The organism is Stenotrophomonas sp. STEN054 (assembly GCF_056854535.1).
Window position 1 is genome coordinate 1 of sequence record NZ_JBXFWG010000035.1, and the last position, 44,980, is coordinate 44,980.

The 44,980-nt window shown below is 68.0% G+C and carries 36 protein-coding genes; 16 read left to right on the top strand and 20 right to left on the bottom strand.

All coding sequences use genetic code 11. The annotated features are described in order from the left end of the window. Positions 1-389: 389 nt before the first annotated feature. Both AC1VXD_RS13975 and AC1VXD_RS13980 read right to left on the bottom strand, forming a co-directional pair. Positions 390-1,043 (bottom strand): response regulator, encoded by a 654-nt coding sequence (locus AC1VXD_RS13975; RefSeq protein ID WP_406235935.1) that lies wholly within the window; start codon positions 1,041-1,043, stop codon positions 390-392. Next, positions 1,036-4,062, bottom strand: a complete 3,027-nt coding sequence (locus AC1VXD_RS13980; RefSeq protein ID WP_482992537.1) for a sensor histidine kinase — start codon at positions 4,060-4,062, stop codon at positions 1,036-1,038. The genes AC1VXD_RS13975 and AC1VXD_RS13980 overlap by 8 nt, the downstream gene beginning before the upstream one ends. A gap of 352 nt (positions 4,063-4,414) precedes the next feature. Here AC1VXD_RS13980 and AC1VXD_RS13985 point away from each other — a divergent pair, with 352 nt between their 5' ends. The 4 genes from AC1VXD_RS13985 (at position 4,415) to AC1VXD_RS14000 (ending at position 7,897) form a co-directional block, all read left to right on the top strand. Next, a complete protein-coding gene (locus AC1VXD_RS13985; protein ID WP_482992538.1) occupies positions 4,415-4,849 on the top strand; it encodes a helix-turn-helix transcriptional regulator in 435 nt (144 codons plus the stop codon). Then, positions 4,846-5,502 carry a hydrolase gene (locus AC1VXD_RS13990; RefSeq protein ID WP_482992539.1) on the top strand — a complete coding sequence of 219 codons (657 nt, stop codon included), beginning with the start codon at positions 4,846-4,848 and terminating at the stop codon, positions 5,500-5,502. The genes AC1VXD_RS13985 and AC1VXD_RS13990 overlap by 4 nt, the downstream gene beginning before the upstream one ends. 2 nt (positions 5,503-5,504) lie before the next feature. Continuing rightward, positions 5,505-5,930, top strand: a complete 426-nt coding sequence (locus AC1VXD_RS13995) for a DoxX family protein (protein ID WP_482992540.1) — start codon at positions 5,505-5,507, stop codon at positions 5,928-5,930. A 119-nt stretch (positions 5,931-6,049) separates the two neighbouring features. Further along, positions 6,050-7,897 carry an amidohydrolase gene (locus AC1VXD_RS14000; protein ID WP_482992565.1) on the top strand — a complete coding sequence of 616 codons (1,848 nt, stop codon included), beginning with the start codon at positions 6,050-6,052 and terminating at the stop codon, positions 7,895-7,897. A gap of 48 nt (positions 7,898-7,945) precedes the next feature. Here the strand turns inward: AC1VXD_RS14000 and AC1VXD_RS14005 are convergent, their stop codons facing one another. Then, on the bottom strand, positions 7,946-8,770 hold the full coding sequence (locus tag AC1VXD_RS14005; protein ID WP_482992541.1) for an alpha/beta fold hydrolase: 825 nt from the start codon (positions 8,768-8,770) through the stop codon (positions 7,946-7,948). Between the two features lie 202 nt (positions 8,771-8,972). Here AC1VXD_RS14005 and AC1VXD_RS14010 point away from each other — a divergent pair, with 202 nt between their 5' ends. After that, positions 8,973-9,383 (top strand): hypothetical protein, encoded by a 411-nt coding sequence (locus AC1VXD_RS14010; RefSeq protein ID WP_482992542.1) that lies wholly within the window; start codon positions 8,973-8,975, stop codon positions 9,381-9,383. Between the two features lie 51 nt (positions 9,384-9,434). Here the strand turns inward: AC1VXD_RS14010 and AC1VXD_RS14015 are convergent, their stop codons facing one another. The 13 genes from AC1VXD_RS14015 to AC1VXD_RS14075 form a co-directional block, all read right to left on the bottom strand. Next, positions 9,435-10,139: a DUF2968 domain-containing protein gene (locus tag AC1VXD_RS14015; RefSeq protein ID WP_482992543.1), complete on the bottom strand. Its 705-nt coding sequence runs from the start codon at positions 10,137-10,139 to the stop codon at positions 9,435-9,437. A gap of 99 nt (positions 10,140-10,238) precedes the next feature. Beyond that, positions 10,239-12,383 carry a TadG family pilus assembly protein gene (locus tag AC1VXD_RS14020; protein WP_482992544.1) on the bottom strand — a complete coding sequence of 715 codons (2,145 nt, stop codon included), beginning with the start codon at positions 12,381-12,383 and terminating at the stop codon, positions 10,239-10,241. Positions 12,384-12,393: 10 nt separating this feature from the next. Continuing rightward, complete coding sequence (locus tag AC1VXD_RS14025; RefSeq protein WP_482992545.1) at positions 12,394-12,861, bottom strand: DUF3613 domain-containing protein; 468 nt, start codon at positions 12,859-12,861, stop codon at positions 12,394-12,396. After that, positions 12,858-13,739: a tetratricopeptide repeat protein gene (locus tag AC1VXD_RS14030; protein WP_482992546.1), complete on the bottom strand. Its 882-nt coding sequence runs from the start codon at positions 13,737-13,739 to the stop codon at positions 12,858-12,860. The genes AC1VXD_RS14025 and AC1VXD_RS14030 overlap by 4 nt, the downstream gene beginning before the upstream one ends. A 5-nt stretch (positions 13,740-13,744) precedes the next feature. Then, positions 13,745-14,674 carry a type II secretion system F family protein gene (locus AC1VXD_RS14035; RefSeq protein WP_482992547.1) on the bottom strand — a complete coding sequence of 310 codons (930 nt, stop codon included), beginning with the start codon at positions 14,672-14,674 and terminating at the stop codon, positions 13,745-13,747. Between the two features lie 28 nt (positions 14,675-14,702). Next, positions 14,703-15,635 carry a type II secretion system F family protein gene (locus AC1VXD_RS14040; protein ID WP_482992548.1) on the bottom strand — a complete coding sequence of 311 codons (933 nt, stop codon included), beginning with the start codon at positions 15,633-15,635 and terminating at the stop codon, positions 14,703-14,705. A 1-nt stretch (position 15,636) separates the two neighbouring features. Then, entirely contained in the window at positions 15,637-16,986 is a 1,350-nt protein-coding gene (locus AC1VXD_RS14045; protein WP_482992549.1) for a TadA family conjugal transfer-associated ATPase, read from the bottom strand. After that, complete coding sequence (locus AC1VXD_RS14050) at positions 16,971-18,182, bottom strand: CpaE/TadZ family protein (RefSeq protein ID WP_482992550.1); 1,212 nt, start codon at positions 18,180-18,182, stop codon at positions 16,971-16,973. The genes AC1VXD_RS14045 and AC1VXD_RS14050 overlap by 16 nt, the downstream gene beginning before the upstream one ends. Positions 18,183-18,251: 69 nt before the next feature. Next, entirely contained in the window at positions 18,252-19,610 is a 1,359-nt protein-coding gene (locus AC1VXD_RS14055) for a type II and III secretion system protein family protein (protein ID WP_482992551.1), read from the bottom strand. Positions 19,611-19,628: 18 nt separating this feature from the next. Next, positions 19,629-20,666 carry a Flp pilus assembly protein CpaB gene (gene cpaB / locus AC1VXD_RS14060; RefSeq protein ID WP_482992552.1) on the bottom strand — a complete coding sequence of 346 codons (1,038 nt, stop codon included), beginning with the start codon at positions 20,664-20,666 and terminating at the stop codon, positions 19,629-19,631. 24 nt (positions 20,667-20,690) lie between these two features. Continuing rightward, complete coding sequence (locus AC1VXD_RS14065; protein WP_116864105.1) at positions 20,691-21,161, bottom strand: TadE/TadG family type IV pilus assembly protein; 471 nt, start codon at positions 21,159-21,161, stop codon at positions 20,691-20,693. Continuing rightward, positions 21,158-21,703: an A24 family peptidase gene (locus AC1VXD_RS14070; protein ID WP_482992553.1), complete on the bottom strand. Its 546-nt coding sequence runs from the start codon at positions 21,701-21,703 to the stop codon at positions 21,158-21,160. Before AC1VXD_RS14070 ends, AC1VXD_RS14065 begins: the two co-directional genes overlap by 4 nt. A 109-nt stretch (positions 21,704-21,812) precedes the next feature. Continuing rightward, entirely contained in the window at positions 21,813-22,001 is a 189-nt protein-coding gene (locus AC1VXD_RS14075; protein ID WP_482992554.1) for a Flp family type IVb pilin, read from the bottom strand. A gap of 664 nt (positions 22,002-22,665) precedes the next feature. On the opposite strand from AC1VXD_RS14075, the gene AC1VXD_RS14080 reads away from it, so the two are divergent. The 4 genes from AC1VXD_RS14080 to AC1VXD_RS14095 all read left to right on the top strand — a co-directional run bounded on the left by AC1VXD_RS14080 (position 22,666) and on the right by AC1VXD_RS14095 (position 29,748). Beyond that, a complete protein-coding gene (locus AC1VXD_RS14080) occupies positions 22,666-23,676 on the top strand; it encodes an AraC family transcriptional regulator (RefSeq protein WP_482992555.1) in 1,011 nt (336 codons plus the stop codon). A 181-nt stretch (positions 23,677-23,857) separates the two neighbouring features. Beyond that, entirely contained in the window at positions 23,858-28,438 is a 4,581-nt protein-coding gene (locus tag AC1VXD_RS14085; RefSeq protein ID WP_482992556.1) for a YadA-like family protein, read from the top strand. Between the two features lie 62 nt (positions 28,439-28,500). Next, positions 28,501-29,340 (top strand): OmpA family protein, encoded by an 840-nt coding sequence (locus tag AC1VXD_RS14090; protein ID WP_482992557.1) that lies wholly within the window; start codon positions 28,501-28,503, stop codon positions 29,338-29,340. A 117-nt stretch (positions 29,341-29,457) separates the two neighbouring features. Continuing rightward, entirely contained in the window at positions 29,458-29,748 is a 291-nt protein-coding gene (locus AC1VXD_RS14095; protein ID WP_234456007.1) for a DUF6959 family protein, read from the top strand. A gap of 129 nt (positions 29,749-29,877) precedes the next feature. On the opposite strand, the gene AC1VXD_RS14100 is transcribed toward AC1VXD_RS14095, so the two are convergent. Next, complete coding sequence (locus AC1VXD_RS14100; protein ID WP_482992558.1) at positions 29,878-31,650, bottom strand: chloride channel protein; 1,773 nt, start codon at positions 31,648-31,650, stop codon at positions 29,878-29,880. Positions 31,651-31,713: 63 nt separating this feature from the next. Continuing rightward, positions 31,714-33,789, bottom strand: a complete 2,076-nt coding sequence (locus AC1VXD_RS14105) for a TonB-dependent receptor family protein (RefSeq protein ID WP_482992559.1) — start codon at positions 33,787-33,789, stop codon at positions 31,714-31,716. Positions 33,790-33,932: 143 nt separating this feature from the next. Between AC1VXD_RS14105 and AC1VXD_RS14110 the strand changes: the two genes are divergently transcribed. Both AC1VXD_RS14110 and betT read left to right on the top strand, forming a co-directional pair. After that, the gene (locus AC1VXD_RS14110; protein WP_482992560.1) at positions 33,933-34,853 is read left to right on the top strand and encodes a M14 family metallopeptidase; all 921 of its coding nucleotides are present in this window, start codon (positions 33,933-33,935) and stop codon (positions 34,851-34,853) included. A gap of 202 nt (positions 34,854-35,055) precedes the next feature. Continuing rightward, complete coding sequence (gene betT, locus AC1VXD_RS14115) at positions 35,056-37,035, top strand: choline BCCT transporter BetT (RefSeq protein WP_200752486.1); 1,980 nt, start codon at positions 35,056-35,058, stop codon at positions 37,033-37,035. 72 nt (positions 37,036-37,107) lie between these two features. On the opposite strand, the gene AC1VXD_RS14120 is transcribed toward betT, so the two are convergent. Continuing rightward, a complete protein-coding gene (locus AC1VXD_RS14120; RefSeq protein ID WP_482992561.1) occupies positions 37,108-38,085 on the bottom strand; it encodes a zinc-binding dehydrogenase in 978 nt (325 codons plus the stop codon). Between the two features lie 482 nt (positions 38,086-38,567). On the opposite strand from AC1VXD_RS14120, the gene AC1VXD_RS14125 reads away from it, so the two are divergent. The 4 genes from AC1VXD_RS14125 to AC1VXD_RS14140 all read left to right on the top strand — a co-directional run bounded on the left by AC1VXD_RS14125 (position 38,568) and on the right by AC1VXD_RS14140 (position 42,811). Beyond that, entirely contained in the window at positions 38,568-40,880 is a 2,313-nt protein-coding gene (locus AC1VXD_RS14125; RefSeq protein ID WP_482992566.1) for a ribonucleoside-diphosphate reductase subunit alpha, read from the top strand. Between the two features lie 99 nt (positions 40,881-40,979). Continuing rightward, positions 40,980-42,020 carry a ribonucleotide-diphosphate reductase subunit beta gene (locus tag AC1VXD_RS14130; RefSeq protein WP_482992562.1) on the top strand — a complete coding sequence of 347 codons (1,041 nt, stop codon included), beginning with the start codon at positions 40,980-40,982 and terminating at the stop codon, positions 42,018-42,020. 13 nt (positions 42,021-42,033) lie between these two features. Next, a complete protein-coding gene (locus tag AC1VXD_RS14135; RefSeq protein ID WP_482992567.1) occupies positions 42,034-42,513 on the top strand; it encodes a flavodoxin in 480 nt (159 codons plus the stop codon). Beyond that, complete coding sequence (locus AC1VXD_RS14140; RefSeq protein WP_482992563.1) at positions 42,485-42,811, top strand: thioredoxin family protein; 327 nt, start codon at positions 42,485-42,487, stop codon at positions 42,809-42,811. Before AC1VXD_RS14135 ends, AC1VXD_RS14140 begins: the two co-directional genes overlap by 29 nt. A gap of 91 nt (positions 42,812-42,902) precedes the next feature. Here AC1VXD_RS14140 and AC1VXD_RS14145 read toward each other — a convergent pair whose 3' ends face one another. Beyond that, positions 42,903-44,234 (bottom strand): Nramp family divalent metal transporter, encoded by a 1,332-nt coding sequence (locus AC1VXD_RS14145; protein WP_482992564.1) that lies wholly within the window; start codon positions 44,232-44,234, stop codon positions 42,903-42,905. A 116-nt stretch (positions 44,235-44,350) separates the two neighbouring features. On the opposite strand from AC1VXD_RS14145, the gene mntR reads away from it, so the two are divergent. Next, positions 44,351-44,812 (top strand): manganese-binding transcriptional regulator MntR, encoded by a 462-nt coding sequence (mntR, locus tag AC1VXD_RS14150; protein ID WP_406235976.1) that lies wholly within the window; start codon positions 44,351-44,353, stop codon positions 44,810-44,812. Positions 44,813-44,980: the final 168 nt, after the last annotated feature.

Genomic DNA, 44,980 nt, shown 5'->3' on the forward strand with positions numbered 1-44,980 from the left:
GCCTGGATGACAGCGGTCACGATTGAAGGTGGGGGTTTTCTGCAGGGCTTGCAGCCCTGCACCTGCAGAGGCCGAAGCCGAAGCCGAAGGAAGATTAAGAGCGGCATTCCGGGGGATGGCGGGGTACTGTGGGTTTGCGGGGTGTGAGCCGCATGGGCCCGAGGCATGCCTCGGGCGGATTGGGCAGGACGCCCAACCCCGGTCTTGCCGTGTGCGCAGGACAGCGCACACGAGCAAGCGGCGACCAAGCCCCCATGGATGGGTTTGCGGCGTCCCCGCAAACCCACAGTGCCCCGCCATCCCCCGGAATGCCGCTCTTGATCTTCCTTCGGCTTCGGCTTCGGCCTCTGCAGGTGCAGGGCTGCAAGCCCTGCAGAAAACCCCCACCTTCAATCGTGACCGCTGTCATCCAGGCTGATGATCCCGCGCCGCAGCGCCTGCGTCACCGCATGCGTGCGGTCACCCACGCCCAGCTTGTCCATCAGGCTCTTCATGTGCGCCTTCACCGTCTGCTCGGAAATCTGCATCCGCTCACCGATGCGCTTGTTCGACAGGCCACCGGCAACGTGCCGCAGCACTTCCGTCTCGCGCGGCGACAGCCGGTCTTCCACCACGTGGGCGGCGATGCTCGCGGCCACCGCGGGTGGAATCGCGGCGCGGCGGCCACCGGCCACCGTGCGGATCGTGTCCACCAGTTCGTGGCGCAGCATATCCTTCAGCAGGTAGGCGCTCGCGCCGGCCTGCAGCGCACGTACCGCACGCACGTCGCCACGGTAGGTGGTCAGCACGATGATGCGTGCGCGCGGGTCCAGCGCACGGATCCGCACGATCGCTTCCACGCCATCCAGGCGCGGCATCTGCAGGTCCATCAGCACCACGTCCGGCTGCAGTTCCTGGTAGCGCGCGACGGCTTCTTCGCCATCGGCGGCTTCGCCCAGAAGGCGCAGGTCAGGTTGCGCGCCGAGCAGGGCGGCCAGGCCGTCGCGCAGCAGGGGATGGTCGTCGACCACCAGCACGCCGATCGGGGAAGAAGACTCAGTCATTGTGCTTTGCACTCCAGGGCCAGCGCCAACGTGGCGGCCGGCGGTGATACAGGCGCCGTGCGGGAACCGCCAGCGCGACTTCGGTGCCCAGGCCCGGGCGGGTCCACAGCTGCAGTTCCGCGCCCAGCCGCTGCGCGCGTTCGCGCATGCCCTGCAGGCCCCAGTGGCCATGGCCGGCATCATCGTCGGCAATGCCGACGCCGTCGTCGCGCACATGCAGCAGGAAGCAGCGGCTGCCGTAGGACAGCTCCACTTCGATGGCGTTGGCCTGGGCGTGGCGCAGGGCATTGCGGATCGCTTCGCGTCCGATCAGGAACACTTCCTCCACGGCATCGGGCCGCAGTGTCGGTGGCGTGCCTTCGACGGTCAGGCGCAGCGGGTTGGTGCCCTGGCCGGCGTACTCGGCATGCACGTCGGCCAGTGCGGTGGCCAGGTCGCGGCCGGCGAAGGGACCATCGCGCAGCGCATTGACCCGCTCGCGGCCCTCGGCGAGATTGCGCTCGGCCAGCTGCATTGCCGATTCCAGCTGAGTGCGCACGTTGTCCGGCGTCTGCGCCGACTGGCTGATCGCATGCAGGCGCAGGATCAACCCCTGGCTGCCCTGCAGCAGGGTGTCGTGCAGATCGCGGGCGATGCGCTCGCGCTCGCCATGGCGTTCCTGCAGGCGCGCGCGGAACAGTGCGGCCAGCTGTCCGCTGCGGATGCGCACGGCCACCATGAGCGCCACCAGTACCAGTGCCGCGCACAGCAGCTTGAACCAGATCGTCTGCACGAAGGTGGAGGCGATGCTGAAGCTGCGGCTGGCCGGCGCCGTGCTCCAGATGCCGTCTTCGTTGGCCGCTTCCACCTCAAAGCGGTACGTGCCCGGGGCGAGGTTGGTGTAGTAGGCACGCGTGATGCTGCCGGCGTCCTGCCAGCCTTCGTCCACGCCGGACAGCCGGTAGCGGTAGCGGTTGCGTTCCGGCCGGGCCAGCGACAGCGCCACGTAGTCGATCTGCAGCTGGGTAGTGCCGGCCGGCAGGCGCAGCCCTTCCTGCAGCGGAGCCTGGGTGGCGCCATACAGCACGTCGCCGATGCGCACACCCGGTGCCCGGGTGTTGGTGTGCGCAGCGTTGGTGTCCAGCCACGCCAGCCCCTGGTTGGTAGCCAGCCACAGCAGGCCGTCAGCGGCCAGCGCGGCGGTGGGAATCGGGCCGCTCTGCAGCGCGATGCCGGGCATGCCGTCGACTGCGTCGAACAGGCGCGGTGCCACCGGTTGATGGGTGAGCACGGCTGTACGCAGGGCGGTGCGGTCCAGCCGCACCAGCCCGCGGCTGCCATTGAGCCAGAGCCGCCCATGTGCGTCGGCGACCATGCCGGTGATGCCTTCCAGCACGCCCGCCATGTCCGTGCGCACCTCGCTGAAGTGACCGTCGCCGATGCGCGCGGCCAGCCCGGCTTCGCCGGCCACCAGCAGCATGTCCTGGTCCTGCAGCAGGGCCGTCACCGGTCCAACGGCCAGCCCCTGGCGGGTATCGAACGTCGCCACGCCGCGGTCGTCCATGCGCCGCAGCCGGCCATCGGCATAACCCAGCAGCACGGCGCCTTCGTTGGCCATCGCCATCGACGAACAGGCCTGTTCGGGCAGCCGCGGCTGGCGGTACCACTGCCCGTGCTGGTAGCGCAGGACGCCACGCTCGCCGACACACATCCAGGCGTCATCGTCGTTGTGGAACAGCAGCGCCTGCAGGGGCTGCCCGGTGTAGGGGGCCGGCAATGGAATGCGCGTGGCGTGGCCGCCGACGGTGCGGACCAGGTTGATCCAGTCGAACTGCCACAACGGTGTCGGCGCCTGGCGTGCGGCATCCTGCAGCTGCCAGGCGCTCCCGCCCAGCAATGTGCGGCGCAGGTCGTAGGGTTTCAGGTTCTCGCCATAGCCATACACGCGACCGTCGCTGGCGCGTACCAGCGAGCGATAGGGATCACTGGGGCCGGCTGCGAGGGTCTGCACGCTGCGCGCGCGGAAGCGGTTGAGGCCAAGGTTGGTGCCGACCCAGAGATTGCGTTCGCGATCCAGCAGGACCGGAACTGCCGACGTGGCGGTCAGGCCCTGCGGCGCATCAAAGCGCTCCATGCGCGTGGCCTGGTCGCCCTCGAAGGTGACCCTTGCCACGCCGCCATGCGGGCTCATCGTGGCCCACAGCGTGCCATCGGCGGTGAACTGCAGGCGCGCGGCGACGAGTTCGGGCAGGCGTCGCGCCTCGCGCTCGGCGGCAGGCAGCAGGCCGTGCGCGCTGGCCAGCGGCGAGGTGCCGCGAATGCGGTCGGCCAGCCAGATTTCGCCGCGCGGGCTTTCGGCCAAGGAGGCCATCTGCGAGACGGCGATGCCGGTGTCCTCGAACGCGCTGGCACCGGCGGGCCGTCGCCAGATCTTCAGGTCGGCCAGCACCCAGAACGTGCCCTGGCGATCATGCAGCAGCCACTGCACGCGTCGATCCGGCACGCCGCTGTCGCGGGGCAACGCGCGCCATTGCTGCCCATCGAACCAGCGCAGGCCACCGTTGATGGCCGCCCACAGTCGACCGTCGCGATCACGGCTGAAGTGCGGCACCACGCCGATCGGCACGCCCTCGGCGCGGCCGAAGCTGCGCAGGCGGCTGCCGGAGAGCTGGCTGATGCCGGCCTGGAAATAGCCGATCCACAGGCTATCGTCGGCATCCGTTGCCAGGGTGACCATGTTGGTGGAGGGAAACGAGCTGCCCGACGGCGCGGCCTGGCGCTCGAAACGGCGGCCGTCGAAGCGGTACAGGCCCGAGCCCGTCGCCAGCCACAGCATGCCCTGCGGGTCCTGGGCAATGTCCCAGATGTCGCCGGGCGCACCCTGTCCGACCCGCCACGCGGTGTGCTGGTAGCCGGGCATGCCGTCGGCCACGACCGGCCGCTGCTCGGCGAAGGCGGGCAGGGCGATCAGCAGCAGGCACGACAGCAGCGCCCGCAGGCGACGCAGCAAGGGGAGGGGGCGGCCACGCATGGGCAGCATTCTGGCAGGTGCGGGGCAGCCGAGGGTGACCCGAACGGGGTAGGCGCGGTGGCGGCGGGATCGGCTATCACGCCGGCCATGGAGTGGTGGAGGCCGAGGACGCAGCGTCTGTTCGTGATGTTTCCCGACCGTGGGCCCGGCCTGGGCCTGCTCTGGCTGCGGCTGTACCTGGCCGCTGCCCTGTGTGCGCCGGGATATTCTGGACTGCGTGGCAGTGTGGCTGAAGGGCGCGGCGGTGCCGCTGCTGGCACGTCGGCCTCCCCCGAACGGGTGAGTGGTGGCCTCGACGGACGGGGGTAGGGCATCGGTACCTGGCGGCCCACCATGGGGCACCCCGTCGCGGTGCTCTGTCATGGCTGAAGCTTCATCGCCCGTTGCTCCAGCCCCCGCGTTGGCGCCACACCAGGCTGCCGCCCTGCAGCGCGCATTGCACTACATCGATGCGCATCTGTCGCAGCCGCTGCGGGTGACGGAGCTGGCCGAGGTGGCCTGCGTGAGCCGTTTCCATCTGGTGCGGCTGTTCCGCACCGGTACCGGCGCCAGCCCGCTGCGCTACCTGCGCCGTCGTCGCATCGAACGCGCGCGGCAACTGCTGCCGGCCGGCGACCAGCCGATGTCCCGCCTGGCCCAGCATCTGGGCTTCTTCGACCAGAGCCATTTCGTCCGCAGCTTCCGTGCCGAGACCGGCTGCAGCCCCGGCCAGTACCTGGCCGGTGATGCCGCCCTGCACATACCCGCTGTCCACCCCGCTTCTGTTGCCCCGCCCACTTCTGGAACCCACCCATGACCACTGCCACCGCCACGCCTGCCAAGGGCCTGCTTTCCCCGACCGACCATGCCCTGGTGCTGATCGACTTCCAGTCGCAGATGGCGTTTGCCACCCACACCATCGACATCTCCGCGCTGCGCAACAACGTCTCGCTGATCAGCAAGGGTGCCAGGGGCTTCAACGTGCCGGTGGTGCTCACCACCGTCGCCGAGACGTCGTTCTCCGGCCCGATGTTCCCGGAGCTGCCGGAGATCTTCGCTGGCCAGGCCGTGTTCGACCGCACCTCGATGAATACCTGGGAAGACCAGCCGGTGATCGATGAGATCAACCGCATCGGCAAGCAGCGCCTTGTGCTGGCAGGCCTGTGGACCAGCGTGTGCATCGTCGGCCCGACCCTGTCGGCGCTGGAGCAGGGCTTTGAGGTCTACGTGATCACCGATGCCTGCGGCGATGTCAGTGATGAGGCACATGAGCGTGCGATCACCCGCATGGTGCAGGCGGGCGCGCGCCCGATCACCAGCGTGCAGTACCTGCTGGAACTGCAGCGTGACTGGGCCCGTGGCGAGACCTACGGCCTGACCACCGGCATCGCCCGTGACCATGCCGGCGGCTACGGCATCGGCATCCAGTACGCCAAGACCATGTTCGGCGCACAGGAAGGCGGCCACTGAGCATGGGCAACGGGCATGGCCTCGACCTGGCCCTGCTGATGCTGCGCGTGGCAGGGGGAGGTTTCCTGCTGCCACACGCGCTGGGCAAGCTGTTTGGCTGGTTTGGCGGCCCGGGCCTGGCTGGTTTTGCCGGCGAACTGCGCGGCTTCGGTTTGCCGGCGGTGGCGCCGCTGCCGCTGCTGCTGGCCCTGTTGCAGGTAGCCTCCGGGGTGGCCGTGCTGTTGGGCTGGCAGACCCGCATTGCCGCACTGGCCGCGGCCGCGTTCATTGCCTTCACCGCGCTGCTGGCCCTGCCCAAGGGCTGGTTCTGGATGCGCGGTGGCACCGAGTACCCGCTGATGTGGACGCTGGCCCTGCTGGCGATCGCGTTGGCCGGGCCGGGCGCCTGGGCGCTGGATGGCCTGGCCCTGCCTGAAGACATCGCATGAGTTCCTCCCCCCTCGACCACGGCCGACGCAACGTCGTGCTGGCCAGCGGCGCCGCGATGGCGCTGGGGCTGGCCGGCGGTGCCGCCGCGGCCATCGAAACCCTTCCCAAGGAGCGCCGCATGAGCACGCTGGTCATCAGAAACGCCCGCGTCACCACCCTTGATCCGCAGCAGCCGCACGCGCAGGCACTGGCGGTTCAGAACGGCCGCATCGCCGCGGTCGGCAGCGACGAGCAGATCATGCGCGAATGGGGCAACGAGGCCACCATCATTGATGCACAGGGCCGCCGCATCGTGCCCGGCCTCAACGACAGCCATACCCACCTGATCCGCGGTGGCCTCAACTACAACCTGGAACTGCGCTGGGATGGGCTGCGTTCGCTGGCCGATGCGATGGCCATGCTGAGGGCGCAGGTCGACCGCACCCCGGCACCGCAATGGGTGCGCGTGGTCGGTGGCTTCACCGCAACGCAGTTCACCGAAAAGCGCCTGCCGACCCTGCACGAGCTCAACGACATCGCGCCGGACACGCCGGTGTTCCTGCTGCACCTGTACGACCGGGCGCTGCTGAACCGCGCCGCCCTGCGTGCCTGCGGCTACACCAAGGAGACGCAGGATCCGCCCGGTGGCCAGATCGTGCGCGACTCGCTGGGCAACCCGACCGGCCTGCTGCTGGCCAAGCCCAATGCGCTGATCCTGTACGCGACGCTGGCCAAGGGCCCGCGCCTGCCGATCGAGTACCAGGCCAACTCCACGCGCCACTTCATGCGTGAGTTGAACCGCTTGGGCATCACCTCGGTGATCGATGCCGGTGGCGGCTTCCAGAACTACCCGGAGGACTACCAGGTCATCGAGCAGCTGCACCGCGACGAGCAGCTGACCGTGCGCATCGCCTACAACCTGTTCACCCAGAACAAGGGCAACGAGGTCAACGATTTCCGTGGCTGGAGCGAGATCCTGCAACCGCGCCAGGGCGATGACCTGCTTCGCCACAACGGTGCCGGCGAAATGCTGGTGTTCTCCGCCGCTGACTTCGAGCTGTTCAACGAGCCGCGGCCGGAATTGCCGCCGGAGCTGGAGCCTGAGCTGCACGACGTGGTGAAGCTGCTGGTGGAAAAGCGTTGGCCGTTCCGCATCCACGCCACCTACGACGAGAGCATCACCCGCATCCTGGATGTCTACGAGCAGGTGAACCGCGAGGTGCCGTTCGATGGCCTGCATTGGTTCATCGACCATGCCGAAACCATCACCCCGCGCAATATCGAACGCATCCGTGCACTGGGAGGCGGCATCGCCGTGCAGCATCGCATGGCTTACCAGGGCGAGGCCTTCGTCGAGCGCTATGGCGTGCAGGCCGCGCGGCATACGCCGCCGGTCAAGCGCATGCTGGCCGAGGGCGTGCCGGTCGGTGCCGGTACCGATGCGACCCGCGTGGCCAGTTACAACCCGTGGGTGGCGCTGTCCTGGCTGGTGACCGGGCGCACGGTCGGTGGCCTGGCCCTGTATGGCGGCGAGAACCTGCTGGAACGCGAACAGGCACTGCGCCTGTGGACCCAGGGCAGCGCGTGGTTCTCCGGCGACGAAGCGGTGAAGGGCACGCTGAAGCAGGGCCAGCTGGCCGACTTCATCCTGCTGTCGTCTGATTTCTTCCGCGTCGATGATGCGCGGATCGCCGACATCACCAGCCTGCTGACCGTGGTCGGTGGCCGCATCGTGCACGCCGACGGCGACTATGCCGGCCTGGCACCGCAGCTCCCGCCGGCAATGCCGGACTGGTCGCCGGTGAACACGTTTGGTGGCTACCACGTTGGCGGCACCGCCACCGGCCTGGCTGCGGCGCACCACCACCACCACCGTGTGGCCTGCGGTACCCACGGTGCCCACGGCCATGCCGCGCAGCACGCGGCACCGACCGATGACCTGACCGCGTTCTGGGGCGCGATGGGCTGCTCCTGCTTCGCGTTCTGAGCAGGGAAAAAGGGGGACGGCGGCGCTTTGGGGCGCCGCCGCGTTGCATCACTTGCGTGCGAACGCCAGCAGGTCGGCGTTGAACTGGTCGGCGTGGGTGATGGTCAGGCCGTGCGGGGCACCGGCGTAGACCTTCAGTTCGGCATCCTTGATGATCTGCGAGGACAGCTTGGCCGACGCATCGAACGGCACGATCTGGTCGTCATCGCCATGCACGACCAGGGCCGGCACGTCGATCTTCTTCAGGTCTTCGGTGTAGTCCACTTCCGAGAACTCGTGCACGCAGTCGTACTGGCCCTTGACGCCGCCCAGCATGCCCTGCAGCCAGAACGAATCGCGCATGCCCTGGGTGACGCTGTTGCCATCACGGTTGGCGCCGAAGAACGGTGCCGTCAGGTCCTTGAAGAACTGCGAACGATCACCGCCGGTGCCCTTGCGGATGCCGTCGAACACTTCCAGCGGGGTCCCGGCCGGGTTGGCCTCGGTCTTCAGCATCAGCGGCGGTACGGCGCCGACCAGCACCACCTTGGCCATGCGCTTGCTGCCGTGGCGGCCGACGTAGTGGGCCACTTCACCACCACCGGTGGAATGGCCGACCAGGATCGCGTCCTTCAGGTCGAGGGCATCGAGCACCGCGGCCAGATCGTCGGCGTAGGTGTCCATGTTGTTGCCGTCCCAGGTCTGGCTGGAGCGGCCATGGCTGCGGCGGTCATGGGCGATGACGCGGTAGCCGTTCTGGCCCATGAACAGCATCTGCGGATCCCACGCATCCGACGACAGCGGCCAGCCATGGGCGAACACGATCGGCTGGCCAGTGCCCCAGTCCTTGTAGAAGATGCGGGCGCCATCTTTGACGGTAACGAAGTTGCTCATTGCAGGTTCCTTTGGCGGTAGGGGAATCACGCCGGCGGTGACGCTGCCGGCGTACCGGCAGTACAGCGCAGGATCCGCCGCGCGGCTTGCACGCCTGTGTCCGATGGATGGCAGGCGGACAGAGACGGGGACGACGCATTCCGCTCTGGCGGCAGTCGGTCGGTGCTGGCCACGATGCCCGTTCTGCTACGGAGGATGCGGCATGAAGAGGATGCTGTCGGGGGCGATCGCGGGTTGGCTGCTGGCCGGTGCCGCGCTGGCCCAGACCCATGTCTACAAATGCGTGGACGGGCCGCACCCGGTCTACCAGCAGACGCCGTGCCAGGGCCGGGCGGAATGGCGCTGGGACGTGCCGGCCGAGGCGGCGCAGGCACGAGGCAAGGGTGAGTCGAAGCCCGCGCGCCCGGCGCAGGCGGGTGCGCCGAAGTCCAATGTGCGGCGTGGCCGCCGTGGTCAGGCCGAGGGCGCGCTGATCACCCTCGCGCGTGATCCGGCCGGCTGCGAGCAGGCACGCCGCGAGCAGGCGCGGAAGATGACGCGTGCGCGTCGGCTGGACTACCAGCAGCGGCGGCAGCTGGATGACGCCCTGCGCCTGGCCTGCCAGTCCCCCTGAAACAGCAACGGCACCCGAAGGTGCCGTCGCGTGTGGTGCAGTGCCACGACGTCAGTTGCCGTCGCTGGCGGCCGCCGGCACAGCGGAAGCTTCCGCCTTCGGCAGGCTGAGCTCCGGATTGCCCTGTTCGGCCTGCAGGATCTGGATGCGGCGCTGCAGGGCGTCCAGCTGGTTGTTGGTGCTCTGCACATCGGTGCTCAGGCTGACCGCCTGCTGCTGGGCCTGCTGCAGGGACGCGCTGACCTGGGCCGACTGTGCCTGCTGCTGCTCCATTTCCTGCTGCAGGGTGCGCAGGCGTTCTTCGTTGTACGACACCAGGCGCTCGGTGTAGCGCTTGCCTGCTTCCAGGCGGGTGGTGTCGATGTAGACCTGGGCCAGCTGCTCGGTCTGCTGCACGAAGGTGCGGTAGACGCGCTCGGCGTTGTCGACGGCATCGGTCTTGATGACGCGCCAGAAGTTCTTTTCCTGGAACAGCGCCACGTAGTAGGTCAGGGTGCTGGCGTTGAACAGCAGGCTGGCGCCGTAGTTGCCGTTGTAGGTGGTACGCAGCTCGGTCAGCTGGTTGCCATCCATCAACTGCTTGAGTTCGTCCACCGTATTGCGCACCACCGGCCCGCTGCGGACCGGTTCGGCCGCCGCTTCGCGATCGCCGCGCGCCGCCAGTGCCGACGGTGCGACCAGGATCATGGCCATGGCCAGCAGTGCCGCGCCGCGCGGGTACCGGGCGAAGACGGTGCCCCCTGAAGTTTCTCGCATGTCTAGACCATCCACGAATGAAGTGTGGTTGAAATGGATGTGGTTCCCCGCGGCGAGTCTAGCATGGGTGCAGCAGACGCCAACCGCACTGGACCGCACTCAATACACCAGCTGGGCGGCATTGCACTGGATCGACTGCATGCTGACGTCGGTCCGGCCAAGTTCCAGGCCCAGCAGGTCGGCCAGCAGGTTGGTCAGCAGCGCGCCGACGCTGTTGAGCACTGGCTTGAGGATGTCCAGGATCGGCGTGAGCACCATGCACAGCAGGCCTGAGCAGCTGACGTTGTTGCCAGGGGCGGTGACCCCGCCGCCGGCACTCGGGTCGTTGAATCCGCCGGGCCTGGTCTGGATGTAGGACGCCAGGTTGTCGCGGACGCAGGTGTTGTAGCTGACCAGATTGCTGATCAGGCTGTCACAGCGGTTGATCAGCAGGCCGCCGAGCAGCGCGCCGAGGGCACCATCAAGCAGACCAAGGCCCTGGCCGGTCACTGCAGTGCGGTATCCCGTCCACACCGAACCGTCATCCCAGCAGGTTGTCAGGCCCAGCAGGCAGAGACGGGGAACACCTTTGCTGACGGTCCAGTCGCCCAGCGGTGCGAGGTTCTGCGCGGCATTGCCATCGCGCAGCAGCGGAATGACGTTGTCGACGTTGTAGCGGCCACCCGCGGGGTGCGCGGCGGTCAGGTAGCGGTCGGCCAGTGCGGTGGCGGCCTGCTTGGGGTCGCTTGCCGGGCCGCGCAGCATGCCGGACAGCACGCGCAGCAGCTCAGTGACCAGGCCTGACACCGTATCGCCCAGCGCCAGCGGATTGATCCGCGTGGAGCCGGTCTGGCCCGCGGCCAGGGTCAGGTTCTGGCTGTCGGTCAGTGCCCCCAGCGTGATCTTGTTGTTGATCATTGGCTGGCCGAGCAGGGTCAGCAGCTGTGCGTTCTGCAGTGTCGCATCGCAGACATTGCTCTTGGAGAACAGATCGGCGGCATTGACGGCGCCGACGCAGGCCCGCAACACCGACGAATCGACCTTGACCGTGGCGGTCGGCGGCGTGGCGCCGCACTGGATCGCGGTCAGCGTACCCATCGCATTGGTGACATCGACGTGCAGCGGCAGGTGCAGGCGCGTACCCAGCAGTGACAGCAGTGCGCCGATCGCGGGCACGCGGTTGCTGTCGACGTCCACCATCAACCGTACCTGCGCGTTGTAGGCGCGCGCACCGATGCCGCCGATGGCGATGGACGGCGGCTCGATCACGCCGGCCTTGGCGTCGATGCCGAGCAGGTTGAGCCCGCGGACCTGCAGGCCATTGCTGTCGTTGGCGATGGAAATGCCGGTATTGAGCAGGTCCAGCACGTTGATCTTCGATTCCAGCGCGCTGCCGATGGTTCCATCCGGCGCGATCACTTCGGCGAACAGGCCGCCACCGCCGGTCTCACTGCCGAGGGTGATGTTGGCCTGGTTGATGTCCAGGCCGGTCGACACCAGGCTGCCCAGCGCGCGCAGCTGCGCGGCGGCCACGCTGTCACGCCCGAGCACGACGGCGGTGGCATCGATCAGTTTCGCCAGCGAGATCTTGTTGACCGACAGCAGGCGGTTGAAATCGGCCACGCTCAGGTTGGCCTCCACCGGGATGCCCAGCGCCTTGAGCAGGCCCGACGGAGTCACGCTGGCCTGGGCCAGGCCGTCGTAGGACAGCACGGTGGCGTTGCTCGCATCCAGGCCTACCAGGCGCAGGGTGGACATCAGCGGTGAGTTGCCATTGGTACGCAGCAGCTGCGAGCCCACGCTGAACACCGCCGACGGCGCGGTGCGCTTGGCCACGGCCTGGGCGCTGACCGTCGGCAGCTGCGCATTGATGCCGAAGAACGGCAGCACGCTGCGATACGCCACCACCTTCACCGCGTTGCGCGGGTTCTCCGCGCTGACGGTGGCGAGGAAGTGATCGGCGCTGGCCTGGTTGGGGTTCCAGTTGCCGCAGCTCACCTCAAGCTGGCCACCAAAGCCATTTTCCTGCAGTGCGTTGTGGCGGGCGGCGGCGTTGTCGGTGTTGCCGGGCGTGCACAGGTCCAGACGCTGCGCGCCCGCCAGCGCGGCCAGATCGGCCACCTTCTGCGCATCGCGCTTGGCCCAGAGCAGGTAGCCGACTTCCACCAGGCCGAGCATCGTCACCAGCGAGACCAGCACCAGCATCATGGTGACCGACATGCCACCTCGTTGGTGGAAGGCGAGGGTGCGCGGCGCACGGCTCATCGTCGAATCCTCAGCGGCCGGAGCCGGACGCGCCGGAAGCGGGCGTGACATCGGTTTCGAAGAACTCCGGAATTTCGTGCTCGAAGCTCTTCAGGTAGCGCGCATAGCTGGCCGTGGCCTGGTCGCCGAGGATCGGCAGGCGGGCGCCTGCCTGGGCACCCGAGGCCTGCAGTTGGAACAGGTGGCGCACGGTCGCGCCGTTGCCTGTCGGCACCAGGGTGGCCGGCGGTGCGGCCTGGGTGCTGACGGCGGAGGCGGTCGTCGCGACCGCAGGTGCGGTGAGATCCACGGTGGGCCGCTGCTGGGCCGGCGCCGACGGCGGCGCGTGCACAGGGGCCAGCGCAGCGGGCAGGGGGCCGCCCATCATATGGCCGGTAAGTGGCGTCTGCGGCGACTGTGCGGCGCTGGCCGAAGCCCACAGCAGGCACGTAGTGGCCAGGGCCATGCGGGAACGGAACAGGAGAATGGAAGCGGTCATGGCGTGTTCCCGGTGGAGTGGTCGGCACTGCCGAAGCGTTCGAGCATGGTCGGAGCCAAGCGCGGGACGAGGCGGTCGTCGCGCTCGGCGCGTGGGGTTTCGGCGGCGATCTGGCCGCGCACTGCCGCGCGGGTCGGCATTGCGGTGCGTGCTGCAGCGACGGGGGCGGTGGCCGGCGCGCTGCGTGCGGCGTCACGCTGCTGCCAGCGTGCGCGGATCTGCTGCGCCTGCTCGCTGATGCTGCGCTGTACGTCCGGGCTGAGCTGGGCCTGCGTCGCCAGCCGCTCGGCCGTGGCCGCATCGCCGCGCAGCACGGCCCACAGCGTCAGGTTGGCGGTGGCCTTGGCATTGCCCGGCTGCAGCTCCAGCGCCTTGGCCAGCGGTTCGCGTGCCTGCTCCAGCTGGCCGGCACGCAGGCGCGCGTAGCCCAGGTCGCCGAGGTAGTCGGTGTTCAACGGCTGCAGGCGGGTAGCGCGCGCCAGCGCCAGTTCGCTGGCAGCATCATCGTTGCGGCGCGCTGCGATCAGGCCAAGGCCATGCGCGGCGGCCGCGGCCTGGGCGCCGGAATCGAGGCTGCGATAGATATCGGCGGCCGCGTCGGCCTGGCCGGTCTCGCGCAGGGCGTCGGCCTGCAGCAGGCGCAAAGCGGGTGCGTCGCCGAAGCGCTGCCGATAGGCGTCGGCATGGGCCAGCGAGGCAAACCACGCGCCCTGCTGCTGCATGCGCGCGATCAATTCCAGGTAGGTGTTGCGGCTGTCCTGCGGCGACGGCGTAGGCTCGGCCAGGCTGGGCCCCTGGCGATAGGTCGGGGTGGTCGAAGCGCAGCCGGCGAGCACGGCCAGGGCGCACAGCAGACAGGCGGGGCGAAGCGCAGGCATGAGGTTCATCCCATCTTGGTCAAGGTATTGGCCAGCGCCACCAGCGCAGGGCCGGCAAGCACAAGCATCAGTGCCGGCAGCAGGGTCAGCATCATCACCACGGTCATCTTCACTGAGAGCTTGCCGACCTTTTCCTTCAGCGTGTTGCGGCGCTGCTCGCGCAGGCGCACGCTGAACTGCCGCAGCGGTTCCTGCACCGCGCCGCCATGCGCATGCACCTGCAGGATCAGCTGCACGAGGCTGGACAGGTCGTCATCGCCATAGACCTCGCTGAGGCGACGCAGCGACTGCGCGCGCGTGCGGCCGAGCGAATAGGCGGTGTTTGCTTCCTTGATCTCGCGACCCAGCACGGGCAGCGCATCGGGCAGCTTGTCACCCAGCGTCTGCAGGCTCTGGTCCATGCTGAAGCCCACGCCCTGCAGCAGGCGCAGCAGGTCGATCAGCAGTGGCAATTCGTTGGACACCGCACGGCGCCGCCGCGACACCCAGCTGGACAGCGCGAACTTCGGCAGCAGCAGTCCCGCCGCCAGCGCAGCGATGACCACCATCAGGCGTGACACGCCGGTGGCATCGCTCATTGCCAGTGCGGCCACCAGCACCAGGACGGCGAGCATCAGGCGCAGGGCGAGGTAGATGGCGGTGCCACGTCGCGTGTTCCAGCCGGCGAGGTCGAGCAGCAGCCGGTCCTCACTGGCCAGCAGCGCCGCTTCCAGGCGGCCGCCGGCAAATACCTGGCCGAGCTGCTGCAGCCAGCCGAAGGCGTCGCGCGCAGGCGCGGGCTCCGGCGGTGCGGCATCACGCGGGCGCAGTGCGGTCTGCAGGGTCGCAGAGGTGCGCGCTTCGCGGCTGCCACGCACCCACCCGCCGAGGCCGAGCAATGCCACGCCTGCGGCCAGTACCAGCAGGGCCAGCATCCACCAGGTGGCGGCGCTCATCGCAGGTCTCCCGGGTACAGATGCTTGGTCATAGCGAGCGCGCCAGTCTATACAGCAGGAAACCACCGACCAGCTCAAGGCCGAGGGCCATCAACAACACCTTGTGGCCCAGCGGGTCGTGCAGCACGGGCTGGAAGAAATCGGGACTGCTGATCGCCATCAGCACGGCGCAGGCTGGCGGCAGCAGGCCCAGCACCCAGGCCGACATCCGCGTTTCAGAGGTAGTCGCCGCCAGTTCCTGCTGCGCCTGCTCGAGGTCGCGCATGAAATCGCCCATGCGCTGCAGGATCTGGTCGGAACGTCCGCCGACGCGCACGCTGACGCCGACCACCACCGCAAGCACCTTGAGCACGTCCATCTGGTAGGGCTGCGCCGCCAGGCCCAGCGCACGGTCAAGGTCCATGCCGCTGCGCGCGTAGCGCACGGTGGTGTCAAGCATGCCGCGTAGCGGCGCGGTGGTCTGCACCGAAGCGGTCTGGAAGGCCATCTGCAGGCTGTTGCCGAGTGCGGTCAGGCGCACCAGGTTGTCGAGGAAATCCGGCAGCTGGTGCAGCAGGCGCGCACGCAGGCGGGTGGTGCGGCGGACGATCCACAGCCCGCAGCCGAGCAGGTACAGGCCCAGCGTGAGCGGGAACATCCACAGTGTACCCAGGCGCAGCACGGCGACGACGGAAAGCGCGATGCCCGGCGCGAGCAGCAGCAGCGGCAGTTTCCAGCCCGGGTCCAGGCCGGCGCGCTGCAGGAAGGCGTCCCAGGGGAGGGCGCGCCTGGCTGCGGCGGGCGCGGCACGCGCGGGATCGGTCGCTGGCAGCGGCGTGGTGCCACCGCGGCCGAGCTGCTGCTCGGCGTGCTGCAGCGAGCTCTGGCGCTGCTCGCGGCCGTGCGCGGCGCCCCACAGCCACACGGCCGCAGCCAGCAGCACGGCGACGATGCTCAGCAGCAGGAGCGCGGCGGTGCCCATTTCAGAAGTCTCCGTACAGCGACTCGCGCAGCTGCTGGCGGAACGGCTCCAGCTTGCGCGAATGCGGCTGGAAGCCGAGGCCGATCCAGCGGTTGACCTCCGCCCCGTTCGCGTCCACCTGCACTTCGTGGCGGAACATCTCCTGGGTGGTGATCAGGTTGTCGCTGACCCCGGTGATCTCCGTGATCGACACCAGCACGCGGCGGCCACTGGGCAGTCGCGCGATCTGCACGATGAAGTCGATCGCGCTGGCGATCTGCCGGCGCAGGCTGTCCTCGCTGCCCTGGAAGCCGGCAAAGCCGGCCAGCATCTCGATGCGGTACAGGCAGTCGCGCGGCGAGTTGGCGTGGATGGTGGCCATCGAACCGTCATGGCCGGTGTTCATCGCCTGCAGCATTTCCAGCACTTCGGCGCCACGCACCTCGCCGACCACGATGCGGTCCGGGCGCATGCGCAGGCTGTTGCGCACCAGATCGCGGATGCCGACCGCACCATGGCCGTCGGCACCGCCCACGCGGCTCTCCAGGCGCACCACGTGCGGATGGTTCAGTGACAGCTCGGCGGTGTCTTCCACGGTGATGACGCGCTCGGTTTCCGGCACGTAGCTGGTCAGCGCGTTCAGCAGTGAGGTCTTGCCCGAGCTGGTGCCACCGGAAACCAGGATGTTGCAGCGGCCCAGCACCATGGCCTTGATCAGCGCCTGCATCGGTCCGTCGAAGGTGCCCTTGGCCAGCAGCTCATCCGGGGTGAAGGGGTCCTTGCGGAACTTGCGGATGGACACCATCGGCCCGTCCACGGCCAACGGCGAGATGATGGCGTTGAGGCGGCCGCCGTTGGGCAGGCGTGCATCCACCATTGGATTGGAATCGTCCAGGCGGCGACCAATCGGGGCCAGGATGCGGCGCAGGATGCGCAGCAGGTGGGTGTCGTCGGTGAAGCGCTGGGTCGCGCGCCGCAGCACGCCGCCCTGCGAGACATGCACATCCTTGAAGCCGTTGATCAGGATGTCCTCGATCGTCGGATCGTGCAGCAGGTCATCCAGCGGGCCGAAACCGGTGAGCTCCTTCACCAGTCCCTGGGCGACCGCCTGCATCTCCTCCTCGTTGATCGGGATCCGCCATTCCTGGATGAAGCTGACGGTCTGCACCTGCACCCAGCGCGCGATGGTGTCCGGCGCCCAGGAGTCGATATCGATCCGCTCGTCTTCGATGCTGTTGAGCAGGTGCTCATGCGCGGCCGACAGCACCTTCTGGTACTGCTCCGTCTGCGCGAACGGCGGGTTGGCCGGTGCGCTGTCAGGCAGCACGGCGCGTGCCATGGCATTGGGAAACAGGGTCACTTTGTCTTCCATGGCGTTCCACCCAGGGCAAGGGCAAGTCTTTCCCGCAGGCCGGGCGGCAGGGCCGGGCCGGCGGCCGGGTCCAGTCGCGCCACCAGCGGGGCGAGGGCGCGCAGGTACGGATCGCGCGGGGCATCCTGCAGCAGCAGATGGCCGTGGCTGGCCGCGGCCCGCACGCGGGGGCGTTCGGGTAGGGTGGCCAGCAGCGGCAGTTCGAAGCGGCGTGCGATCTGTTCGGGGGCCAGGCCGCTGTGTTCGTCATGACGGTTGACCACCAGCTGAAGCCGGCTTTCGCGTTCACGCTGCCCGCTCAGGTGCTTGAGGGCATGGTCGAGCGAGACCAGGGTGGCGATGGCGGTGTCGGCCACCAGCCAGATTTCGTCGGCCTGTTCCAGCAGCAGCGGCGGCAACTGGCGCAGCGGGCAACCGCCGGCATCGCACAGCACACTGGTGAAGACCCCGCGCAGGCGCTGCAGCAGCGCGCCAGGATCGGACGGCGGCACCGCATCGCTGCCGCTGGCGCGATCGAGCAGGACCAGGCCGCTGGTGTGCCGGGCCATGGCAGTGCGTGCGAGGGTGGCGTCGATGCGACTGGCGTTGCGCAGCGCATCTTCGTAATGGAAGCGGCTGTCGAGGTTGAGGTACAGCGCGAGATCGCCCGCCGGCTGCGCCAGTTCCATCAGCAGGCCGTCGGTTCCCGTGGCATCGTCGCCTGCGTGGCTGCGCTGCTGCTGGGCGAGCACGGCCAGATGTGCGGCCAGGGTACTGGTGCCGACGCCGGCGCGCACGCCAAGCATCAGCACGAACCGCGCGCGGTGCGACGGTTGCGGGGAGGCGGCGGTGCGCGGCGAAAGCGCCCGGCGCAAGGCAGTCTCGATTGCGCCGTTGTCGCTGTCCAGGTCGAGCACATCGCGCAGCCCGGCGCGCAGGGCCATCACCACGCCTTCCACCTGGCCGGTGCCGGTGGCACCCACGGCCATCAGGTTCAGGTCGGGCTGGGTCTGCTGCAGCTGCTCGGCCAGCACGGTCGAAGACGCCGCGTACTCTGGTCGGAAGTCGAGCAGCACCAGGCTGTTGGCGCCCCGCTGCAGGTCCTGTGCCGAGGTCGGCTGTGTGCTGTCCTGCCAGTGCAGCACCGCCGATGCCGGCAGCCGCAGCGCCAGCCGCGGCAGCAGTTCACGATCAATGCCGTACAGGACCAGGTTCATCGCTGGTCCGGTGGCATGCAGTGGCTGGGCGGTGGCGTAGGGCATGGGCGTGGACTCGGCAGCATCGGGTCAGCGCGAGAAGCCTGGCACCGGGTCCTGGGTGACCGGGCCCAGCAGCCATGCACCCCATTCGGGCATGTGCGGGCGCGACTCGCGGTCGCCGGGCAGCGGCAGCTCGGTGTTGCGGGCCAGTGGCTGCACCAGGCGCGGGGTGACGATGATCACCAGCTCCTTGTCCTGGCGCTTGTAGTCCAGATTGCGGAAGAACGAGCCGATGATCGGCAGGTCGCCCAGCATCGGGATCTTGTTCACCGTGGACGCCACCGTTGAACTGACCAGCCCGCCGATGACGAAGCTTTCGCCGTCGCCCAGCTCGACCGTGGTGTCGGCGCGGCGCGTGCTGATCGAGGGGATCTGCACGCCGTTGAGGGCGATGGCGTTGGTGTAGTCAAGGTCACTGGCTTCCGGTGCCACCTTCAGCGCGATGCGGTTGGGCGACAGCACGGTGGGAGTGACGGTCAGGCCGATGCCGAACGGCTTGTAGGTGACAGTGGTGGTGCCCAGGCCCTGCGGCTCGAGGATCGGCAGCTCGCCGCCGGCCAGGAAGCTCGCGCTTTGGCCGGACAGTGCAACCAGGGTCGGCTCGGCCAGGACGCGGGCCATTCCGTTGCTCTGCAGCAGGTCGACGTCGGCATTCCACAGGCCCTTGGTCGAGCCGAACACCAGCCGGAATGCAGAGGAGATCGGCGACTCTGCTTCGTTGCTGTTGCCGCCTTCCGTCATTCCCGGCAGCACGCCGGTGTTGCCCGGCAGGATGCCGCCGGGGCGGGCGAAGCCATAGGCGAAGCCACCGTTGCGGTTCTGGAAGCTGATGCCGATCTGCTTCAGTGCGGTCTTGTTGAACTCGACCACCTTCACTTCCACCTGCACCACGCCACCACTGGCGATGGTGGAGGCGTCGGCCAGCATGCCGTCCTTGCCCAGGGCCATGGTCGCTGTCTTCTGCTCCTGCATGTGGCTCAGCATGCTGTCGCTGCTTCCCTGCAGCAGTCCCTGCTGATCCTGCTGGGTAAACACCAGGCCGTTGCGGCCGGCATCCGCGGCGCCCTGCACGGCGCTCTGCACGCGCACCTGCAGGCGCTGCGGCTCGGCCTGCTTCTTGTGCCACAGCAGCAGGGTGGTGGCGCCGGGCGCCTTGCCGACCAGAAGTGCCTGGCGCTGGCCGCGCAGCATCACCACGTCGGCCACGCCCGGATCGGCGATCGCCACCCGTTCAAGATCAGCCGGCAGCGTCCACGGACGCTGTTCGCGGGCCTGCAGCACCAGCTCATCTGCCGCCACGCCCGTGCCGGGTGCCAGCAGCACCAGCAGCAGGGCCAGCCAGCGTTGGCGCGCGGTCGGGCAGGGATGCGGGCGATGTGCGGTCATGGAAGGTCTCGGGGCAGGTCAAAGGGAACCGCGGGGGGCTGCACTATCGCCACGGATGATCTCGATGCCGGCCGGTCGCGCGGCGGCACGGCGCGGTGCGGCCGGACGCGGCGTCGCCTCGGCCACTGGCCGTGGTCGGGCTGCGCCGCCGGCCAGGCCATCGCCGTCGATGCCGGCGTAGGCGTTGTTCTCGGGGCGCTGCAGCGCTTCCTTCTGTTCGCTGTCGAGCCCGCGCAGCGGTTCCAGAACGCCGCGTGCCTGCGGGAACAGGGCAATATCGGGCAGGCCGGCATCGGCCGGGTTGCGCAGCGCAAGGAACAGCTTGCCCTGCTGCGCGCCGAGCAGCAGGCGGTTGGCGTCGTCCACCGGCACCGCCAGCACCGCACTGCGTGCAGGCTGGGCGGTGTCGCTGCGGCTGCCCGTGCTGGCGCTGCCGGAGATATCGGCGGCACGCAAGTCGTCGCCCTGCGCGCTGCCGCTGTTTCCAGCGCCGGCCTGGGCCGTGTCCACGGCGATGTCCTGCTGCCCATAGCTGAGCACGCGCAGGCGAGACAGCAGCAGGCGCGTCTGTGCCGGTTCCGGCTGGCCGTTCGCGCTGTTGTTGGCGCTGCGCAGGTTGAGGAAGACATCGACGAAATCGCCCGGCAGGATGCGGTTGCCCGCACCCACCAGCTCATCGACCGGCACCGCCAACGCGCGCTCGCCGGTGCGAAGCTGCAGCGAGAAGCCCTGTGCCAGCAGGTTACGGCTGACCGCGGTGCCCTCGGCGATGTCCTGCACCGGCACCTTGCCGAGCACCGAGGCCATGTCGGACGACGCGCCCGGTTCGGCGCTGGTGCGTTGGGCCAGGCGTACGCCATCGGCACGGATGGGTTCGCCGGCTGGCAGCCGTGCCACGGCTTCCACCACGGTGATCGTGCGTGCGTCGGTGGTCGAGGCCGCCATGGGCGCGGTCGCCGTGGTGGCGGGCTTGCGCCCCACCATGAACGCCACCACCGCAAGCAACGCGGCCAGGGCGATCAGTGCGACGGCGGCGATGCGGGTCAACTTGAGCATGGAACCATCTCCGGAAACCGATCGTCAGTTGCTGCCGAGATCGAGCTGGGCGACCGCAACGCTGCGGATCGGGGCCTTCATCACCCAGCCGTACAGCGTGCCGGTGCCGGGAAGGAAGGGGTGGCTGGAATAGTCGTAGCTGACCGTGACGGTCACGCACTGCGCGCTGGCCAGGCCGCTGCACGCCGCCGGGGGCGAGACCACGATGGCGCCGCTGCTGCTGGCCGCGCTGCAGTCAGGCTCCTGGCCCGAGAAGCGCAGCAGCCACTGCATCGAACGGCGTGCGGCCGAGCATGCGGCGACGCGGCGTTCGGCGGTGCTGCCGAAGCGCAGCGATGCACGCGCGCCTTCGGCCGATGCGGTCGCCAGCGTCTGCTGCGCGGCCATGATCATCACGCCGGAAAAGGTGAGCATCAGCAGTGGAAGGAAGCCGAGCATCATCATCAGCGCGTACTCGACGGTGATGACGCCGCGTTGGGATCGGATCGTCTTCATGGCAGTACTCCCAGGGTCGAGGCCGCGACCCAGCCGATGGCGGCGAAGGCGAGATAGGCGGCGTAGGGGATGCCCTGGCGTCCCTGGCGGGCGAGGTGCATGTCCTGGATGGCCGGGCGCGCCTGCCAGTGCGCACTCCATCGCGCGCAGTGCAGTTGCAGGCGTGGCGACACCCAGGGCATCACCCGTCGCGTGCTGATCACCAGCGCCGCGTGCAGGCCTGCCACCAGGCTTGCGGCGACCCAGATCGGGAGCAGGGCGTTCCAGCCCAGCAGCAACCCCAGCACGGCGAAGAACTTGACGTCACCGGCGCCCATCCAGCCGAGCGCGTAGAAAGGCAGCAGCGATGCCAGCCCCAGCGCGGCGCCCAGCAGGTGCCCCCACCATGGAAGGTGCGGGCCGGAAAACTGACCGGCGACAATCAACGGGAGGGCAAGCGCGCACGCTCCGACCAGCCAGGCATTGGGGACACGGCGGGCGTACAGATCGCTGATCGCGATGCGCAGGCTCAAACCCATGGCCAACAGCCCCAGTAACGTCATCCCACACCCTCAGCGTCCATCAATGGACCGTTTCTGTCTCAGCACTTCAGTTCTTTCAGCGATCCGCAGCTGCGGCTGTGTGGGCCGCGTGCGGACCATGCGCCGCGGTTTACGGGCCGGCGCCTGCGGCCTTGTCAGCCAGATCGGTCAGGTTAGAGAAGAGCTTTCCGAAAAACTCTTTGATCTCGCTGCCGCCGAGGGCGATGATCACGCCGGCAATAACCGCTGCCAGCAGGCCATATTCCAGCGCGGTCACGCCGTCTTCTTCGTTGAGGAACTTGCGGATCGAGGCGTTCATGACGGTTGTCTCCCTATACCAGTCAGGTTTTCGTGTATTACCCAGGTTGAATGGGCGCCCGGCTCCACCGGGTCCATCCATGGACCCCCGCCATCCTGGCAGGGGGACATGGCGGGACAGTCCCGCCATGGTCAATCAACGTGATCCCTTCCCCGGGAGCAGCCTGCGCACGAGCGCCATCGCGCGGCGTCCTGCCGCGGGTCAGCCGTGTACGGGTCGCGTGCATCTGCATGTTTCCCCCTGGGTGCGGCCGATGTCGCGTGGCCGGATCACCATGGCATCGACTCTTGCCCGAATGGCGCGATGCCGCAAGCCAAATCAATATGCAAATTCGGCAGAAAAACATTTTCGCGTGAAGAAACGCGGCTGTTCAGGTGAAGAGAAAACGTTACCCGACAAATGCGTTCATTTGGATCGAGAAAATCGCCGGAAGCCTTGCTGCATGCGAATTCCGTGCCATTCGTGGGTTCGTTTCGAAGGGCTGGACATTAATGGGTTTACGTAATGCGTCACTGTTTACGGACGCTCATTTACACGCAATACTCCAACGCAATTGAAACGTACCCGTGGCGGCCGGCTGCACTGCAGGCAGGGCTTGCTACGGCACGATGAATGGATTGCGGCACGCGCCCTGTCAGGCAGTGGGGGCGGCGGATACGGACTCATGGGGGACGACACTGTCATGGAAGGTGGGGTGGGCGATATCGAAGGCGGCCAGCTCGACGACGGCGAACTCCGGTCGATCGACCTGGCGACGCTGAGCGGTGTGCTTCGCGTCTGCGATGTGGAACTGCTGCTGCTCGACGGCAACGGGCCCAAGGCTGCGTTCTCTTCGCGGGTGCACGATGAAGCGCTGTTCTGCAGCATCACCTGCGGCTTCCAGTGCCGTGGGCGCTTCATGCTGCCGCCGGACTGGGCGATGCTCGGCTTCGTGCATGCCACCGATGAAGTGCAGAGCTGGTGCCACGGTGTGCCGATGGTGACGGGCATGTCGTTCACGGTGCTGCCTGAAGGCATCAGTGAGTTCGCGCTCAGCGCAGGCACCCAGATCACCGTCATGCTGCTGCCGGTGGCACGGGTGCAGCGCAAGCTCACCGAACTGAGCCTGCGCAGCACGCCACCGGCGGGCCAGGCCCTGAGCCTGGTGCAGCTGCCCGTCGACAGCCAGGCGCTGGCCAATCATTACCTGCAGCTGCACGCGCAGCTGGGGCAGGGTGCGGCACTGCAGCCGGAAGAGACCAACCGCCTGCTGCATGAACACATCCAGGCGCTGCTCGCGGCCGGTCCTGCCGATCGCCCAGGCTTCACCCGCGCGCGGCGGACGCACTACCTCATCGCGCAGCGCGCCGAGAACTTCATGCGCCTCAACCTGCGGCGCAACATCTATATGAATGAGATCTGCGATGCGGCCGGCGTCAGCGAACGTGGCCTGCGCTACGCGTTCGAAGATCTGTTCGGCGTGTCGCCCAACCGTTACCTGTCGATGCTTCGGCTGTGTGCCGCATGCCGAAGCCTGTCGATGGCCGACTCCAGCCGCCGCTCGGTCAAGGCCATCGCACTCAGTTGCGGCCTGTGGGATCTCTCGCGCTTTGCCGACAACTACCGCAAGGTGTTCGGCGAACTGCCGCGCGACACGTTGATGCGCTCGCCGGCACCGATCGGCCAGCCGGCCTGAAACAGGCGCGCTGCCGAATCTGCATATCCGCCTGCCGAATCCGCCCGTGGCTTTGCCGGAATGCGCGATTGCCCTGCCGGAATGAAGTGCCCCACCCACGTTGAAGACGCTGAAATATCAGTCACGTGCCAACCGGCATGCCCACTGGATTTCCAATCGTTCGTCTACGGGGGAAGTGCTCATGAACCGCATTTACCGGCGTGTATGGAACCGCCAGCTCAATGCTCTTGTTGTGGCCTCGGAACTGGCCACCGGCGATGGCGGAGCGACCACGCTCCGCGATCCGCAATCGAAACTGCTGGTGCCCAGTGCATTGACCCTGGCACTGCTGAGCGTCCTCGCCAGCGGTACCGCTGCCGCCAGTGAAGCCAACCAGTCGCTGCGCGACCTGCAGGCTCTGGCGGCCAAGTACACCCAGACCATGCCGGTCAAGGTGGACGCGGAAGTGGCGCTCGCGGCCGCTGCGCGCCAGGCACAGACCAGCCCAGCCATCAGTACCGATGCCCGTATCGGCCTGCAGCTGAGCACCAGCGGCCTGCCGGTCGTGCGCGATGTGCTGCCGGCCACTGTCAAGGTGTCGCTGGGTGCGGGCAACACGCCGCAGCAGGTGGCCACACCGGCGCTGGCCGCCGATGTGCGCGCTTCGGTCGGGCTGGGCAGCAGCACCCGTGTCGACACCGCGCTCGCTGCGCCGCTGGCGCCGCAGGCACAGGCACCGCTGGCCCTGGCCACCACGGCCGCTGCCAATGCGCAGGTGGGCGTGGCCGGTACGCAGGTTGCCAGTCTGGATACCAAGGCCGCCGTTGCCGCCAATGTTGCCGCGACGCCTACCACTCCGCTGTCCGGCCTGAAGGCCGCGGTCGATGGCCAGGTCGATGCGAAGCTGGCGCTGGCCGGCCATGCCATCGAAGGCCAAGGCGAGGTTGGCGCGACGGCGGCGGCCACGCTGCCGGCGAAGGAAGAGCTGCCGGGTGAAACCGAGGATCGTGCACTGACCGCCGGGCTCGATGGCTCCGTCGCGGGCAAGGTGCGCGTGCTCCGCCCCGATGGTGAAGCCGTCATCGCCGACCGCAACCTGAAGCTGGCCGGCACCTCGGCGGTGGGCGCGCAGACCAGTTCGCTGGGCCTGGGCGGCCTGTTCACCGGCGTCGGCAGTGCGCTGGACGGTGTCGGCGGCGCCGTCGGCAGTCTGGTCAACGGCGATCTCAATGGCACCGTCGGCAGCCTCGGTGGTGCGGTGGGTGGCCTGCTCGGCAACACCCTGGGCGGACTCGGCCTGACCCAGCCGTCGGCGATTCCGCCAGACAGCCCGAAGGCGCCGGCCGCGGCCGATCCCAACGCCGGCCTGATCATCGGCACCGGCGGTCTGGTCGGCGGCGTCGGCGCCTTGATCGGGCCAACCACCGACAGCCTGTTCGGTGGCACCGGCTACCTGTCCAACGGCAACCTCAAGGTCAGCACCGCCAACGTCATGCAGACCTATTCAACGGTCAACGTGCTGGGCGTTCCGCTGGTGAACGCCACCCCGGTCGGGACCACCCTCAACGGCCTGGGCGGTGCGGTCACCGGTGGGAGCTCCCACCTGACCCTGATCGGCGGCGTGACGTCGGACAGCTACATCTACAATATCAACAATGGCAATCCGGGCGGCCTGCTCGGCCTGCTGCTGCCGGGCCAGTCACCGGACTGGGCGGCCAAGTGCCTGGACGTCCTCGGCCTGGCCGACATTTCCTGCTGGGCGGTCAACGCTGCGCAGGATTACCAGGTATTGATGGGTGACGGTGCCTACGCCAACGGGTCCCGCGAAGTGGTGATCGGCGCCAACGCACGCCATGAACTGCCCAAGGTCGATGCCAACATCGCCTTCCCCGGCAACGGCACCAACGATCCGACCAATCCCACCGGCGTGCCCACTGCCGATTACGCCGCGCGCATGGGCCATTCGGTGATCGTCGGCGACAGCGCCGTCGGCACCGCCAACGGGCAGACCCTGCTGGGTGCCGAGGCAACCTCCAACCAGGCCAACTCGGTGGCACTGGGCTACCGCTCGGCTGCACTGCGCGGCGCGCAGGCCAGTTACAGCGCGTATGGCCTGACTGCGGCGCAGGTATCGGCCGGTGAAGTCTCGGTGGGCAGCGCCAACGGCGGCGAACGGCAGATCACCAACCTGGCCGCCGGCAGTGCCGCCACCGACGCGGTGAACGTGGCGCAGCTGCAGGGCGCGATCGGCCAGATCGATGCATTGGGCGACATCGCCGTGACCTACGACCTCGACGAAGCCGGCGACCCTGATTACCGCCGCGTCACGCTGGGCAACGGCACCGGCACCACCACGCTGTCCAACCTGGCCGCGGGCGCGATCAGCGCCGGCAGCACCGAAGCGGTCAACGGCAGCCAGCTGTTCACCAGCAACGATGCGATCGCGCGCTTCTTCGGCGGCCGCACCGCCTTTGATGCGGCCACCGGTGCCTTCACCGCGCCGCTGTTCGAGATCAGCACCATTTCCGATGACGGCGTCATCGCGCAGGGCGCCTACGAGAACGCCACCGATGCCTTCGATGCGGTCGACGGCTCGCTGGTCAACCTCAACACGCAGATCAACGACATCCGCAACGGCGGCACCAAGTACCTGCGGGTGAATTCCACCGGCGTGGAAGCCGTGGCCACGGGCGCCGATTCCATCGCCGTGGGCAGCAACGCGCAGGCCACCGCTGCCAACAGCATCGCCGTCGGCGCAGGCAGCCTGGCCGACCGTGACAACACCGTCTCCGTCGGCGCTGCCCGTGCGGAACGGCAGATCACCCACGTGGCCGCGGCCACCGAGGCGACCGATGCGGTCAACCTGGGCCAGCTGCAGGCATCGGAGGAGGGCGCGCTGCGCTACGACCTCAACACCGATGGCAGCGTGGATTACGCCAGCGCGACGCTGGGCCAGGGCGGCACCACCACCACACTGCGCAACCTGGGCCCGGGCGAGGTGAGCGCGCTCAGCAGCGAGGCCATCAACGGTGCGCAGCTGTTCGCCGCCAACCAGACCGTAGCCACCCATCTGGGCGGCGGCGCTGCGGTCGATGCCAACGGCGTGGTCACCGCGCCTACGTACACCATCAACAACGTGGCCGCCAACGGCACCATCAGCCAGGGCAGCTACAACGACGTGGGCAGTGCCTTCGATGCGGTGAGCAACTCGCTGGCCAACGTGGTCGACCAGACCGACGAACTGGACATGCGCGCAGTGAAATACGATGTGGATGCAAACGGCGACATGATGGATTCGGTGACCCTCAGCGGCACCGGCGGCGCAGCGGTGCGGCTGACCAACGTGGCGGCCGGCAGCATCCAGGCGGGCAGCAGCGATGCCATCACCGGCGACCAGCTGTTCGCCACCCATGCCACCCTCGCCAACTACTTCGGCGGCAGCACCACCTACGACGGCGCCACCTCGCAGTGGACCGCCCCGTCCTTCAGCATCTCCAGCATCGCCACCGACGGCAGCATCTCGCTCAACGACTACAGCAACGTCACCGCCGCGTTCTCGGCGGTCGATGATTCGCTGCGCACCCTCAACCAGCGCATCCTCAACGGCAACGCCAGCCCCTACCTGGCGGTCAATTCGGCCGCTGCCGCCGCCACCGCGACCGGCGATGAAGCCGTGGCGGTCGGCCCGCAGGCCAGCGCGGCCGGTGCCTCCAGCGTGGCGGTCGGCAACGGCGCCAGCGCCAGCGCCGACAACAGCGTGGCCCTGGGCAGCGGTTCGGTCGCCAGCGTCGGCGCACAGACCGGCTACACCGGTGCCTACGGCGCGACCGGTGGCAGCAGTTCGGCCGGTGAGGTGTCGGTGGGCAGCAGCGGTGCCGAGCGCAAGATCACCAACGTGGCCGATGGCTCCGATGACCACGATGCGACCAACGTGGGCCAGCTGAACAACGGCGTGAACTACGCCATCGACCAGTCCAAGGCTTACACCGACCAGAAGTTCCAGAACATCACCAACGTGGCCGGCAGCTTCCGCGCCAACAACAGCAACAACCTGGCCGACCCGGCTGCGACCGGTGCCAACTCCGCCGCCGGTGGTGCCGGTTCCACCGCCGCCGGAGCGAACTCCACCGCACTGGGCAACGGTGCGCAGGCGCAGGCCGACAACTCGGTGGCACTGGGCGCCGGCTCCGTCGCCGACCGTGCCAACACGGTGTCGGTGGGTGCCGCCGGTGCCGAGCGCCAGGTGGTCAACGTGGCCGACGGTAGCCAGGCCACCGACGCGGTCAACGTGCGCCAGCTGCAGGCCTCACAGCAGGGCACGCTGCGCTATGACACCACCACCAACGGCGATAGCAACTACAACAGCGTCACCCTCGGCAGCAGCACCAGCGGGCCGACCACGGTGCGCAATGTTGCGGCCGGTACGGCGGGCACCGACGCAGTCAACGTCGACCAGCTGCGCGCCGGCATGTCGCAGACCCTGGACTGGTCCAAGGCCTACACCGACGAGCGCATGGGCGGCTTCGAGCGCGAACTGCGCAAGACCGACAACCGCGCCTCGGCCGGCATCGCCTCGGCGATGGCCACCGCGGCGCTGCCGCAGCCCAGTGAAGCGGGCCGCAGCATGGCCTCGTTCGCGGCGGGCAGCTACAACGGCGAATCCGGCATGGCCCTGGGCATTTCCGGTGTCTCCGAAGGCGGCCGCTGGATCTACAAGTTCAGCGGTTCCACCAACACCCGTGGCGAAGCCGGCGTAGCCGTCGGCGCCGGCATCCAGTGGTAAGTGCCCGGGCCGGGCTGCCCGTCAGCCCGGCCGCACCCACCACATCGACAGGGGGAATCCCAATGACGTTCCAACGCACTCCGCGCCCCGGCCCGTTCGCCGCGTCGCTCATCCTGGTCCTGGCCGCCGGCCTGCTGGCCGGTTGCCGCAGCACCGCACCCGCCGGCGACGCGCCGGCCGCCGACATGCTGGTCAGCTTCCCCGAAGCCAGCAAGGCATCGCTGAAGGAAGGCACCTATCCCGACGTGGCCGACCTGCGCCGCTTCGCCCCCGGCATGAGCAAGCGCCAGCTGTACGCGCTGCTGGGCACGCCGCACTTCAACGAGGGCATGTGGGGCGTGCGCCAGTGGAATTACCTGTTCAACTTCCGCACCGCCCAGGGCGCGGAATATTTCACCTGCCAGTTCCAGGTGCAGTTCGATGGCAAGGGCATCGCCCAGGCAGGGCACTGGAAGCCGCAGGCCTGCGCGGCCGTGCTGGATCCACCCGCGCCGCCGCCGGTAGCCGCGGCACCGGCACCGTTGCCAGCCCAGCCGCTGCGCCTGTCGGCCGATGCGCTGTTCGGCTTCGACAGCGACGTGCTCAGCCAGGCCGGCCAGTCGGCGGTGCAGGGCGTGCTTGCACAGGTGCGTGAAGCCAGCCAGGTGCAGTCGATCCAGGTGGTCGGCTACACCGATCGTATCGGCGCCGCCGACTACAACCAGCGGCTGTCGCAGCGACGTGCCGAGTCGGTGCGGGTGGCGCTGGTGCAGGGAGGGGTACCTGCACAGACCATCCGCGCGGAAGGACGCGGCGCCGCCGACCCCCTCGTGCAGTGCACGCAGCAGAACCAGCGCGAACTGATCGCCTGCCTGGCGCCGAACCGCCGCGTGCAGATCGCCGGCACCGCCCGGCGCGACTGAGTGCCTCGCCGGCCGTGCCGGCGCCCGTGTTTCCCCCCTGATCCGCCGGCTGGCGTGGGTGCGTCTCCCCCGTCATCTGCGCCCGCCGGCGGGCCAGGCTTTTCCATGGTGCACGCGATGAATGCCCAATTCCTGCCCTTGTCCATGAAGACGGAAACCACAGTCAGCGTGTACGGCCAGCTCGGCAACCATTCGGTGGTGCGCATTCCCGGCCGGCGCCTGCCCGGCCTGATCCTGCAGGCCGACACCGTGGCCGGGTTCCTCACCCAGCTGCAGGACGCCCAGGCCTGCCTGCGCAGCGGGCGCGCGCAACGTGCCGATGCAGAGTTGGACATGCTGATCGACACGCTGCAGCAGTGGTATGCATTGATCGAATCGCGCCTGGCCGACGCCGGCGAAGCCCTGTAGCGGTCGCTGTGATCCACGCATGGCGTGGATCTACTGGACCAACCGCGGGTTCTGTCATCCACGCATGGCGTGGATCTACCGAACCAGCGGGGTCCGTGGCAGTAGATCCACGCGATGCGTGGATGAACGTCAATCGCTGTCTTCGACGCGCTCGCCCATCAACTCGCGCTGGCGCTTGTCCAGCTCTTCGGCGTAGCGCTTGCGCACGAAGGCTTCGGAGACCACGCCCAGCACCTGGCCATCGCTGGCCACCACCGCCAGTTCGTCAGCCTGGGTCTGGTCGAAGCGCTGCATCACCGCCACCACGTTGGCGTTGGCGGCCAGCGCGACGTCACGGTTCTCAGCGTAGTCGCTCACCACGGCATCCGGCTTCACGCCGTCGCCGTACATGCGTGGGATCTGCACGATGCCGGCGTAGTGCCCTTCGCTGTCGACCAGGATCACGCGGCCGCCGGAGCCCAGCGGGAAGCGCTGGCGGAACGAGGCCGTGTCCAGATCGGCCGGTGCGGTGGCCACGCCCTTGCGCATCATCCGCCAGGCGTTGAGGTTCTGCACCCAGCCCACGTCGCGTGCGCTCTTGATGGTCTCGCCGCGCAGGTGCATGCGCCAGGTCGAGAACGAATAACCGAACCACTGCCGCACCAGAGTGCTGGACACCAGCACCGCGCTCATCACCACGCTGGTCAGCAGGAAGTCGTGGGTGCCTTCCAGTACCAGCATGGCCATGGTCATCGGCGCGCCGACCACCGCGGCGGCGAGGGCGGCCATGCCGGCCAGCGCGGCCGAGGTGGCATCGATCACCGGCACGCCGGTGGCCATCGCCAGCAGGCCGGCAAACAGCGCGCCCACCAGCGTGCCCATGAACAGCGAGGCGAAGAACAGGCCGCCACGGAAGCCGAAGCCCAGCGAGATGCCGGAGGCCAGGCACTTGAGGGTCAGCAGGGCGCCGATCCAGATCAGCGGCAGGTGGGTGGTCAGGTCCAGGTGCAGGGCGCCGTGGCCGGAGGACAGCACCTGCGGGCTGGCCATTGCCAGTGGAATCAGCAGCAGGCCGCCGAGCACCGGCCGGCCCCACAGCGGCAGCGGGCTGCGCTTGACCGTGCCCTCGATGGAGGCGATCAGGCGCATCACCAGGATGCCGACCATCGCGCAGCAGCAGCCGAGCAGGCCGTAGATGGCGTAGTCGGCGGCGCGCACGTCGATGGTGGACGCGGCCGGCAGCAGGTAGGCGTCGATGCCGGCCTGGTCGGCCACGAACGCGCCGGCCAGCGCGGCCACGGCCACCGGGGCCAGCGCGGCCGGAGTGTAGGCGCCGATGACGATCTCGAAGGCATAGAACGCACCGGCCAGCGGTGCGCCGAACGCGGCGGCAATGGCACCGGCCGCGCCGGCCCCGACCAGGATGCGCACGTCGTTGCGGCGCAGGCGCATCACCCGGCCCAGCTGCGAGCCGCTGCCGGCACCCATCTGCGTGTACGACGCCTCCAGGCCGACCGAGGCGCCGCAGCCGTTGGAGATCAGGGTCTGGGTCAGCACGATCAGGTTGTCGCGCATCGACATGCGGCCGCCGTGCAGGGCGTTGGCTTCCACGGCATCGAGCAGGGGCCGCTTGAGGCGGGTGGCGGCCAGTGCGACCAGGCCGACCAGCAGGCCGCCCAGGGGCAGCACCAGCAGCGCGGTCCACGGCAGCGAGGGCAGGGAGCTCAGCCGGATGCCTTCATCCAGGCCGTACAGCGCGGCCTGCAGCCAGCGCGCGATGCCCGATTGCAGCAGGGTCAGGCCGCCGGCGAGCAGCCCGACCACCAGGGCGAGGGCGATGAACCACAGGTCGCTGCCGCGCAGGCGCAGGCGCAGGCCCTGGAAGGCCAGATGCAGGCCGGATAGCGAAGCGTGGGAGGACATGGTGGCGGCATGATACGCCGCCACCGTGATCGCTGCCCTTACCGCATCGGGCGGCTGAAGGGCTTAAAAGCGGTAGCGGCCCTGCACGTAGAAGGTGCGCGGCGCGGCCACCATGCGGCCGGCGTTGCCGTCGACATTGCGGGTGTACCAGCGCTTGTCGGCCAGGTTGTTCACGCCCAGCGCAATCTCGCTGTCACCCAGGCCCGGCACCTGCCAGGCCACCTGTGCGTTCAACAGCCGCACGCCCGGCACCCGGCCCACGCGCGCGTCGGCGCTCTCGGCCCAGGTGTTGGCGGCATCGGAGAACTGCCCGCTCTGGTGCGTGCTGGAGACGTTGAAGGTCCAGGCGGCAATGACGTAGCGCGCGCCGATGCTGTCGGTGTCACGCGAGTAGAACGGCACGTCCAGGCCGCGGTTTTCGCCGGACTGCTGGATCGCCCTGGTCCAGGTGTAGTTGGCGTACAGCTCCAGCCCGGCCAGTGCGCTGTCCTCGGCGAAGCGGTACTCCAGCGCGCTTTCCACGCCCTTGTGGTCGGTGGCGCCGATGTTCTGGAAGGTCGGCGGGGTGGTGCCCTGCACCTGCTGGATCTGGTTGTCGAAGCGCATCTTGAACACGGTCACTTCCGCGCGCAGGGCGCCGTCCTGCCAGCGCGCACCCAGTTCGGTGGTCTTGGCCACTTCCGGGTTCAGCCGGTTGCTGGCGGTCTGCGAGTTCAGCTGGATGTTCTGCACCGGCCCGAACGAGGTGGTGTAGTTGCCGAACACGGTCAGCTGCGGGGTGAGCAGGTAGGCGATGTTGATCGACGGCAGCGCCTTGTCGTTGCGGCTGCTGAAGGTGGCGCCGCCACCGGCCTGGCGGCGGTCCATGTCGATCCACTCCATGCGCATGCCCGGGGTGATGCGCCACTGGCCGACGGCGATGCGGTCGTCCACGTAGAACGCATGCGCGTCGGTGGCGTTGTCGAAGCGGGTGATGGCGCTTTCCACGCCGGTGCGGCGGACCACGGTGTAGCTGCGGTCGTTGCCGCGCTCGCGCAGGAAGCGGTAGCCGGCGGTGATGTCATGCACGGTGCTGCCCCAGCGCAGGCGTTGGGTGTAGCGCGGCTCGATGCCGAGCACGCGGTAGTCGCGCGGCTGCACGGTCAGCTGGGTGTTGGCGGCGTTGATCAGCGAGCTGGCGCGGTTGCTCCCGTTGTAATACGCCAGTACCTCGAATTCGCTGTCGGCCGACAGGGTGTTGGTGTAGCCCAGGTCGATGCCGGTGCGGTGGCCCTTCCAGAAATCGGTGGGGCGGGTGTTCTGGAACGGATCGGCCTCGTACTGGGCACGGGTCAGGCCGCCCGGGGTCAGCGAGCGCACATCGTAGTAGGACAGCTTGGCGCGCAGCTCCTGCTGCTCGTCGATGGCGTAGGCGAACTTCAGGGCCAGGTCGTCGAAGCGGTCGCCGCTGCCCTGGCGCCAGCCGCGGCCGTCCTGGCCGGAATACAGCAGGGCCATGCCCAGGCCGTTGTCGGCGGTGCCGCCGAGGAAGGCGTTGTACTGGGTGCTGTTGCCGCCATCCTGGTCGTTGGCGCTGTAGCGCACGCCGGCTTCACCGTGCAGGCCGGCGTTGGCCGGGATGGCGCGGGTGCTGAAGTTGATGATGCCGCCGACGTTCTGCGGCCCGTAACGCACCGCACCGCCGCCGCGCACCACGTCGATCGATTCGATGTTGGACAGGCTGGTCGGGGCGAACGACAGCTGCGGCTGGCCATACGGCGCCACCGCCAGCGGCACGCCGTCCAGCAGCACGGTCGAGCGCGGCGAGTAACGGCCGGTCAGGCCGCGCACGCCGATGTTCAGCGAGACCGAGCTGCCAGCCGTGCCGGAGTTGTCGATGACCTGCACGCCCGGGATGCGGCGCATCGCATCGCCGATGCTGGCCGCGCCACTGGCGTCGATGCGCTGGCGGTCGACCACGGTGCGCGCGCCGGCAAAGCGCTTCACGCTGTCGTGCAGGCCGGTGCCCAGCCAGCTGCCGGAGACCTGGATGCTGTCCAGGGTGGTGGCGCTGTCCTGCGCGAAGGCGTTGGCGGACAGGCACAGGGTGAGGGCGGCAGCCAAGGGCAGGCGGGCCGGGGGCAGGATCCGGAAAGACATGGAGGCGGGCGCGGCGCGGTCGTAAATGAGAATTATTGCCGATTCCATTCGCCAATGGAACGCACCTTTGGAGGGTTGTGGAGGAACGGCGGCGGAGGGCGGTGCTAGAGTGAGCGATTGCTTCCTGACTGCCGAGATCTGCCATGTCCACTGCCGCTTTCTACCCCGTCGGAACCCCTGGCCAGCCGTGGGGCACGGCGGAACGGGAGCAGTGGCGCGGCCGCCAGCAGCGCCTTCGCCGCTATGACGAGGAAGTGCTGCCGCGCATCGAGGCCCTGGCCGACCGCTTCGACAAGGTGGCCTATGGCCAGCTGGACTACGCCGGCGAGACCTACACCCTGTACGCGCTGCGCAGCCGCGGCTGGGACCCGGCGCTGCCGGCGGCGCTGGTCACCGGCGGCGTGCATGGCTATGAAACCAGCGGCGTGATGGGCGCGCTGGACTTCCTCGAACAGCACGCGGCCGACTACGCTGGCAAGGCCAACCTGCTGGTGGCGCCGTGCGTGAACCCCTGGGGTTTCGAGCGCATCAACCGCTGGAACTACGATGCCATCGACCCGAACCGCAACTTCCGCGCCGACGGCCCGGCCCGTGAATCGACGGCAGTGATCGAGCTGATTGCCCCGTACCAGGGCCAGTTCGTGCTTCACATCGACCTGCACGAGACCACCGACAGCGACGAGAGCGAGTTCCGCCCGGCGCTGGCCGCGCGCGATGGCAAGCCGTTCGAGCCGGGCCTGATCCCCGATGGCTTCTACCTGGTCGATGACAGCGAGAACCCGCAGCCGGCGTTCCAGCAGGCGGTGATCGCCGCGGTCGAGCAGGTGACCCATATCGCGCCGGCGGATGAGAAGAACGAGATCATCGGCTCGCCGGTGGTCGCCCACGGCGTCATCGAGTACCCGCTGGTGAAGCTGGCGCTGTGCGCGGGCATCACCGGTGCGAAGTACACCACCACCACCGAGGTCTACCCGGACAGCCTGCGGGCGACGCCGGCGCAGTGCAACGACGCACAGGTGGCGGCGGTGCGCTCGGCGCTGGAGTACGCGCTGGCCCATCCCTGATCAGTGGAGCCGAGCCTGCGCTCGGCTGGGAGCATGCAGCCGAGCGTGGGCTCGGCTCTACAGAAGTACAGCCCGCGGGCGCGCGCGTAACACGCGTGGCCTGTCCCCGGGTTGTCATCGCGACCCTGCACTTCATCCTGCGTCCACTGCCATTCATGCAGAATCGGTCGGCTAATCCCTGATCGACCGGAGACGGCTGCCGATGGAAGCACTGGAGCCTCAACATACCCCGGTGCGCACCCTCCGGCCCGTCTTCGCCTTCGCGGCGATCGTCGTCGTTGCTTTCGCACTGTTCGTCAGCCTGTTCCCGCTTGGCGCCGGTCGCCTGCTGGTCAAGGCGCAGGACTGGGCCGCGCTCAACGTGGGCTGGTACTACCTGCTGGCGATGACCCTGTACCTGGTGTTCGTGGTCGGCGTGGCCCTGTCCAAGTACGGCGGCATCAAGCTGGGCGCTGACCATGACGAGCCGGAATTCAGCTATCTGTCGTGGGCCGGCATGCTGTTTGCCGCCGGCATCAGCATCACCCTGTTCTTCTTCTGCGTCTCCGAACCGCTGACCCATTACCTGCAGCCGCCACAGGGCGATGCGGCCGCCGGCGAGGCGGGCGCGCGCCAGGCCATGCAGCTGCTGTTCCTGCACTGGGGCCTGCATGGCTGGGGCGTGTTCGCGCTGGCGGCGATGGCAATGGCCTACTTCGCTTACCGGCACAACCTGCCGCTGGCGCTGCGCTCGGCGCTGTACCCGCTCATCGGCAAGCGCATCAACGGGCCCATCGGTTACACGGTGGATGCGCTGGGCATCGTCGCCACCGTGTTCGGCATCGGTGCCGACATGGGCTTCGGCGTGCTGCACCTCAATGCCGGCCTGACCCACCTGTTCAACGTGCCGCACTCCAACCTGGTGCAGATCATCCTGGTGGCCAGCATGATGGGCGCCGCGGTGGCGGTGGCGGTGTCCGGCGTGGAGAAGGGCGTGCGCTGGATGGCCAACATCAACATGCTGCTGGCCATCGCGCTGGTGCTGTTCATGCTGTGCGCCGGCCCCACCCAGTACCTGCTCAGCACGCTCATGCAGAACCTGGGCGACTACCTGGGCAGCGTGGTCGGCAAGAGTTTCGATGTGTACGCCTACGGCGGCCGCCCGGAATGGCTGGGTGGCTGGACGGTGTTCTACTGGGCCTGGTGGATCGGCTGGGCGCCGTTCGTGGGCCTGTTCATCGCGCGCATCTCGCGCGGCCGCACCATCCGCGAATTTGTCTTCGGCGTGCTGCTGATACCGCTCGGTTTCACCCTGGCGTGGCTGTCGATCTTCGGCAACAGCGCGCTGGACCAGGTGCTGCACCATGGCCAGCAGCAGCTGGCACAGCTGGCCGTGGATGATCCGCCCACGGTGCTGTACGCGCTGCTGGACGGCTACCCGTGGAGCAAGGCAGTGATCGCGGTGACCGTGCTGGTCAGCTTCATCTTCTTCGTGACGTCGGCCGATTCGGGCGCGGTGGTACTGTCCACGCTGTCCTCGCACGGCGGTGCGCCCGAGGACGATGGCCCGCGCTGGCTGCGCGTGTTCTGGGGCACGGTCATCGCGGTGCTGACCGCCGGCCTGCTGCTGGCCGGCAGCATCGATGCATTGAAGTCGGCGGTGGTGCTGGCCTCGCTGCCGTTCTCGGCAGTGCTGCTGCTGATGATGTGGGGCCTGACCCGCGCCTTCAGCGATGAATCGCACCGCGAGCGCGCGCAGCAGTTCCGGCCATCACCGCTGATCGGCGACGACCGCCACCACCAGGGCTGGCGCCAGCGCCTGAGCCAGGCCATGCATTTCCCGGTGCGCGACCAGGTCTACCGCTTCATGGATGACACGGTGAAGCCGGCCATGGAAGCGGTGGCCGAGCAGCTGCAAGGGCAGGGCTGGGAGGTGGTCACGCGCTTCGAGGCCGGTGACATGGAGCTGTCGGTCAACCACGGCGAGCAGCAGGACTTCCAGTACCGGGTGATCCTCAGCGGCTACCTGACGCCATCGTTCGCCGCGCAGCAGCTGCGCAACCAGCGCTACTACCGTGCCGAGGTGCATCTGTTCGAAGGCAGCCAGGATTACGACCTGGTGGGCTACAGCCGCAAGCAGATCATCAACGACATCATCAGCCAGTACGAACGGCACCTGCAGTTCCTGCATCTGAGCCGGTGATGGGTGGGTGCGGACCGCTGGTCCGCACTTCCCAGCAGAGCCGAGCCCGCGCTCGGCTCCACCCTGTGGCGGTCAGACCCGCAGCAGCACCTTGCCGCCACGCCCCGACTGCGCGCTGGCGGTCGCGGCGGCCTTGATGTCGTCCAGCGCGAAGATGCCGTCCACGGGCAGGGTCAGTTCCCCGCTGGCCGCGCGCTGCAGCAGTTCGCCCACCAAGCGGCGCTTGTCTTCCACCGCCATCGCCTGGCTGACCTTGCTGCCCCAGAAGCCCTTCACCGTGGCTTCCTTGTAGATCAGGCCACTGGCCGGGATGCGCATCGCCTCGCCACTCATCACGCCGAACGACACCAGCGTGCCGTGCAGGCCGAGCAGGTCGACCAGGTCGGCGCTGGCTTCGCCGCCGATGGAATCGACGGCGGCCGCCGCCTGCGCTTCGCCGGTGGCTGCACGCACGCGGTCCTTCCAGCCGTCCTGCGAGGTGTCGAACACATGCTCGATGCCCAGCGCCTCCAGCTGCGCCAGGGCCTTGGCATTGCGTACCAGGTTGGCCACGTAGACGCCGCGTGCGCGGGCCAGCATCGCCAGCGATTTGCCCACCGCACCGTTGGCGGTGTTCTGCACGATCCACTGGCCGGCTTCGACCTTCAGGAATTCCAGCAGCATCAGCGCGCTCAGCGGCATCGCGATCAGCTGTGCTGCGGTTTCGTCGGCGATGGCGTCGGGCATCGGGATGACCATGCGTGCCGGCGCGATGAAGGCCTCGGCCCAGGTGGCATGCACCGACGCGGCGGCCACGCGCTGGCCGACCTGCAGGCCTTCGACACCGTCGCCCAGCGCATCGACCACGCCCAGGGCTTCGCTGCCACCGACGGCCGGCAGGGGCGGCTTGTAGCCATACAGGCCGCGCACGGTCAGCAGATCGTGGTTGTGGATCGAGGCGAGCGTGGTGCGGATGCGCACTTCGCCGGGGCCGGGTTCGGGCAGGGCGACATCGGCGATGGCAAAGACGGTGGCGGGATCGCCGAAGGCGGTGTACTGGGCAGCACGCATGGGGGACTTCCGGTTGAAAAGGAGGTTGTAACGAACTGGGGATGGCGGCGCCGTGGACAAGGCGGCATCGGTGCAACACGGCATCCTGCGACGGATCGTCGCGGAATGCGTTCATTACCGCATCTTGTGTTGACGATCTTTAGCATCCCCACTATGTTGTGGCCGTCACTCCCGGTCAGCCGCCGCCGCCGGACATGCAGCAAACGTCCCGCGGCCCGCCCCTGAAGGCTTGCCGTGTCGACGCGGCCGCCATCGTGCGGACGCAGATCGCCCCCACGGCCCGGATACCGGCCGCAGGCGCAGGCTCACCGCCGACGGTCTGACGTTCCCGCGCAATGGCACACCAACCGATTGCCCTGGGCGCCGGTATCGCGCGCAGGGCCGCCATGGCATCGACGCTTCGAGGCGTGCGTGCCTGGAGACGCAGGACAATGACCGACAGTACCTACCGCGCGGCCGATCTGGCCGGCGCTGGCGACGCCATGCGCGCCGGTGGCGAACGTGTGCCCACCTGGATCACCAAGGAAGCAGGCAACCGCCGCCTGCCGTTCGAGGCCGAGCGCCTGCAGCGCAGCATCGACGCCGTGCATGTCGAGTTCCCGCAGCTGGACGTAAGCGACTACCGCCGCGTGGTGCAGGCGATGGTCGAGCGCAAGGCCAGCATCAGCGCCGATGACCTGGTCGACCTGCTGATCCGCGAGGCGGAATCGCGCGTGGACCTGGTGGCGCCGGAATGGGAGCAGTTTGCCGCGCGGCTGTACCTGCGTCGGCTGTACAAGCGTGCCAGCCGCAACCGCTTCTACGATGTCAGCCTGAAGTACGGTTCCTACGTGGGCCTGCAGGAAAGCCTGGCCGACCGTAGGGTCTACAGCAATGACATCCTGCGTTGCTATTCGAAGGACGAACTGCAGCAGGCCGGGCAGATGATCGATCCCGAGCGCGACCGGCTGTTCGCCTACAACGGCCTGTACCTGCTGGCCACCCGCTACCTGGCCAGCGACCGCAGCCGCGAAGTGTACGAACTGCCGCAGGAGCGCTGGCTGACCATTGCCCTGTACCTGATGCAGGACGAAAGGCCACGCGAGCGCCGCATGCAGCTGGTGGGCGAGGCCTACTGGGCACTGTCCAACCTGTACATGACCGTGGCCACGCCCACCCTGGCCAATGCCGGCAAGGTCGGCGGCCAGCTGTCGAGCTGCTTCATCGACACCGTGGATGACAGCCTGCAGGGCATCTATGACTCCAACACCGATATCGCCCGGGTGTCCAAGCACGGTGGCGGGGTAGGCGCGTACCTGGGCTACGTGCGCAGCAGTGGTGCGCCGATCCGTGGCGTGCCCAATTCTTCCGGCGGCGTGGTGCCGTGGATCAAGCAGCTCAACAACACCGCCGTGTCGGTCGACCAGCTCGGCCAGCGCAAGGGCGCGGTGGCGGTGTACCTGGACATCTGGCACCGCGATATCGAGGCCTTCCTCGATCTGCGCCTGAACAACGGCGACCAGCGCCTGCGCGCGCACGACGTGTTCACGGCGGTGTGCGTGCCTGACCTGTTCATGGAGGCTGTGGAGCGCCGCGCCGACTGGTACCTGTTTGATCCCCACGAGGTGAAGCAGGCCAAGGGCTGGTACCTGCAGGACTTCTACGATGAAACGCGTGGCGCTGGCAGCTTCCGTGACCGCTATGCCGAACTGGTGGGCGACGAGCGCATCAGCCGCCGCACGATGCGTGCCATCGACCTGTTCAAGCGGATCATGGTCAGCCAGCTGGAAACCGGCAACCCGTTCCTGTTCTACCGCGATGAAGTGAACCGCAAGAACCCGAACAAGCATGCGGGCATGGTCTATTCCAGCAACCTGTGCACCGAGATCCTGCAGAACATGAGCCCGACGCGGATGATCCAGGAGATCGTCAGCGGCGACCAGATCGTCACCACCCGCCGTGCTGGCGATTTCGTGGTCTGCAACCTGTCCTCGATCAATCTCGGCCGCGCGATCACCGCGCCGGACGATCTGCTGGCCAAGGACGTGCTGGAGCGCCTGATCCCGATCCAGGTGCGCATGCTCGACAACGTGATCGACCTCAATGCGCTGCCGGTGCCGCAGGCCACCATCACCAACCGCAAGTACCGCGCCATCGGCCTTGGCACCTTTGGCTGGCACCACCTGCTGGCCCAGCAGGGCATCCACTGGGAAACGCCCGAAGCCGAGGCGCTGTCGGACACGCTGTTCGAGCGCATCAACTTCCTGACCATCCAGGCCAGCGCACAGCTGGCGCGCGAGAAGGGCAGCTACCCGATGTTTGCCGGCAGCGACTGGCAGACCGGCGCCTACTTCCGTGACCGCCGCTACGAGGGCGCGGGCTGGGACAGCCTGGCCTGCGACGTGGCCGCGCATGGCCTGCGCAACGGCTGGCTGCTGGCGGTGGCGCCGAACATGAGCACCGCGCAGGTTGCCGGCTCCACCGCATCCATCGATCCGATCTACAGCGCGTTCTACTACGAGGAAAAGAAGGACTTCCGCCGTCCGGTCGCTGCACCAGGGCTGTCGCTGGAAACGTGGCCGTACTACGAAAAGGGCGCCTACAAGGTCGACCAGTTCGCCAGCGTGCGGCAGAACGCCCGGCGCCAGCGTCACGTCGACCAGGCCATCAGCTTCAACCTGTACGTGCCCAGCACCATCCGCGCCAGCACGCTGCTGGAGCTGCACCTGAGCGCGTGGCGTGAGGGCCTGAAGACCACCTACTACGTGCGCTCCAACGACATCGACATCAGCGAATGCGAATGGTGCTCAAGCTGACGCGCAACGGCAGCGCCGGGCCATGCCCCGCGACCGCACCGCGCGGCCGGGAAACATTACCCCCGGCCTGGCCCGGCGCTACCCCATGCAGGCAAGACCATGGCAACCCCCCTCGACCGCATCAAGATCCTTGAACCGCGCCACCCCAACCGCAGCACCGGCATCATCAACGGGCGCACCAGCGGCATCCTCAACTGGAACGACATCCCGTACCCGTCGTTCTATCGGGCCTACAAGGAACTGTCGACCAACTTCTGGATCCCCGACGAGGTGGACATGAAGCTGGACGCGCGCCAGTACGGCGAGCTGTCCGGGCGCGAGAAGAACGCCTACGACTCGATCATCGGCCTGCTGGCCACGCTCGATTCGCCGCAGACCCGCTTCATCTACAACGTGGCCGAGTACATCACCGACCCGGCCGCACATGCCAACGCGGCGATCATCGGCCAGCAGGAGGTGATCCACAACGAGAGCTACAGCTATGTGCTGGCCTCGATCACCGACCTGCCCAACCAGAACCGCATCTTCGAGATCGCGCGAACGCACCCTACCATCATCAAGCGCAACGCGCCGATCATGGGGGCGTATGACGATTTCATGCGCGACAAGACCGCCGAGACCCTGCTGAAGTCGCTGATCCAGTCATCCATCCTGGAAGGCATCAACTTCTATTCCGGCTTTGCGTACTTCTACAACATGGTGCGGCAGAACCGCATGACCGGCACCGGCAAGATCATCAGCTTCATCAACCGCGATGAGCTGGCCCATACCAAGTTCATCAGCGAACTGATCCGCGCCATCATCGGCGAGAACCCGGAGCTGCAGACCAACGAGCTGACCGCCTACGTGCATGAGGCCTTCGAGCATGCGATCGCGCTGGAAATCCAGTGGTCGTCGGAAGTGCTCGATGGCATCGACGGCATCGACGTGGAGGAGATGGTGCGCTACGTGAAGTACCGCGCCAACAAGATGGCCGGCATGCTCGGCATCGAGCGCCTGTACAGCGACACCACCGACAACGTGATGCCGTGGATCAAGGCCTACGCCGACAACTTCACCGAGACCAAGACCGACTTCTTCGAGATGCGCAATGCAAGTTACAGGAAGACCAACATCGACAACGGTTTCGACGACCTCTGAGTCGGGTGCGACGCTGCGCATCCTGCTGGTGGTGGCCTCGCTGAGCGGCAACACCCGCGAGCTGGGCCGTCACATCCGCGCGCGCTGCCAGGCGGCTGGGCATACGGTGCACTGGCAGGAGGCTGATGACCTGCGTTCTGCTGCCCCACTGGCCACCGATGAGGCCGACCTGGTGCTGCTGGGCAGCTGGACCGACAACGCCGGGCGCACGCCCGCAGAGATGAAGGCCTGGGTGGCCCGCATCGCCGAGCGTGGCCAGTACCCGCGCCAGCTGGCGGTGTTCGGGACCGGCGAAACGCAGTGGGGGCAGGAGTACTACTGCGGCGCCGTGCACCGGCTGATCCGCTACTTCAACAGCGGCTACCCGCCGCTGGAAATCGAACAGATGCCGCATGGCGCACGCGATGCCGCGGTCATCGACGCCTGGACCGATGCGGTCCTGGCCCATTACTGGAGCAATCACGATGCAGATCATCGACGCCACCACGCCTGAGCAGTTCCAGCAGCTGCTGGCAGAGCACCCCCGGGTACTGGTGGATTTCCACAAGGACCAGTGCCCTGGGTGCCGCATGCTGGAGATGTCGCTGCACCGCGTGGCCAACAGCGTGGCGGGGCAGGGCACGACGCTGCTACGCGTGCGGCTGGAGGTTCTTGGCGAGGCATTCTTCCGCGAGCTGGGGCTGCGGCAGACGCCGACCTTGTCGCTGTTCCTCGATGGGGATGAGCGGCAGCGGCTGGCCGGGTTCCAGTCGCCGCAGCAGATTGAAGCCGCGATCGCGCTGCACTTGTAGAGCCGAGCCCATGCTCGGCTGCCGTTTGCGCGGTGCGGGTTCAGAGGCATCCACGCGTGGAGTGGATCTACCGGAGCCGAGTTCCTTTTCGCTACGCGCCGGCGAAGGTATCCACCAGCAGCTTCACGTTCAGTGCCACGATCACCACGGCGATCACCCAGGCGATGCTGCCCAGCCAGCGCGGGGCGACCAGCGCGCCCATCGTGGCCTTGTCGGTTACCAGCCTTACCAGCGGAATGATCGCGAACGGCAGCTGCATCGACAGCACCACCTGGCTCAGCACCAGCAGCTTCACCGCGCCCTGGTCACCAAACAGCAGGATCACCACCACCACCGGGATGATCGCCAGTGCACGGGTGATCAGCCGCCGCAGCCACGGCGGCAGCCGCAGATGCAGGAAACCTTCCATCACGATCTGCCCGGCCAGGGTGGCGGTGACCGTGGAATTCAAACCCGAAGCGAGCAGGGCCACCGCGAACAGAGTCGACGCCAGGCCCACGCCCAGCATCGGTGCCAGCAACTGGTGCGCCTGCTCGATGTCTTCCACGTCAAAGTGGCCATTGGCATGGAATACCGCGGCGGCCAGGATCAGGATGCTGGCGTTGATGAACAGCGCCAGGGTCAGCGCGATGGTACTGTCGGTGACCGCCCAGCGCAGCGCGCTGCGGCGGCCGGCATCGGTGCGCGGGTACGCGCGCGTCTGCACGATGGATGAGTGCAGGTAGAGATTGTGCGGCATCACCGTGGCGCCAATGATGCCGATGGCGATGTACAGCGCGTGCGGATCGGTGACCACCTGGGTGCGTGGGATGAAGCCGCCCAGCACGTCCATCACCGGCGGCGCGGCCAGCGCGATCTGCACCAGGAAGCAGCCGAAGATGATCATCAGCAGGGCGATGACGAAGGCTTCCAGTGCACGGAAACCGCGGTTCATCAGCAGCAGCACCAGCAGCGTGTCCAGCGCGGTGATCACCGAACCCCACAGCAGTGGCAGGTCGAACAGCAGCTTCAGCGCGATGGCGGTGCCGATCACTTCGGCGAGGTCGCAGGCGATGATCGCCGCTTCGCACAGTGCCCACAGCGCCAGGTTGACCGGCTTGGGATAGCGGGCGCGGCAGGCCTGGGCCAGGTCCATGCCGGTGGCGATGCCCAGCCGCGCCGACAGCGCCTGCAGGATCACCGCCATCAGGTTGGAAATGAGGATGACCGAAAGCAGCAGGTAGCCGAAGCGCGAACCGCCGGCGAGGTCGGTGGCCCAGTTGCCTGGATCCATGTAGCCCACCGAGACCATGTAGCCGGGGCCGATGAAGGCCAGCAGGCGGAACCACCAGTGGCCTTTGTCGGGCACGGCCACCGAGGCGTTGAGCGCGCCGAGGCTGGCTGCGGGGGCGGCCGGGGAGTCGGTGGGCGCGACGGTGCTCATGGCCGCAATATAGCCACTGCTATATCCATTAGCAATGTGAAACAATCGTCTTTGCTGCGCCACTGGTCCAGAATTCAGGTTCAGATCCGGAAGTCATCGGCAGGACAGGCACTCGCGTGGGCAAGACAGGCGCTTCGACATCGGCAAAGACCCCCCCCTTGATCGAGGCCGAGCGCCAGGTCGAGAGCTTCCGGCAGGTGCGCGAGGCACACCGGATGGAGCTGGTCGAGGACTACGTGGAGTTGATTTCCGACCTGCTGGCCGACGGGGGCGAGGCGCGCCAGGTCGATATAGCCACCCGCCTGGGCGTGGCCCAGCCGACGGTGGCGAAGATGCTGCGGCGCCTGGCCCGTGATGGCTGGGTAGTGCAGCGCCCGTACCGCGGCGTGTTCCTGACCCCGGAAGGCGAGGCGTTGGCCCATGCCAGTCGCGAACGGCACCAGACCGTGGAGCGCTTCCTGCTGGCGCTGGGCGTGGACCCGGATACAGCGCGGCGTGATGCCGAGGGCATCGAGCATCATGTGAGTGAGCAGACGCTGGCGCTGTTCGAGGCGTTCGTGAGGAAGGCTGAGGGCTGAGGTTTGTGCGCAGGGCTTGCAGCCCTGCACCTGCTTCAAGCCACGGCAACGTCAACTTCAAAAGCTGGCTATCCGTGGGATGGCGGCGTGGGTCCGGTTGAGGGGGCGCTGCAAGTACGTCCCTGTAAGCTCGGTCGCCGCATCCATGCGGCTCACGCCCCCTCAACC

Coding starts and splice junctions, on each gene's coding strand:
- AC1VXD_RS13975 (WP_406235935.1), bottom strand. CDS start 1,043: ATGACTGAGTCTTCTTCCCCGATCGGCGTGCTGGTGGTCGACGACCAT.
- AC1VXD_RS13980 (WP_482992537.1), bottom strand. CDS start 4,062: ATGCTGCCCATGCGTGGCCGCCCCCTCCCCTTGCTGCGTCGCCTGCGG.
- AC1VXD_RS13985 (WP_482992538.1), top strand. CDS start 4,415: ATGGCTGAAGCTTCATCGCCCGTTGCTCCAGCCCCCGCGTTGGCGCCA.
- AC1VXD_RS13990 (WP_482992539.1), top strand. CDS start 4,846: ATGACCACTGCCACCGCCACGCCTGCCAAGGGCCTGCTTTCCCCGACC.
- AC1VXD_RS13995 (WP_482992540.1), top strand. CDS start 5,505: ATGGGCAACGGGCATGGCCTCGACCTGGCCCTGCTGATGCTGCGCGTG.
- AC1VXD_RS14000 (WP_482992565.1), top strand. CDS start 6,050: ATGAGCACGCTGGTCATCAGAAACGCCCGCGTCACCACCCTTGATCCG.
- AC1VXD_RS14005 (WP_482992541.1), bottom strand. CDS start 8,770: ATGAGCAACTTCGTTACCGTCAAAGATGGCGCCCGCATCTTCTACAAG.
- AC1VXD_RS14010 (WP_482992542.1), top strand. CDS start 8,973: ATGAAGAGGATGCTGTCGGGGGCGATCGCGGGTTGGCTGCTGGCCGGT.
- AC1VXD_RS14015 (WP_482992543.1), bottom strand. CDS start 10,139: ATGCGAGAAACTTCAGGGGGCACCGTCTTCGCCCGGTACCCGCGCGGC.
- AC1VXD_RS14020 (WP_482992544.1), bottom strand. CDS start 12,383: ATGAGCCGTGCGCCGCGCACCCTCGCCTTCCACCAACGAGGTGGCATG.
- AC1VXD_RS14025 (WP_482992545.1), bottom strand. CDS start 12,861: ATGACCGCTTCCATTCTCCTGTTCCGTTCCCGCATGGCCCTGGCCACT.
- AC1VXD_RS14030 (WP_482992546.1), bottom strand. CDS start 13,739: ATGCCTGCGCTTCGCCCCGCCTGTCTGCTGTGCGCCCTGGCCGTGCTC.
- AC1VXD_RS14035 (WP_482992547.1), bottom strand. CDS start 14,674: ATGAGCGCCGCCACCTGGTGGATGCTGGCCCTGCTGGTACTGGCCGCA.
- AC1VXD_RS14040 (WP_482992548.1), bottom strand. CDS start 15,635: ATGGGCACCGCCGCGCTCCTGCTGCTGAGCATCGTCGCCGTGCTGCTG.
- AC1VXD_RS14045 (WP_482992549.1), bottom strand. CDS start 16,986: ATGGAAGACAAAGTGACCCTGTTTCCCAATGCCATGGCACGCGCCGTG.
- AC1VXD_RS14050 (WP_482992550.1), bottom strand. CDS start 18,182: ATGAACCTGGTCCTGTACGGCATTGATCGTGAACTGCTGCCGCGGCTG.
- AC1VXD_RS14055 (WP_482992551.1), bottom strand. CDS start 19,610: ATGACCGCACATCGCCCGCATCCCTGCCCGACCGCGCGCCAACGCTGG.
- cpaB (WP_482992552.1), bottom strand. CDS start 20,666: ATGCTCAAGTTGACCCGCATCGCCGCCGTCGCACTGATCGCCCTGGCC.
- AC1VXD_RS14065 (WP_116864105.1), bottom strand. CDS start 21,161: ATGAAGACGATCCGATCCCAACGCGGCGTCATCACCGTCGAGTACGCG.
- AC1VXD_RS14070 (WP_482992553.1), bottom strand. CDS start 21,703: ATGACGTTACTGGGGCTGTTGGCCATGGGTTTGAGCCTGCGCATCGCG.
- AC1VXD_RS14075 (WP_482992554.1), bottom strand. CDS start 22,001: ATGAACGCCTCGATCCGCAAGTTCCTCAACGAAGAAGACGGCGTGACC.
- AC1VXD_RS14080 (WP_482992555.1), top strand. CDS start 22,666: ATGGGGGACGACACTGTCATGGAAGGTGGGGTGGGCGATATCGAAGGC.
- AC1VXD_RS14085 (WP_482992556.1), top strand. CDS start 23,858: ATGAACCGCATTTACCGGCGTGTATGGAACCGCCAGCTCAATGCTCTT.
- AC1VXD_RS14090 (WP_482992557.1), top strand. CDS start 28,501: ATGACGTTCCAACGCACTCCGCGCCCCGGCCCGTTCGCCGCGTCGCTC.
- AC1VXD_RS14095 (WP_234456007.1), top strand. CDS start 29,458: ATGAATGCCCAATTCCTGCCCTTGTCCATGAAGACGGAAACCACAGTC.
- AC1VXD_RS14100 (WP_482992558.1), bottom strand. CDS start 31,650: ATGTCCTCCCACGCTTCGCTATCCGGCCTGCATCTGGCCTTCCAGGGC.
- AC1VXD_RS14105 (WP_482992559.1), bottom strand. CDS start 33,789: ATGTCTTTCCGGATCCTGCCCCCGGCCCGCCTGCCCTTGGCTGCCGCC.
- AC1VXD_RS14110 (WP_482992560.1), top strand. CDS start 33,933: ATGTCCACTGCCGCTTTCTACCCCGTCGGAACCCCTGGCCAGCCGTGG.
- betT (WP_200752486.1), top strand. CDS start 35,056: ATGGAAGCACTGGAGCCTCAACATACCCCGGTGCGCACCCTCCGGCCC.
- AC1VXD_RS14120 (WP_482992561.1), bottom strand. CDS start 38,085: ATGCGTGCTGCCCAGTACACCGCCTTCGGCGATCCCGCCACCGTCTTT.
- AC1VXD_RS14125 (WP_482992566.1), top strand. CDS start 38,568: ATGCGCGCCGGTGGCGAACGTGTGCCCACCTGGATCACCAAGGAAGCA.
- AC1VXD_RS14130 (WP_482992562.1), top strand. CDS start 40,980: ATGGCAACCCCCCTCGACCGCATCAAGATCCTTGAACCGCGCCACCCC.
- AC1VXD_RS14140 (WP_482992563.1), top strand. CDS start 42,485: ATGCAGATCATCGACGCCACCACGCCTGAGCAGTTCCAGCAGCTGCTG.
- AC1VXD_RS14145 (WP_482992564.1), bottom strand. CDS start 44,234: ATGAGCACCGTCGCGCCCACCGACTCCCCGGCCGCCCCCGCAGCCAGC.